Here is a 57,510-nt window from a genome sequence, read left to right on the forward strand (position 1 = left end):
GACCGGCTTCTTTTCGCTTCTTTCAGCACCCTTCGGCGGCCATGCGGTCAACCTCGCCGCCATCACCGCCGCCATGTGCGCCGGCGAGGATGCCCATCCCGATCCCAGGCGCCGCTACTGGGCCGCGATCATTGGCGGCGTCGGCTACATCATCTTCGGCCTGCTGGCCGGTGTCGTGACCGCCTTCGTTGCATTGGCGCCGCCCATTCTCATTCAAGCGGTGGCAGGACTGGCGCTGGTCGGCGCCTTTTCAGGTTCGGCGGTTGCTGCCTTCAAGGAGCCGGAGACGCGGGAAGCGGCGGCGATCACGTTTCTCGTCACGGCATCCGGGCTTTCCTTCGGTGGAATTTCCGGTGCATTCTGGGGTTTGCTCGGGGGAGGGCTGATGTTGGCGCTGCAGCGGGCGGTCATCGCCGTGCGAGCACGCTCGCTAAAATGACAAGTCACGGCAGAAGATTACTTGTCAGATCAAAAACCGCTGTTTATAGAAAAACCATGACCAGTTGCACCAAGACCTTTTCCGGCATGAGCGCGCAGATTTCTGCGAAGGCTTCGCCGTGCGGTGCACTCTCGCTTCTTAGCCTCGACCTTACACGCGGTTGCCGGGTCCAGTGAGGAGCGCCCGGCGGCCGAAAGCCCGCTGGTGCCAATGCTCCTCATCTCGAAATCTCATTTCATTCTGGATTTAGGCCCGACAACGGGTGAAGCATCCGCCAGCGGCTTTTCAAGCGCCTGGATGCTCAAGGAGCAAGACGATGGACGCGAAGACAAACAGCATTTCCAAGGGCATGCCGGAAGCAGGCGTGAAATATCGCCCTTATCCTGTCATCAACATTCCCGACCGCACATGGCCCGGCAAGACCATCGACAAGGCCCCGATCTGGTGTTCGGTGGACTTGCGTGACGGCAATCAGTCGCTGGTCAATCCGATGGGTCATGATCGCAAGGCGCGCATGTTCAAGCTGCTGTTGGACATGGGTTTCAAGGAAATCGAAATCGGTTTTCCATCCGCCTCGCAGACGGATTTCGACTTTGCCCGCTGGTGCGTGGAAGAGGGAAATGTGCCGGATGACGTATCGCTGCAGGTGCTGGTGCAGTGCCGCCCGGAACTGATCACCCGCACCTTCGAGGCGCTGGAAGGTGCCAAGAACCCCATCATCCATTTCTACAACTCCACCAGCGAATTGCAGCGCCGCGTGGTCTTCGGCAAGGACGTCCACGGCATCAAGCAGATTGCCGTCGATGCGGCGAAGATGATCACCGACATGGCGGCAAAGGCTGGCGGCGGTTATCGCTTCGAATATTCGCCGGAAAGCTTTACCGGCACGGAGCTGGAAGTGGCACTGGACATCTGCAACGCCGTCATCGATGTGGTGAAGCCGACCGCCGACAACAAGCTGATCCTCAATCTGCCATCCACTGTCGAAATGGCGACGCCGAACATCTATGCCGACCAGATCGAATGGATGTGCCGCAATATCGACAACCGCGAAAATGTCATCATCTCGCTGCATCCGCACAATGACCGCGGCACGGGCATTGCCGCCACCGAACTCGGCCTGATGGCGGGCGCCGACCGCGTTGAAGGCACGCTGTTTGGCAATGGCGAGCGTACCGGCAATGTGGACGTGGTGACGCTGGCACTGAACATGTATACTCAGGGCGTGGACCCGGAACTGGATTGCACCGATATCGAGCGCATCAAGGCCGTCTACGAATATTCCAACGAAATGACGATCCCCGAGCGTCACCCTTATGTCGGCGAACTGGTCTACACCGCCTTTTCCGGCTCGCATCAGGACGCGATCAACAAGGGCATGAAGGCGATCAAGGTCGCCAATCACCCCGTCTGGGAAGTGCCCTATCTGCCGATCGATCCGAAGGATGTCGGCCGATCCTACGAGGCGATCATCCGCATCAACTCGCAGTCCGGCAAGGGTGGCATCGCCTATATCCTGCAGGAGGATTACGGCCTGAACCTGCCGCGCAATCTGCAAGTGGAGTTTCGCGAGGACATTCAGAGAATCACCGACGAGGAGGGCGTGGAACTGCCCGCCAAGCGCATTTATGAGCGCTTCATGGAGCGCTACGTGACGCAGTCCAATGCGCGTCTGAAATTCGTTGATCACCACACCTATCCGGCCGGCGACTTCAAGGGCGTGCGCGTCGTTGCTGCCGAGATCATGGACAAGGGCGAAGTGAAGCGGATCGAGGGCAAAGGAACAGGTCCGATCGACGGCTTCATCAATGCGCTGTCGACCTATCTCGGCATCGATCTGTCGGTGAACGACTATTCCGAACACTCGCTGCAGCACGGCTCCAACGCGTCGGCCATCGCCTATGTCGAGATGGAGCACCCGGGCGGCAAGCTCTTTGGTGCGGGTATCAACACCAACATCGTTGCGGCTTCGCTGGAAGCGATCGTTTCTGCGGCCAACCGCGTGCTGGAAGAGCGGGCGAAGTAAGTGGCGCGTATCTGGTCAGCCCGAGTTTCGGGCTGACGTCCTCTTCGTTGCGCAGACGCGCAACGGCTGGATCCCTGTGACAAGCACAGGGATGAAGGGAGAGTGAGGAGCCCTTCGAAAGATCATAAGCCGTGCAGGTAGTGAGAAATATCCTGCCAATCGGGGTTCTCCGCCTCTATGAGGTTCAACTTCCATTGGCGAGGCCATTTCTTGATCGTCTTTTCACGCGTAATTGCCGTCGTCAGCAGATCGTACTCTTCAAACCAGACCAGGGTTTTGACATTGTACCTGGATGTGAAACCCGGCGTTAGCTCGTTTTGATGTTCAAACAGCCTGTTGGGCAAGTCCTTCGTCACACCGGTGTAAAGCGTACCGTTCCGCTTAGAGGCAAGGATGTAGACATAACCCTTCATGGTCTCATCGTGCCTAGAGAAAGATGACGATGCAAGATGCTCACGTCTGGGCGCACTTAGCCCAAGGCGCGGAAGTCTTTGATTGGCAGGACGGTTTCAATGACCTCCCTCATCCCTGTGCTCGTCACAGGGATCCAGCGTGATCAAGTCTTTGATCACTCAAGACTCTTCCTCCAACCAGACCGATCTACTCCTCCGGCGCCTGTTCCACCGGGTTGCTGAACCCAAGCGGGCGGCCGTTGTGGTAGAAGACGCGGATGTCTTCGAGTTCTATGCCGGTTGCCTTCTCGTTGAGGCTGAAGCGTTCGCAGGTCACCTCCCATGTGCCAGGGCCGCCCGAAATGTTGAAGAGATTGTAGCCGGCGCGGGGTTTTTCACCGCCCGGTCCCTGGCTTGCGGAAGCAATGCCGACGACAGGGATGTGGTCCTGGCCACGATGGGTGCTGAGCCAGTAGACGGTGTTGAGGTGGGTGTGGCCGTGGAGCACGAGTTCGGCGCCGCCGGTGCCGAGTGCTGCAGCGAAGCGGCGGATGCCGATCATGCGCTTGTGGGTGGCGGCAGCGCCGCGCACGGGTGGGTGGTGGATCATCACCACGCGGAACAGGCCTTGCTCTCCGGCCTTTTTTAGCAGATCCGCGGTCGCACGCGCCTGGCGGCGGCCGAAATATCCCGTGGCTGAGAAGGGTGGGGTGGCGATCGAGGTGGAGCAGCCGATCAGTGCGACTGGGCCACGCACGCGCATATAGGGAAAGATCTTGCGGTCTTCATTCCAGTCTTGCGCATCGCCATCGCCTCGAACGTAAGGATACCAGGCCGCCATCGCCTTGTCGTGTGCGCCAGGCACATAGGCGTCGTGGTTGCCGGGCACGACGGACACCTTCAGCGGGTCGCCCACCTCCTCCAGCCAGTCGGCGGCGGCACGGATTTCGATGCCGGTTGCCAGATTGACGAGGTCGCCGGTGATCGCAATGTGATCGGGCGCCTTGGTTTCCATATCGTCCACCAAGCGCTCCAGCGTGTCGGTGAAAAGATGCTTGCGGCGGTTGAGCCGCCAGTTCACAAAGCCGGTGATGCGCTTGGACGCCAATTCGCGAAAGGTAAGCTTGGGCAATGGGCCGAGGTGAACGTCGGAAATATGGGCGAGCTTGAACATGGGGTCAGACATATCGTATCCGTGTTGAGGCGTCCAATGCGAAGCCTCGGCATTTCAAGGGGATAAGTGCTTCAATCGGGCAGAAACCCATCAGGTGACGGAGAGTTGAACGTTGGTTGAGAACCGCAAGCTCGGTGAAGGGTTCCGGCAACTCTTTCGGAATATTGCCAAAAGGATTGTTCACCGGTTCTTTTTCCTGCGGCGCGGCATGACGCTTGGGGTGCGGGCGGCGTGTTTCGATGATGAGGGTCGCATCTTTCTCGTGCGCCACACCTATGTCTCTGGCTGGCATATGCCGGGCGGCGGCGTTGAGCGCGGTGAAACGGGCCTGCAGGCGCTGCACAAGGAAATCCGCGAAGAGGGCAATCTTGTCGCGACGTCTGTGCCCCAACTCGTCCACGTCTAATTCAACAACCGCACGAGCGATCGCGACCATGTGCTGTTCTATCGCCTCAGCGTTAGACAGACCGCGGTGAAGGTGCCGGATCGCGAGATTGCCGAGAGCGGGTTTTTCCCGCTCGATGCTCTGCCCGATGGGACGACACCAGCGACGCGGCGTCGTCTCGCGGACCTCACGGGTGACGTTTTGCCGGACGATTACTGGTAGCCTCCCGCCAGGCGAGCGCGATCATGGGCTTTTTCGAGCTCCAATTCCGGTCCAACCGGGACGATGCCCGTCGGGTTGATCGTCTTGTGGCTGCGGTAATAATGCTCCTTGATGTGGCGCATATCGACCGTCTCCGGCACGCCGGGCGTCTGGAAGAGATCGCGCAGATAGCCGGTGAGATTCGGGTAGTCGTGAATGCGGCGGATGTTGCATTTGAAGTGGCCGACATAGACCGGATCGAAACGCACGAGCGTGGTGAACAGCCGCCAGTCGGCCTCCGTCTGCTCAGCCCCTAGAAGAAAGCGCTGGTTTGAGAGGCGTTCTTCAAGGATGTTGAGTGTTTCGAAGACCTTGATGGCACTTTCCTGATAGGCGTCCTGCGTGGTGGCAAAGCCCGCCTTGTAGACGCCGTTGTTGACGGTGTCGTAGATCAGGTCGTTGAGCTGGTCGATTTCACTGCGCCTTTGTTCCGGATAGAAATCGAGCTCAGATCCGGTCAACGCATCGAAGGCGCTATTGAACATGCGGATGATCTCCGCCGACTCATTGGAGACGATGGTGTTCTGCTGCTTGTCCCAAAGAACGGGCACGGTGACGCGGCCGGAATAGTGCGGATCGGCCTTGGTGTAGACCTGCCAGAGAAACGACGAACCGAAGAGATGATCCTCCGTCGCGCCCGGCGTGCGCTCCTCCTGAGGCTTGAACTCCCAGCCGTTTTCCAGCATCAGCGGATCGACGACGGAAACCGAGATATAGTCGTCGAGCTTCTTCAGCTTGCGGAAGATGAGGGTGCGATGCGCCCAGGGACAAGCGAGCGAGACGTAGAGGTGATAGCGATCCTTCTCCGCCTTGAAGCCGCCCTTGCCGGAGGGGCCGGGCTCGCCATCGGCGGTGATCCAGTTGCGGAACTGCGAAGCGCTGCGCTTAAAATGGCCCTTGGTTTCCTTGGTGTCGTACCACACATCCTGCCAAACGCCCTCGACCAGCCTGCCCATCTGCATTCTCCCTTTGTTTCTTCTCTCACCCTAAGGCGCGCAGCGGTTAAAGCGAACCCTCGCATCGATGAACAATGCGTTCTCCCTTCGTGAATGCAACCGCAGGGCCATTTGTTCTGGACCGTCTCATAATTTCCTGATATCTGCGATTTTCATAATCTTGAGGAAATTCTCCCCTATGACCGAACCACGGACGCTCCGACGACGCTGACGCTCTTCTTGCCCTGTCAGGCAATGTCAGGCGCACCGTCACATATCGTCATGTCCGTATTCAACGTTCCGGTCTTTCCATGTCCAAGCACGAACTGGTCTACCTCACCGAGGACGCGTCTCACGACGCCGTTATCGAACTCATCAATGCTGAAGCTTTCGGCCCAGGCCGGCACACACGCGCTGCCGCGCGTATCCGCGAGCAGGGGCCTCATGACCGCTCGCTCTCCTTTATCTGCGCCGATGATGGCGAGACCATCGCTTCGGTGCGGATGACGCCGGTTCGCGCAGGTGAGGTGAAGGGCCATATGCTTGGGCCGCTGGCGGTTCGGCCCTCGCACAAGAACAGGGGCATCGGGCGTGAACTGGTGCGCATTGCGATTGCAGCTGCCAAGCGCAAGGGCTCCGAGGCGGTAATCCTGATCGGCGATCCACCCTATTACATGCCGCTCGGCTTCGAGAAGGTCGCCTATGGTGCGCTCGATTTTCCAGGACCTGTCGACATGAACCGGGTGCTCGTCGTGCCCCTGGCGGACGATGTTCATGCTCGACTGAAAGGCACGATTGGCTGGCGGAATGACGACGCCAAAGCGGTAGGTGCGCAGGACGAGGTTGCGTTTAATCTGCCTCTTCGTGCCATGGGTTGACTCAACCGCAGCTATAACGCCTTGACAGTCTCTACCAGCGGACCGTAGCACTTTGCTCCAGGGTTACGACTTTGGTCGCAAGGGGGCGATGATGACGTCAATTACGATGAACGATGCGCTGGATCGCGCAGGAGCCGGTGCCTATCAGCGCCGGTTGATGGGTATCTTCGGGCTGGTCTGGGCGGCGGATGCCATGCAGGTGCTGGCGGTGGGCTTCACCGCCGCCTCGATTGCTGCGACGTTCGGGCTTACCGTGCCGCAGGCACTGCAGACGGGGACCGCATTCTTCCTCGGCATGCTGCTCGGCGCCATCGGCTTTGGGCGCTTGGCGGATCGTTACGGTCGCCGTCGGGTCTTGATCGTCACCGTGGCCTGCGATGCCGTCTTCGGCATTCTCTCTATATTTGCACCGGATTTCACCATTCTTCTGGTTCTGCGCTTCCTCACGGGTGCAGCAGTCGGCGGTACGCTGCCGGTGGATTATGCGATGATGGCGGAATTTCTGCCGGCAAAAAACCGCGGCCGCTGGCTCGTTCTTTTGGAAGGCTTCTGGGCCGTCGGAACGCTCGTGGTGGCAATTGCCGCATGGATTGCGAGCCTTTACCAGCTCCAGGATGCGTGGCGCTACATCTTTGCCGTCACCGCGTTCCCTGCGCTGATCGGCATCGGCCTGCGTTTCCTCGTGCCGGAATCGCCGCTCTATCTGTTGAAGAGCGGTCGTTCTGAAGAAGCGAAAGTCGTGGTCAATGCCATGCTGAAGACCAATGGTCGCGCGCAACTGGATGCAGGCACAGGCATCGCCCAGTCCAAGGCTGTGAAGGGGCAGGGCCTGTTTTCGCCGGCTCTTCGTCAGCGCAGCATCATGATCCTTGCCATCTGGTTCCTGGTCTCGGTCTCCTATTACGGCGTCTTCACCTGGATGCCCGCCCGACTTGCGGGTGAAGGCTTCGGCTTCGTCCGCGGCTATGGCTTCCTGGTCCTCGTTGCGCTCGCCCAGATCCCCGGCTATGCGCTTGCCGCCTACGGCGTGGAAAAATGGGGCCGCAAGCCAACGCTGATCGGCTTCTGCCTGCTTTCCGCGCTCGGCTGCCTGCTCTTCACACTCGCGACGACCAGTACGATCATCGCCGCGTCTCTGCTCCTGATGAGCTTTGCGCTGCTCGGCACATGGGGTGCGCTCTATGCCTATACGCCGGAGCTCTACCCGACGGAATCACGCGCCACGGGCATGGGGGCAGCCGGAGCCATGGCCCGCCTCGGCGGGTTACTGGCACCCTCGGTGCTTGGCTACGCCGTCGCTCAAGGGTTTGGGTTTGCAGTTGGCATATTCGCAGGTCTTCTGGTGCTGGCGGCAATCGCTGCAACGATGATCAATGCCGAGACGCGGCAGGTCAGCCTGTCTTAAAACTCGCGAGCCTATCATCCAGCCTGAGTGGGTATGCCCGCTCAGGCGTCAGACCAGCAATTTCTTCAAGTACGTCATGGCGTAATTCGGGCCGAACTCTGCAATCTGGCCGAAGATCTCGTAGCCGCATCTCTGGTAGAGCGTCAGCGCGTCAGCACTCATCGTGTCAATATAGGCGCCGGTGCAGCCGCGTTCGCGGGCTTCGTCTTCTGCCATTTGAAGAAGCTTCGGGCCAAGTCCTTGTCCGCGCAGGTCCTCGGGAATGAAGAGAAGGGCGGTGTAAAGCCAGCCGCGGGCGGTGTGGCCGGAGAGGCCACCGATCACTTTGCCGTCTTCGTCTTTCAGCGCGATGACCAGTTCTTTCCAATCGGCAGGGCCGAAGCGATGGAGATTGTAGTCTTTCAGGCCAGCGAGAATGGCGGCCGTGGCGCTCTCATCCGCGCCATCGCTGAGTTCGATCTCGTAGTGCATCCTATCTGCCTTCGCGCCACCACAGAGCAGAGAAGGCCAGCAGCAGGGCGGCGAGGCCGGCGAAGCCTGCAAAGAGTGGCAGGGTGTTGACGCCCTTCAGCACGGTCTCATCCGTCATCCGGATCAGCATGCGGTCATTGTCCGCAACGCGGACCTCGCCGCGCACAGGGAGAATATCCGGCAGGACCACACGATTGGCATCGTCTACCACGCGATGGACGCTGCCTCTTGTCGTATCGGCCAGAGGCTTCAGCGTATCCGTAGTGGAGATCATCGCCTTGAATTCCGGGGCATCGACCGCGCCGACATGAACCAGCGTGGTGAAGTCACCATTGGAGACTTCGTAGAGACCCGTCTCGTTCATGCGGCGCTCGATCTTGTAGAGACCGGAGTCCGTTTGGGTGAAGTTCATCGTTTCGGTCTTGCCGGATGGGAATTTGACCGTGGCGTCGCCCGGATTGTCGCCGATGGTCTGGCGGGTGATCTCGAGCATGCGGCCATTGGCGCGCGCCGTTAGGGCCTCTTCCTCAAGTTCCGGCTCCTTCATCAGCCAGTGGGCGATGCGGCGATAGAGCGCCACATGCGGACCACCGCCTTCAAAGCCACGCGCCCAGAGCCAGCCCTGATCCGAAAGCAGCATGGCAACGCGACCTTCGCCCTGGCGGTTCAGCACCAGAAGAGGGTCCTGGCCGGCGCCGAGCATGACTGTCTGGCCCTGGGGTTGTTCCACGCCGACAGTGCGGAACCATCGACCCCAATGGGGTGGCTCGTCGCCAGAGCCTTCCAGACCGCGTGTGACCGGGTGCTTCTTTCCGGCTTCGGAAAGGCGGGGGAAGAATGCGCCCTGATTGACCTGGCCGGTCGGCTGGGCGGGCAGCACCGATTCAAGCGGCGTCATCGCAATCGAATCCTGGCCCGCATGTTCGGGGCCTGCGGCAATAAGGAGCGCGCCGCCCTTCTCCACATATTGGGCGATGTAATCATAATAGAGGATCGGCAGTACGCCACGATGCTGGTAGCGGTCGAAGATGATGAGATCAAAATCGTTGATCTTTTCGACGAAGAGTTCACGCGTCGGGAAAGCGATCAGCGACAGTTCGTTGATCGGCGTTCCATCCTGCTTTTCCGGCGGGCGCAGAATGGTGAAGTGAACGAGGTCGACCGAGGTGTCCGACTTCAACAGATTGCGCCAGGCACGCTCACCGGCATGCGGCTCCCCGGAGACGAGCAGCACACGCAGATTCTGGCGAATGCCCTCGATGACATGGACGGCGCGGTTGTTGGCGGTGGTGACTTCGCCCGGCAGCTCAGCGACGGAGAATTCCATCACGTTGTTGCCGCCGCGCGGAACCTTGAAGGTGAAGGGAATGGGGCGTCCCGGCACGGCTTGCAGATTGCCGATTTCCTGGCCGTTCATCTTGATGGTGACATTCGCCGTGCCGCTTTGCGTGCGACCCTCGTCGAAGACGCGCAATGTGAGTTGCTGCTCTTCATTGACGATGCCGAAGCGGGGAGCGCGAACGACCTCGATGCGGCGATCGAATTCGTCGGCGCGGCCGGTGATCAGGCCATGGATCGGCGCCTTGAAGCCAAGCGTCTGTTCGACATCCGGCGTAGCGTTGGGGATGTCGTGGATCTGACCGTCGCTGAGGAAGATCGCGCCACCGACGCGCGAGGGCGAGACATCCGAGACGGAGGCCGAGAGCGCCGAGAAAAGGTTCGTGGCGGGCGAGTCGCTGTTCTCATCGTTGCGAACTTCGACGATGCGCGGCTCGATGCGGGGGAAGCGGGCAAGACGCTCCCGAAGGTTTGCCAGCGCCTGATCGGTCTGCGCGGTGCGCTGCTGCACGTCCTGGCTCTGCGACCGGTCGACGATCACCGGCACGATGGTGGAGAGCGGCTCGCGCTCCTCATTGGTCAGCAGCGGATTGGCGATGGCGAGTAGAAGGGCTGCAAGCGCAAGTCCGCGCAGCCATGCGCCGCGCACGCCACGCAGCAGACCGGCGACAGCCAGAACGAGAGAGGCTGCGGCCAGAATGGCGATGACGGTCCAGGGGAGGAAGGGGGCGAATGAGAGCGTCATGCGTTACTGCCCCAGTCTCTGGAGAATATCGGGCACATGCACCTGATCGGCCTTATAGTTTCCGGTCAGCATATACATCATGATGTTGACGCCGGCGCGATAGGCATATTCGCGCTGCATCTCGTCTGGCGGCACGGTTGGCAGAACCGGCGCGCCATTGTCATCCACCGCCCAGGCACCGGCAAAGTCGTTGCCGGTAATGATGATCGGCGAAACGCCATCGCCCGAAGACGAAATGCCGGAGGTGGTTTTGGCCGCATCCTGGCGCGACTCGACCCAAAGCGGGCTGCCGGTGTAGCGGCCCGGGAAATTCTTCAGCAGATAGAAGGAGCGTGTAACGACATGGTCCTGCGGCACGGGTTCCAGCGGCGGAATATCGACATTGGCGAGGATTTCCTGAAGCCGCTGGCCGTTGGCGCTGGTGCCGCTGTTCAAAGACGAAAACTGGTCGCGCGTATCGAAGAGCACGGTGCCACCGGCGCGCATATAGGCATCGATGCGGGAAATGGCCGCCGTTGATGGCATGGGTGCTGTGGCGGAAATCGGCCAGTAGATGATCGGATAAAAAGAGAGCTCGTCCTTGGAGATATCGAGCCCGACCGGCGCACCCGGTTCCAGCGTCGTGCGCCAGGTCATGAACTCGGTCAGCCCCTGCAATCCCTGTTGGGAAACCCGATCGACATCATCCTCGCCCGTCTTCACATAGGCAAGATGGGTGGTGTCGAGACGGTTGAGGATTTCTTCGTCACCCGGCTTGGCGTCATTGGCATGGACCGGATTTGGCGTCAGCAGGGCGAAGGCACCGAGTGATGCAATGAGGATTGCGGCCGCAGATGAGCGCGCGCGCGGCATCCTGGAAAATGCGCCATTCATGAAGAGGATGATCAGGCTATCGGCAAAGAGCATGAGAAGAGCCGCGATGAAGAGAGCAGGGCGCAGCGACGTCGCCGCTTCGCCGACGAGACCTTCGGTGGCGACGGGCGTGCCGGCAAGTGACGTGTCGATCGAGCGAAGCGTCGCTCCAGGTGGCAGCAGGTTCAAGGCAACGAAGCCGGTTTCCGTGCCGTAGAGGCCGGGCGGATTGTCGAAACTTGCGCGCGGCGCTTGACCGGGGCGCGCTTCCAGCGGCCGGGCGGCGCCAATATCGGGCGAGAGCGAGCCTGTCGCGGTCAACACGCGATAGGGCGGCAAGGCTGCGGCCGGCGCATTTGCAGACGCGGAAGAGCCGCCGACCTGCGACTGCTGAACAATCCGGCGCAGCATCTCGACGAAGTGGCCGGAGATGGGCAGGTCCGACCAGCTTGCTTCGGCACTGACATGGAAGAGCACAATGCGACCGGCATCGACCGTGCGCGTGGTCACCAGCGGCGTGCCATCGGCAAGGCTTGCCCAGGTGCGCTCGGCAAGATCGGGCGTCGGTTCGGCGAGAACCTGGCGCTTGATGTGAACGCCTTCGGCGCGCGGCATGCCGGCAAAGGGACCAAAATTGGGGAAGTCCGCCAGCGGCTGCGGCTCGGCCCAGGACAAAGCGCCGCCGAGAGCGCGTTCGCCTTGGCGCAAGGTCACCGGCACCAGCGGATCTTCTGCCGGTGCGGCGGCAAGACGTGGACCGGCAAAGCGGATCAGCGTACCGCCACGCGAAAGCCAGCGTTCGAGCGGCGCATAGGTTTCCTGCGGCAAGCGGCCGATATCGGCCATGACGATGACGGAAGGGTTGGTCTGCAACAGTTCGGGAATGGCGACGGCCAGATCGGGCTGCTGCTGTGGCACCAGATCCACATAGGGCTGGAGGGCGCGGCTGATGTAGTACAGCGGCTGGAGCAGTGGCTGGAAATCATTGCCGGTCTCACCGGCAAGAAGCGCTACGCGACGGCGGCGGAAGCCGTCATCCAGAAGATGGACCGCACCAGCGGTGGACAGCCGGTCGATAGAGAGACGGGCGAAATCATTGCGCAGCTCGAATGGCGCATTGATCTTCGCGGTGGTTTCAGCGGCACCGGGCGCAAAGCTTGCGCCGTCGCTGGCGAGAATACGCCCCTGGGAGTCCTGCGCGTTGATCGTGTAGTTGGCCGCCCCACTGGTGCTAAGGCGAGAGAGGGACACCGTCATGGTGTCGGCACCGTTCTCCGCGCCGGTAATCGCGGCAACCTGCTGACCGTCGCCTTCGATCACACGGAACTCGGAGGCCTGCAGGCTGGCAAGGCTGCTCAGTGCCGCGCGGTCTTCCGGCGTTGCGACGCCATCGGTGATATAGGCAAGCGTACCGGGCGCGGTGCCGTTCATCGCCTCGATGACGGACTCGGCAGCGCGAACACGGTCCGGCACTAGCGGTTGTGGCTTGGCGGCGGCGAGCTTTTCCAGTGCGGCTGCCGTCGTGCCAGACTCGGCGTCATGTTCGCGGTCCGCGGTGAAGGTGAGAGCCACGGGGCGCTCGGCGCGCTCCGCATCGCCGATCAAGGCCTCTGCGGTTCTGACGCGGCGCTCCCAATCCGGGGCGGCAGCCCAGCTATTGTCGACGATCAGCACCAGCGGGCCGCTTCCCGCCAGCGTGTTGTTGCGCGGATTGATGACCGGATCGGCAAGCGCAAAGATGACGGCTGCGGCCAGCAGCATGCGCAACAGTGTCAGCCACCATGGGCTTTTCGATGGTGTTTCCTCGCGCTTCAGAACCGTTGCGAGAATGCGCAGCGGCGGAAAGACTTCCGCCTTCGGGCGCGGTGGCGTGAGGCGCAGCAACCACCAGATGGCGGGCAAAGCGAGCAGGCCGAAAAGAATATAGGGGCTGGTGAAGACGAAGGGGAGCGCGCTCATGGGCGGTCTCCGTTTCGCCCGCCAGCCGGTGAGCCGGAGAGATACATGTGCATGGCGACCAGCGCTTCGGACGCCAGATGGTCGGTGCGGTGGAAGATAAAATTCCAGCCAAGCCGGCGCAGCGACGAGGAAAGCGCCTCACGACGGGCGAAATAGGCGCGGGTATAGTCCTCGCGGATCGTTTCCGCCCGGCCGGACGTCAGCTTCTCGCCCGTTTCGGGATCGGAAAATTCCGTGCGCCCGCTATAGGGGAAGACCTCTTCCGCCGGATCGGCAATCTCCACCACGTGACCGCCAAGACCACGGCGTGCCAGCGGTGAGAGCCGCTCCATGATCGTGGTCGCATCATCGAGAAAATCGCCGATCAGCACGATGTCGCTGGCGCCACGGATCATGCTGGTATCGGGAAGGCCGGTGGTGGCGGGTGCGTGCATGATGGCATTGGCCAGCCGTTCTGCCGCGTTGCGGGCGGAGACCGGTTCCATGATGCCGGGGCAGCCGATGCGCTCACCGGAACGGGCGAGGATCTCCGCCAGTGCCAGCAGCAGGACAAGCGCGCGGCTTTCCTTGGAGACGGTGCCCAGCGTCGATTTATACATCATGGAGGGCGACAGATCCGCCCAGAGCCAGATCGTGTGAGCGGCTTCCCATTCGCGATCGCGCACATAGGTATGATCGTCGCGGGCGGAACGCCGCCAATCGATGCGCGACAGGCTTTCACCATCGGCATAGGGGCGGAACTGCCAGAAGTTTTCGCCGATGCCGCGCTTGCGGCGGCCGTGCCAGCCGGCGGTCACGGTGTTGGCGATGCGCCGGGCTTCGACCATGCAATCCGGCACCAGAGCGGCGCGTTGGCGCGCACGGGCCAGCACGTCGCTGCCCGATGTCTGCTCTACGATCTGGCCGATGGATGCCACATGCGCTCCTGTCTGTTTTTAAAGTCCGTCGTCTTCTTCGGTGACGGCTTAGTTCTTGGCGTGCTCTACGAGGCCGGCAATCACGTCACGTACCGACATTCCCTCGGCGCGTGCGGCAAAGGTCAGGGCCATGCGGTGTTCCAGTACGGGTTCTGCCAGCGCATAGATATCGTCGAGCGAGGGCGCCAAACGGCCTTCGTAGAGCGCGCGGGCGCGGGCCGTCAGCATCAGGGATTGTCCGGCACGCGGGCCTGGACCCCATGCGACGTTCTTGTCGGTCAGCTTGTTGCCCTGGCCTGGGCGGGCAGAGCGGACGAGCGAGAGGATCGCATCCACCACCTTGTCGCTCACAGGCATCTGGCGGATCAGGGTCTGGATTTCGATCAGCCGCTCGGACTCGATCATGCGGCGTGCTTCGGCCGATGCCGTTCCGGTGGTGTCGAGAAGGATCTGGCGTTCGGCGGCAAGTTCCGGATAATCGACATCCACCTGCAGCAGGAAGCGGTCGAGCTGCGCTTCGGGAAGCGGATAGGTGCCTTCCTGTTCCAAGGGGTTCTGGGTTGCGAGCACATGGAAGGGCTTGGGCAGATCGTAACGCTGGCCGGCCACCGTGATGTGATACTCCTGCATGGACTGCAGCAGCGCCGATTGGGTGCGCGGGCTGGCACGGTTGATCTCGTCGGCCATCAGCAACTGGCCGAAGATCGGTCCCTTGATGAAGCGGAAGGAGCGACGGCCGCTCTCATCCTGATCCATGACTTCGGAGCCGAGAATATCGGAGGGCATCAGGTCGGGGGTGAACTGAATGCGGTTAGCATCAAGCCCCAGCACCGTGCCGAGCGTGGTGACGAGCTTGGTCTTTGCCAGACCCGGCACGCCGACGAGCAGCGCGTGGCCGCCGGAGAGAATGGCGAGAAGCGTGTTCTGCACCACTTTTTCCTGACCGAAAATGACCTTGGAAACTTCGCCGCGAATGGCGGCAATATCGGCCAGCGCCTTTTCCGCAGCGGCGACGATCGCCTTTTCGTCGAGGGTTTCGGTGGTGTTCATAACGCCCATATGGCTCTCCTCAAAACCCCGCCGCAGCGGTTCCTAGAATCGATTCTTTGTTGCCGTTTGTCTCTTCGGGATAACCGGTTTCCACTTATCCCTGACAAACTCTGACGTTCAACCTTCCTATTGGAATACAGGAGGGATTTGGCGCTGCCTATAGCTTATTGCCACGCAAACCGCTGACAAGCATCCTTTAAGTGACTATCTCGTTACCCATGTTCCTTTATTGCATAATTGGCAAAGCAGGGCTCGAATATGGCAGATGACAGGATTAATGCGGCAACGGATGCGGCAGGGCTTGCGGCATTGATTTCGCGTGCCAGCGAGCAGATGGGCGATAAGCCCCGGGGACCGGCCCCCGTGGAGAAATGGAACCCGCCTTTCTGTGGTGATCTCGACATGGAAATCCGCGCCGATGGGACATGGTTCTATATGGGGACGCCGATCGGCAGAGCCCCGCTTGTGCGTTTGTTTTCAACGGTTTTGCGCAAGGATGAGGATGGCAAGACATACCTCGTCACGCCGGTGGAAAAGGTCGGCATCCGGGTCGTCGATGCGCCTTTCATCGCCGTCGAAATGAGTGTCAGCGAGAGAGACGGCGCCCCGCTTTTGACCTTCCGAACAAATGTTGGTGATGTGGTCGAAGCAGGGCTTGAGCATCCCCTTCGTTTCACCACGGGCGGCGAGAACAATGAGCTGAAGCCCTATATCCTCGTGCGTGGGCGGCTGGAGGCTTTGGTGTCTCGGGCGGTGATGTATGATCTGGTGGAGCTCGGGGAGGCGATCGATATCGACGGTCGAGCCATGTTCTCCGTCCGCTCCGGCGGAGAGGTGTTTCCGATCATGCCTGCGGATGAGCTGGAAGCGCTTGCCCGATGAGAGCTGAGCTGATGGCATTTTCCGCTGCCGACTTCCGGCGGCGGGTTCTGGAGGATGGTGAGGGTGTTGCCGAGCGGGAGGATCGCGACGCGCGGGATATCGGCGATCATATTCTCAATCCGAGTGTGCGACTTTCCGGCGAGGGTATTCGGCTGAAGGACGCGGCGGTGCTGGTTCCGGTCATCGATGACGGCGACGAGGCGCGGGTGATCTTCACCCAGCGGACCAAGACGTTGCGCAATCATTCCGGCCAGATCTCCTTTCCCGGTGGCGGGATCGATGCGCAGGATCGATCGCCGGAAGAGGCGGCACTGCGCGAGACGGAAGAAGAGATCGGTATGTCGCGCCGTTTCATCGAGACGGTCGGGCGCATGCCTGATTATATTTCCGGCACGGGGTTTCGCATCAAGCCGGTTCTGGCTGTGGTCAGGCCTGGATTTACACTGACGCCGAACCCGGCGGAGGTGGATGAGGTGTTCGAGGTACCATTGTCCTTTCTGATGAACCCTGCCAACCACAGCCGTGGCAGCCGGATGTTTCAGGGGAGAGAGCGGTTTTTCTACGAAATGCCCTATGGCGAGCGCTACATTTGGGGCATTACGGCGGGCATCGTGCGCAGCATTTACGAGAGGTTCTATTCATGAGCGGCATTGCCGGGCAGAGCTGGTTTTCCAAACCCGGCCTTCAGCGGATTTTTTCGCTTCTGAACGCCGATGGCGGCGAGGCGCGCGTGGTGGGTGGGGCTGTGCGCAACGCGCTGATGGGACTGCCGGTCGGCGATATCGACATGGCGACGACGCTGCCGCCGCAGGACGTGGTGGAACGGGCGAAAGAGGCCGGTATCAAGGCGGTGCCGACGGGTATCGACCATGGCACGGTGACGCTGGTCGTTGATGGCGAGGGTTATGAGGTAACGACGCTTCGTCGCGATGTGACCACCGACGGACGCCACGCGGAAGTGGCTTTCGGCACCGACTGGAAAGAAGACGCCGAACGCCGCGACCTGACCATCAATGCGCTTTATGCCGATGCCTCCGGCGAGGTCATCGACCTGATCGGTGGACTTGCCGATATCGAAACCAAGACCGTTCGCTTCATCGGCGATGCGGCAACACGAATTGCCGAAGATCATCTGCGCATCCTGCGCTTCTTCCGCTTCTTTGCCTATTATGGTTCTGGTCGCCCTGATGCGGATGGCCTGCGGGCGAGCGCGCGCGCCAAGGACAAGCTTTCGACGCTGTCGGCCGAACGGGTCTGGAGCGAAATGAAGAAGCTGCTTGGCGCCGACGACCCATCGAGGGCACTGCTCTGGATGCGGCAAGCCGGCGTTTTGGCGCAAATCCTCCCCGAGACGGAGAAGTGGGGCATCGACTCGATCCACGGTCTGGTCGCAACCGAGCAGGCGCTGGGCTGGAAGCCCGACCCGATGCTACGGCTTGCCTCCATCATTCCGCCCGATGCAGAGCGGGTCGCGGCTCTTTCCAGCCGGTTGCGTATGTCCAAGAACGAGGCGGCGCGTCTCGATCAATGGGCGAAAGCCCCGGCAATCGATCCGTCTCTCGCCGAGACTGCACTCGATCGTCTCCTTTATCGACAAGGCGTCGAAGGCGTGAAGACGCGGCTGAAGCTGGCTCTTTCCTCTGCAAGAGCGGACATGTCTGCGGGGGAGACCGCGATGCAGAAGATTGCCAAGCTCTCCGCCTTGCTTGCGCGTGCCGAGAAGTTCAACAAGCCTTCTTTCCCAATCAGCGGTGCGGATGTGTTGGCAGCCGGTCTTCCTGCTGGCCCTCAGGTTGGCGAGGTTCTCTCCGAACTTGAAGCGGCGTGGGTGGATGGCAACTTCGCAGCTGACCGTGAGACGTTGCTTGCACGCCTGGCGACGAAACTGCAGTAGCGCTCATAATGTATCCCACCCCGGACAACGTCCGGGGTGATACGTAATCGGGCGCGTCGAAGCTCAGGCTTCGACCTGATTTTCATCGCGAATACGGGCCTTGATGTTTTCGACCATGTTTTCGCGGATGATGGTTTCGCCATGGGCCTGGCGCATGTGCTCGACGCTGCGGCGTATGACCTCGGCGTCTTCATCGGCGCGGGTGTGCCACTCACAACCGGGCACCAATGTTCCACATTCGAAAAGTCTCATAACAGCCTCCCTATATGGATTGTCGGCCAGGGTCACTGTTGCACCCGGCCTGAGGTTCAAACGGTCGCGACAGGGTTATGTTCCTGGCGTTGTCGGCTAAGGCGCCGTGCGTTCGATTGATCCTATGCTTTATCGGCTCAAGCGATTTGTCGTTCAGAGATCGCTAACGTCTCCTCGATGGGACGAGGTTTTCCAAGGAGGTAGCCTTGACCGATATCGCATCCGAGGTCTTGAAGCCGCCGGAGCTGTGATGCGTCCTCGATGCCCTCTGCGGTGATTTTGACCCCGAGCCCGATCCCAAGCGCAATGATTGCCCGGACGACCTTTTCCTGCCGGTCGCTTTCCTCGAATGTTGCTACAAACTTTCTGTCGATCTTGATTTTATTGAACTGATAGTTTGATAGCTGCGAAAGACTGGAATAGCCGGTCCCAAAGTCATCCAGAGCGATTTTGATGCCGGATTTGACGAGACCGTCAAGGACCTCGCGCGCCGTTTCGGCGTCGTTGATGAGAGCACTCTCTGTGACCTCAAGTTCCAGGCGATGCACGGGTAGACCGACCTCGCCAAGCACCTTGAGGAGACGCAGTCCAAGCAGCCTGTCGCTGAGCTGGACCGGAGAGATATTGAAGGACAGAACGGTGTGAGGAGCCCACGATAAGGCATCCTGGCAGGCAATGCGGAATAACTGGTCGGTCAGTTCGACAATCAGTCCAGCGTTTTCAGCCAAAGGAATGAATTCGCAGGGAGGAACGAATTTGCCAGGCTCTCTTTCCCAACGGGCAAGTGCCTCGTAGCCGACAATTTCCTGTGTCTTGAGGTCAACGAGCGGCTGATAGTACGGGCGGATTTTTCCCAGTTTCATGGCAAGCTTCAGGTCCGCTTCCATCTGGATTTTCTTGATCAACTCTTCCTGCATTTCCGGCACGAATGCCTTGACGATGTTGCGGCCGATTTTCTTGGCCGCATACATTGCGCAATCGGAGTACTGTATGGCTTCTGCGGGGAAGGCGCTGTCTTCCGGGATACGAGCAAATCCAATGCTCGCACCAATCTCAACAGTCGCGCCATTGATGGCTATGGGTTTACTGATCGCAACAACCATGCGTTTTCCCAGGGCAGAGAGGTCCTGATTGCCCTTTCTCTCGACCACCACCACAAATTCATCGCCACCCAGCCGATAGACATTGTCTTCCGGGAACATCGAACAGAGCCGTTTTGCCACGACCTTCAGCACCTGGTCTCCATGCTCGTGGCCAAGAAGATCATTCACCTTCTTGAACCCGTCCAGGTCGAGACTGAAGATCGCACTTCGCTGCGTTTGAGAGAGGGTTAGAAGCTTTAAGAGGGCGACCTCCAGCAACCTCCTGTTCGGCAACTCCGTCAGCGGATCATGGCAGGCAATCCAGTCGACATGTTTCTCAGCCGTTACGCGCAGTTGGATTTCTCGGTGCATGTCCTTGATGCGAAGCACCGAGTAAATCAGGCCAAGCCCGCCGGCGGTGGTCAACGCGGTGAATATCTCATCGAGATTGTAGGTCTCTTGAGAGACGAACAGGGCGTCGATGGCTTCGTGGCCGTCGAAGAAGAAGGCGGCGCCATAGATGAGCGCAAATGCGAGGAGCCAGACAATCGCCTCCCATTTGGCGCGGTTTGGATGCATGGACGGCATGACGTTTCTGCCTCGCGCTGAGAAATGGCATCATGCCGATCGTATGGGAATGCATCCTCCCAACGTTTATGTATATTGCCGAATATGCGTTGCGGACGTGTTAAGGCATTCTGCCTCGGCACGTGCGGTAACGCGTCATGCTGCCAGCGCATCACTTGATGCAAACATGGCCTGGAGATCGAGAAAACAGATCATGCCCGATACGTGGGTGATGATGCCTGCGCACCAGGATCTATCGAAGGAACTGGCAACGGACGGTGTCGGCTGCAATTGATCGGAGGTGACAGACAGCATGTCGGTCACCTGATCCACCACCAATCCCAAAGGCGTGCCGCTCACCTCCACCACGACGATGGCGCTCCTCTCCGTGGTCTCGCCTGACCGCATTCCGAGTTTGCGCGACAGATCGATCGTGGGAATGACCATCCCACGCAGATTGATGATCCCAAGAAGCTCTGGCGAGGCATGCGGTAGCGGGGTCGAGGCGGCCCATCCACGAATCTCGCGAACAGAGGTCGTTTCGATGCAGAAGGTCTGCTCCCCAAGCTGGAAGGCGATGATATCGAGTGTCGTCAGACCGTTCATGTTTTGCCTAAGGTTGGACATCAGAACTCCTCCCAACTTTCAGTCTTGATCGCGGCATTGCCTTGGAAAGCATTTGATATCTTTGCCACCATCTGCCGGGGCTGGGACGCCACGGGACGCGATGCGCCTGATACAGGCACTGGCATCGAACGGCGCGCGGGTGCGTTTGAGCCGATCTTGAACTGAGACAACAGCTGGAAGAGCGCTTCTGCCTCTTTTGCAAGGCTGTGGGCCGCAGCTGAAGTTTCTTCGACCATGGCAGCATTTTGCTGCGTACCCTGATCAATCGTGTTGACGGCGGTGTTGATTTCTTTCAGCCCTGTCGCCTGTTCCCTTGAGGCCTCGACAATAGCGACAACATTCGCATCGACGTGGACGACCTGCCCGACGATCTCCTCCAAGACCTTTCCTGTCTCGCCAACAAGAGCCACGCCGCTCTTGACGTGTCCATTCGAGGCGCTGATCAAACCTTTGATTTCCTTCGCGGCCTTCGCCGAGCGCTGCGCAAGTTCACGAACTTCCTGCGCGACGACGGCAAAACCCTTGCCTGCGTCTCCCGCGCGTGCCGCTTCAACGCCGGCATTCAATGCCAGAAGGTTGGTTTGAAAGGCAATTTCATCGATGACGCCAATAATATTGGCAATTTCGGACGCAGAGGATTCGATCTTGCCCATTGCATCGACGGCCTGGCGAACCACAAGACCGGAGCGCTCGGCATTGTCCTTCGTCTTGCGGACAAGCTGCCCTGCTTCCTGCGCGCGCTGGCTGGAATCCGAACCAGTCGTCGTTATTTCCTCAAGAGCCGCCGCCGTTTCTTCGACGGACGCGGCCTGCTGTTCCGTCCGGCGGGACAAATCGTCAGAGGCAGATCGGATTTCCTGGGATGCGGCCGCTATGGCGCTGGCGTTCTCCGACACCGCTTCCATTGCTGAGCAGAGTTTTGACGCCGCAATGTTGAAATCCATACGGAGTTTCTCAAGCGCCGGCAGGAAGGGTGTTGAAAGCTGCTGTGTCAGATCGCCTTCCGCAACGCTCTGTAGCGCCGCCGCAAGCAAGTCCACGTTGTCTACGCGAGTTGTCACGTCTGTCGCAAACTTGACAACCTTGAAGACGTTCCCATTCATGTCGAAGATCGGATTATAGGACGCTTGGATGTGCACCTTTCTGCCACCCTTGCCGATGCGCAGAAACTCGTCTGCGACAAATTCTCCTGCCGATAAGCGCGCCCAGAAATTCTGGTAGTCGTTGCTGCCGACATAGGCCTTGTCGCAGAACATGGAGTGGTGTTTGCCCTTAATCTCGGCCAGCTGATAGCCGAGGACCGTCAGGAAGTTCTGGTTGGCTGTCAGAATTTCGCCTGTCGGTGTAAACTCGATCACGGCCTGCGAGCGGGAGAGAGCATCGAGCTTGCCTGCATCCTCGGCAGACTTCAATTTCTGCTCGGTGATGTCGGTTGCGAATTTGACCACCTTGTAGAATTTGCCGCCGCGCGACACCGGATTGTAGGATGCCTCGATCCAGACTTCTTTTCCGCCTTTGGCGATCCGTTTGTATTGGCGGCGATCGAACCTGCCAGCGGCGAGTTCGCTCCAGAATTGCCTGTAATCTGCGCTGGCGGCTTCAGCCGGATCGACGAAGATGCGGTGGTGTTGGCCAACGATTTCGCTCAGCTCATAGCCGAGCGCTTTGCAAAAATTCTCATTCGCCGTCAGGATTTTGCCGGTCATATCGAATTCGATAATCGCTTGCGATTTACTCATTGCAGCCAAAACGGCTTTGGCGTCGTTCGAGAAACTCAAAGACATCATTCTCAAGACACTCCCTATCTGCCGGAGGATGGGGTGCCTGATCCCTATCGATCTCGGTCATTTTGGCCACGGCTGTTAAACGCAATACAGGCAGGGCGACCAATTGTTTGAGAGCTACTTTCGTCCTGTCGCCCCCAGTTTTAGGGGTCAATTGTTGCCAAAGGCTTAATGCCAATATCCGCAATTGAGCTTTTGCTCATAAATTATGCGGTTTGCCCAATAAGTGGCTCATAGAGCGCCGTGTGGCGTATTGGATGCGCAAAGAAACTCTATCTTCTTTGATCTACGCATGGTGATTTCCGAAAGTCGATTCCAGTTTTCGAGCCGCTGCTGTCGTTTGACGCAGGGACATAAAATAGGCGGCGCAGAATTGGGGGGGGGCGAAAAGGCCGTCCGATCAAGCCGGAACTGGAGTCAGGGCGAGCGAGCCTGAAAGTTCGCGACCGGCCTTAATGGATCAGACCGCGGCGGATGGCTTCGGCAATTGCGTGAACACGATTGTCTGCGCCAAGCTTGCGAATAGCCGTCTTGATATAGCTGTTCACCGTATCGGGCGTATAGCCGCTCGATTTCGCGATATCATCCGTCGTCTTGCCAAGGCTGGCATATCGTAGACAGACGATTTCGCCCTCGCTCAGTTTCAGAGTCTGAGCCGAGAACTTTTCCATGATCGGACGCGTGATCACACGATGCGTGACTTCCGCCTGCTCCTTGAGGAAGCTGATTTCATCCTGATCGAACGGCGTCGCTCTCGAGAAGGTTATTGCGCCGAAGACAACGTCGCCACGCCTTATCGGAAACAACGTCCGGTTCAGAACGCCGAAGGTGCGTGCAAGATAGATCAGCCGCTGCGGTGGAGCTGCCTGCTCGTAAACCTTCTCGTCGATGATGACATCTGTTGCCGTTACGGAGGCTTGAACGAATGGGTCGGCTTTCAGAAGATCGTCGCCGTAATAGGCATCAAGAAACGCCGGCGGCACGTCCGTGTCGATCGAGAACCCGCTACCGAAGCGATATCCGTCCAAATCGAGTCCCGCTACAGCAAAGAAGTCAAACGGCACGGCCTTGCGCAGCCTCTCCATGAAAGGATGTTGTGCCACATGACGCCGGGTCGGCACCGACCTCAGATCAACGGCCTCGTTTAACAACTCCTGCGGGGCAAGCGCGCGTGAATATGGCAAATCGCAACTCCTAGAAACAGAAATCCAGTTTCTGGGGTGCGGATGTTAATTTTCTATGAAATTTTAAGCTGAAACTATGAGGGGTGTTATCCTGACGCGCCGCACCTGCGAGCGAGGCGCGCCAGAAATATCGGTCATCTTCAACCCTGCTCGGGCAAAGCCCAGCAAGCAAAGACTAAGGACGTTGCAACGGCAGGGCCGGTCTTCTCATTCACCTTGTCGTCATTGGCGGCGTTTTCATTGGCCAGCTTGCGCTTCACCTGCTCGACATAGAACGACAGCGGCAGTTCGCGATCTCCCGTCTCGCGCATTTCCGTGGCCAGCCGGTCGATCAGTTCTGATGTGGGGATGATGCGCGGCTGTTTGCCGTCAACCGTAGAAATGGGCATGCTGTTCGAAGTAATCATGACGATAGCTCCTCCAGTCCATCTAGCACTCAAAGACTATCACCGCCCGATTTTTGCGATAGGGTCAATTTTTCAAAAAACCGCCACTTCACGCGAAGGACGATCAAAATTTTCGTGATTGCTTGATTTTTTTTAAGGCCAGCGCACGACAGGCGGGAGGGACGACAGGATCGACTCCACATTGCCCCCGGTCTTCAGGCCGAAAATTGTGCCGCGATCGTGGAGAAGATTGAATTCCACGTAGCGACCACGGCGAATCAGCTGTTCGTCACGGTCTTCTTCGGTCCATGGCTGATTGAAATTGCCGCGTACGATCTTGGGGTAGGCGAGGTTGAAGGCGCGCCCGACATCCTGCACGAAGGCGAAATTGGCGTTCCAGCCGCCCTTGTCTTCATCCGGATGCAACCAGTCGAAGAAGATGCCGCCGATGCCGCGCGGCTCGTTGCGATGCTTGAGGAAGAAATATTCGTCGCACCATTGCTTGTAGCGCGGATAGTCGGCGACCGCGTGTCGGTTGCAGGTGATCTCGAAGACGCGGTGAAAGAGCTGCGTATCTTGATCATCCTGGGTGCGGCGACGGTTGAGGACCGGCGTCAGATCGGCGCCGCCACCGAACCAGTGGCTGGTCGTCACCACCATGCGTGTGTTCATGTGCACGGCTGGCACATTGGGATTGACCGGATGGGCGATCAGCGAAATGCCGGACGCCCAGAAGCTTGGGTCCTCGTCGGCACCCGGCATCTGCTTGCGGAATTCCTCCGAGAACTCGCCATGAACGGTAGAGGTGTGGACGCCGACTTTCTCGAACACCCGGCCTTCCATCATCGACATGATGCCGCCGCCGCCTTGGCCTTCATCGCGCAGCCATTTCTTTTGAACGAAGCGTCCCTGCGGCTGATCTGAGAGCGGACCCTGAAGCTCATCCTCGATGGTCTCGAAAGAGGCAACGATCGTGTCTCGCAGGCTCTCGAACCAGGCTTTGGCGATCGCCTTCTTGTCCTCGATGTCGTCCGGCAGGCCCTTTGGCAAAACGGGGCGTTCCATATCCGGTCTCCTTCATGCGATTCGATTTTGTTCTGACGATTTAGAGCATTTCCATCAGAAGTGTGTAGCGGTTTTGCGCAGGGAAATGACGTCCCAACAAAAGGTGATCGCCATGGGTTGCGGATGCGATTTCGACTCGCCAAGCGGGCAGTCGCGCACTATCTTTTGAGCATCAGAGGTATTGGCATGACGAAATTTACCGGACCGCCACCGCTTGAAGGCTTGAAACGCAGGATCGCCGCGCACCGCCGCGACCGCGATGGCGGCGTGCCCAAAAATCAGAAAAGCGGCATGTTCGTGCGCCAGACTTTTTGCATGACGCGGGCCGAAGCCCGCGCCAAGGCGAAAGAATGGTTCGAGGAATATCCAAAGGCCGCTTACTGGACGGAAGTGGAAAGCTGGCGGCAGCTGGAAGGCGATCAGATTGAGTTCACCATGCGGCGTTTGCCGTCTGCCGATTGAGGGGCGGGCGCTGTTTTGCCGGGACTGTCCACACTCAGTGCCGTCATCCTCGGGCTTGACCCGAGGATCCACACCCTCATGAGATCGTTGGATAAAGATGGATCCTCGGGTCAAGCCTGAGGATGACGGCGATGGGTGGCGCGGATGGCAGAGCCCCCAAGAACCTCGCTGCTAAGCTCTCACGCCCGCGTCTCGGCGGTGCGAAGGCGGCTCTCGCCCAGAATGCCGCTTTCATCCAGAATGGGATGCGCGACCGAGACGATATGGGCGTTGATGCGTTTCAGGTCTCGTAGCATGTCGAGATGCAGCGAGCTGGTCTGCAGGCTTTCCATCAAGCCGTCGCGCAGACGTTCCAGATGACGGCCTGAGGAGCGCTTTTCGAGGCGGCGGATATCGATCTTGATTTCCATCAGTCGCCGGGCAAGCGACAGGTCGCCGGTCACGAAGATACTTTGGGCGGCGCGCAGGTTCTCGATGGTCATGTCGAAGAGCGTCTTCAATTCGTCATAGCCTTCATCGGAGAACTTGAAGCCGTTCAGGATCTTCTTGCGGATCTGCTCGCACAGACCTTTCTCGATGATGTCGCCCATATGTTCGAGATTGATGGCGTAGTCGATGACCGTGATCGAACGGCGGGCATCATTTTCGTCCAGTCCCTTGCGGCCAAGCTGCGAGAGGTAGATCTTCACCTCCTGCTGTAGCTGGTCCACCTTCTTTTCCAGCATTGCGATTTCGGCAAGCGGTGCCAGATCGTTGTGCTTGAAGGCGTTTTCGGCGCGGATCAGCATGCGCTCGATCGTATCGCCGATGACCAGAACTTCACGCGTGGCATTGGCCAAAGCGACGACCGGCGTGTCGAGCGCGTCCTTATCGAGAAAGCGCGGGCCATCATCGCTCTGCACGTCGCTCGGTACGACCTTTGCCATCAGATCGGATACGAAGCCTGAGAGCGGCCATGCAACGATTGTCAGCAGAATGTTGAAGATCAGATGCGCATCCACCGGCAGCATGCTTTCCGATAGCGGCAGTTGTTGCAGCGCCATCGCGCCATAGGAGGCAAGCGGCATGGCGATGGCGCAGCCGATGGCACGGATAACGAGATTGCCGAGCGTGATGCGCCGCGCGGCGGCAGGGCCGCTCATCGTGGCAATGACCGGCGGGATCGCGCCGCCGAGATTGGCGCCGAGAACAAGAACGATGATGAGCCCCGTGGACAGAATGCCGGCCGAAGCCAGCGACAGGATCAGCACGACCATCGCAAGGCTGGAAGAGGAGAAGAAGGCCATGGCTGCCGACAGAAGCAGCGCAACCGGCCAGGCGTCGTCCAGAAGTCCAATGAAGGCGCCGAGTGCGGGTGATGCGCGCATCGGCTCGGTGGCATTGCTCAGAAGATGCAGCGAGAGCAGCATCAGCCCGACACCGACCAGAGCCGTGCCGCCGCCCTGGCGGGCACTGGAGTTGCCCTTGCGCAGCACGATGCCTGACAGAATGAGGAGAGGCGACAGCCATGCCACACCGGTTGCGAAAATCCAGGCGGTGACGGCGGTGCCGACATTGGCACCGAGAAGAACGATCTGCGCCATGCGCGGGCGGATCAGATCACGCTCGGCGAAGGAGGCGACGGTGAGTGCGGTCGCGGTAGAACTCTGGAGCGCGATGGTTGCGAAGAAGCCGGAGACGAAGGAGCGAGGCCCGTTGCGGGTGCTGGTGGCAAGGATGGTTCTAAGCTTTAGCCCGAATGCACGCGTGACGCCATCCTTGACCTGCGTCAGACCGAACAGCAGCAGCGCGACCGCTCCGAGCAAATTGACGATAACGATGGTGGATTCCATGAGCGGCCACTCCTTTCCGTCTATTCGGTCATGATCGAAGAATAGCCTTGCGCGAGGTCTTCGTCGCCAAGCATGTGCGGCGAGCAGGAAGAAATCGAGCGGGAAATCTTTCGTTGGCTAACCAACATAGGGACGAAAAGTTCAGTGGTACAGAGGTTTCTGAAACAATCTTTTCAGAATTTCCAGAAATTTATGGCCAAAATGTTTGACGAAGAACTTCGCCGGTGATCATTGCCGCCGACATGGCGACGTTGATCGAACGCTGGCCTTCGACCATCGGGATCAGAACCCGCTCATCCGCCTTGTCATGCACGTGGCCTGGCACCCCGGCGCTCTCCCGACCAAAGAGCAGGATATCGTCCGGTCGGTACTCCACCTTCGTATAGGGCAGGGCAGCCTTTGTGGACGCCAGGACCAGGCGCCGTCCGGTTGTGGCCCGCCATTCCTCGAACCGCTCCCAGTTGACATGGCGAACGAGTGCGGCTGAAGCGATGTAATCCATGCCCGCGCGCTTCAGGTTGCGGTCGGAGATATCGAAGCCTGCGGGCTCGATGATGTCGACGCCGGCGCCAAGACAGGCCGCAAGCCGCAGGATCGTGCCGGTATTGCCTGGAATATCCGGCTGATAAAGGGCGATCCTGATGTTGGACATGATGGCCTTCCTGTTTTTGACGAGGTCGAGCCGGTTAGCATGGAGGGCTCTTGATGACCAGTCGCAGCGCCACCTTGATGTCACTGAAACGCCACAACCTGGCGATTGCGCGACACAATCTTGGATGTGCAGCCGTTTACATCTGGTCAATGATTATATTTTGAGCTACAAGGCCTCATCTTCAACACCAGCCATAGGAGGTTCAGATGGATCAGCACAATCGATATCGCCTCCCGGCCTTTGTAGTGCCGTTTCAGGCCTAGGTGTGTCTTTGCGGGTCTCCCGCATTTTTCCGATTTAAAATTTCGTCATGTGGCTGTTACGGCCGCGTTCCATGTGTTTTCCCGTTCTGGCGGTGGCGCTTCATGTCCATTGCGCATGTTCTTTCGGGGTATTCTATTCGGAGCTTAGCCTCATGTTTGGCTGGTTTGAAAAACGACTCGATCCATTTCCTTCGTCCACGCCGTCGACACCGCCGAAGACGCTGATTGCCTTCATGTGGCACTACGTGAAGCCGGCATGGCCATGGCTTCTTCTGCTTGGCCTGATGTCCATGGGCATCGCGATTGCCGAAGCCATGCTCTACAAGTTCCTTGGAAGCATCGTCGATTGGCTCTCCACCGCCAACCGCGAGACCTTCTTTGCGGATGAGGGCTGGCATCTTGTCGGCATGGGTGCGCTCGTTCTGATCGGCTTGCCATTGATGGGCTCGATCCACACCATGACCATGCACCAGACGCTGGCCGGCAATTTCGGCATGATCGCGCGCTGGCGGATGCACCGGTACCTGCTGCGCCACTCCATGACCTTCTTCGCCAACGAGTTCGCGGGGCGCGTATCGACAAAGGTCATGCAGACGGCGCTCGCCATCCGCGAAGTGGCGTTGAAGATCATCGACGTTTTCGTCTACGCGATCAGCTTCGTCATTTCGATGCTGTTCATGGTGGCGGCCGCCGACTGGCGCCTGGTCATTCCCTTGCTCGCATGGCTCGGCATCTATCTGTGTATCCTGACCTATTTCGTGCCAAAGCTTGGCCGGTTGGCGCAGGAACAGGCGGATGCGCGTTCGATGATGACGGGCCGTATCGTGGATAGCTACACGAACATCTCCACCATCAAGCTGTTCTCGCATGCGGGGCGCGAGGAGGTTTATGCGCGTGAGGGCATGGACGTGTTCCTTGGAACCGTTCACCGCCAGATGCGCAAGATTTCCGGCTTCAACATGCTGATCGACATCAACAATGCGATCGTCATGTTCTCGACGGCGAGCCTTGGTCTTTATTTCTGGATGCAGGGCTCGGTGACCGCCGGTTCGGTCGCCATTGCCATCAGCCTTGCCATGCGCGTCAACGGCATGTCGCAGTGGATCATGTGGGAAGTGACCGCGCTTTTTGAAAACATCGGCACCGTTTATGACGGCATGTCGATGATGACCAAGCCGCACGATATCGTCGATGCCGCAAACGCACCAAGCTTAAGCGCACACAAGGGCGCAATCCTGTTCGACGACATTCGTTTCCACTACGGAAAGTCCAAGGGTGTCATCGATGGGCTGACGCTGGACATCAAGGCGGGTGAAAAGGTCGGTCTCGTCGGGCGCTCCGGTGCCGGCAAGACGACGCTGATGAATCTTCTGTTGCGCTTCTACGATCTGGAAGGCGGCAGGATCACCATTGACGGGCAGGACATCTCGCAGGTGTCGCAGGACAGTCTTCGCAGCCTGATCGGCGTGGTGACGCAGGATACCTCGCTTCTGCATCGGTCCATTCGCGACAACATCGCCTATGGTCATCCGGGCGCAAGCGACGAGGAGATCATCGCTGCGGCCAAACGTGCCAATGCCTGGGACTTCATCGAAACGCTGGTGGACATGCATGGCCGCCACGCGCTCGATGCGCAGGTTGGCGAGCGCGGCGTCAAGCTTTCCGGTGGTCAGCGTCAGCGTATCGCGATTGCGCGTGTGTTCCTGAAGAATGCGCCGATCCTCATTCTCGACGAGGCGACGTCTGCGCTGGACTCGGAAGTCGAGCAGGCCATCCAGGAAAACCTGTTTGCGCTGATGGAAGGCAAGACGGTGATTGCGATCGCGCATCGGCTTTCGACACTGACCGAGATGGATCGATTGATCATTCTCGACAAGGGCAAGATCGTGGAGGCCGGAACGCATTCCGAACTGGTGGCCCATGGCGGCATCTATGCCGATCTGTGGCAGCGCCAGTCCGGTGGCTTCATCGCGGACGAGGAACCCGAGATGAAAGAGGCGGGCGAATAGAACGCCTCGACATCTCATGCTTCTATAATAAGTAGTACTAAGTATATGGCTCGCATTCGATGAAGTGCGAGCCATTTTTTTGTAAAAAGTTCCCCAATTTTGATATTTGTCAATAACTTATTTTTTAACAATCTTCTTTATTGTTGTGAAACTATCCTTTGCGGGAGCTATGTGGTCTAACATCGGGGGGTGTCGTGCGTTTCTTCAACATGAAAATTAAGGTACTTTTGCCTGTCTTGTTCTCTGTGTTGATTGGTTTGGGTGCAATACAGGGGGCGCTGGCGATCTATTCCATGCGTGTGATGGAGGCGGAGGGCTCGGGACTTGCGAACCGCATGCAGCGCACTCTTCTCATCAGCGATATGGACCGCAGTTTTGGCGACGTTCGTCGCCAATATGCCCTTCTTCTCGGTGCGAGGACGCCCGAAGAGGTCCAAAAGGCGTCGGCATCTATCCAGGCTGCAATCGCAACACGGCAGAAGGCATTCGATGCCTATGGCTCTACGGTGGTCGTTCCGGAAATGAAGCGCATCTTCGGGGAGCTTTCGAAGGCTGTCGGAGATTACGAAGTTGCGGGCGGTGAACTTGTCAATCTTCTCGCCACTTCCAAAGTGGATGAGGCGGTCGCACTGCGCGCAGACAGAATGAACCCTGCTGCGGATGCATCTACCAAGAGCATCGACGCTTTGATTGCCGCCAACAAGGTGCTGGCGAGACAATCGTACCAAACACTGGAAGACACGTCCGATATGGCGATGAAAACGACGATAGCCGCGGTCGCAGCGGTGGTCATTATCGCCACCTGCGCGGGGTTCCTGTCATTGTTCCGTATTGCCCGGCCAATCACCGACATAACGAATGCGATGAAGGCGCTTGCCGCTGGCGATACGGCCCGTGAAGTACCGCATGGTTCGCGCGCGGACGAGATCGGCGATATGTCGACTGCCGTTTCGGTGTTCCGCACCAACGCGCTGGAGCGCGAGCGGCTTGAAAAGGAAGCCGATGCCAATCGCCACCTGAGCGAGCAAGAACGTCGAGCCCGGGAGGAACAGAAGGCGCAGGAAGCCGCTGCCGTAAAGTTTGCGGTTGACGGCCTGGCCGACGGACTGACGCATCTTTCCAATGGCGACATGACATTCCGACTTGAGACACCATTCGTCGGCCAATTGGACGGCGTTCGCGTCAACTTTAATCAGTCCGTCGAGAAATTACAGGCAGCGCTCCGCTCCGTCGGTGAAAATGCCCGGATGATCGATGCAGGTGCCAAGGAGATCCGCTCGGCCACGGACGATTTCGCAAGACGAACCGAACAGCAGGCGGCGTCGGTCGAGGAAACCGCCGCAGCGCTGGAACAGGTGACGACTGCGGTGAAGGACTCGAGCATCAAGGCGAGCGAGGCTGGCGAACTGGTTGCCAAAACCCGTGCCGGCGCCGAGCGCTCGGGTCAAATCGTACGCAAGGCCGTCAACGCCATGACGGAAATTCAAAATTCGTCGAACGAGATCAGCAATATTATCGGCGTGATCGATGATATCGCCTTCCAGACCAATCTTCTGGCCCTGAACGCCGGTGTGGAAGCTGCACGGGCGGGTGAGGCCGGCAAGGGCTTTGCCGTTGTCGCGCAGGAGGTTCGTGAGCTTGCCCAACGCTCCGCGAGCGCTGCCAAGGAAATCAAGACGCTGATCACCAAATCCGGTGTGCAGGTGCGCGACGGTGTGGATCTGGTGGGCGAAACCGGCCAGGCGCTCGAGGCCATCGTTGCCGAAGTACAGGAGATCAACCGAAACGTGGCGGCGGTCGTCGGATCAGCTAAAGAACAGTCTACCGGCCTTTCCGAAATCAACTCTGCCGTCAACCAGATGGATCAGGGTACGCAGCAAAATGCCTCGATGGTTGAGCAATCGAGCGCCGCGTCTTACGGTCTTGCATCGCAGGCTGCGTCGCTCATGGAGCTTCTGTCACAGTTCAAGCTCGACGATGGATCGGCAACGCGCATCGTAGCGCAGCCCGCGCAGGCGCCTCGTCAACCGGGCCAGCCTTCTCCAGCACGAGCGCTCGGCCAGCGGCTTGCCTCGGCCTTTTCAGGCAGGAGTTCGGCAGCAGCAGCGGCTGCGCCAGACAACTGGACGGAGTTTTGACCTGAGCGCTACCTCGCACGGGCAGCACATCGTAAAGCTCCGTGTCATTGCGAAATCGATTTCGATCTGTCGCACCGATGTCTTGGGCGGGAACATCTCCCGCCCTTTTTCATTGAAGCGCCGTATGTCCCGCATCGCGCTTCTCATGTAGACGTGTTCCGAGATGATGTGGCCCGCATTACCAAAATACAATCGACGCTGTTCTTTGCTCCTCTCAAGAATCCGCCTATACAATCAATATGATCATAACGCGTGTTTTCCACCATTTCGAAAACTGGATCGAGCCCTTCGCCCGCAAGGACGATCTGAGGCCGCCGGAAAGCGCATTCGCTTTCATCTGGTTCTATCTCCGTCAGGCCAAGGCGCCGTTCTTTGCCATGCTGGTGCTTGGCGGTTTGACGGCTGCGATCGAAGCGGCGCTCTTCTGGTTCGTCGGGCGGCTCGTTGATATTCTCTCGACCGTCAAGCCGGGCGATGGCTGGTCTGGCCTGCTGGCGAGCCACGGCTATGAACTGATCGGAATGCTGTTCCTGATCGCTGTGGTGCGCTTCGTCGTCACCATGCTGACGGCGCTCGTTGATCAGCAGATCATCACGCCGGGTTTCTACAATCTCGTGCGCTGGCAGTCCTATATGCATGTCGCGCGGCAATCGCTGAGCTTCTTCCAGAACGATTTCTCCGGTCGTATCGTCACCAAGGTCTGGTCGGGCGGGCAGGCGGCGGGCGACCTCGTCACCTCGCTGATGGAAAGCGTCTGGTTTGTCGGCATCTATTCGGTATCGATGCTCTTCCTGATCGGCGGGCTGGACTGGCGGCTTGGACTGGTTGTGGTGCTTTGGGTCGGCATCTTCTCCATGCTGGCGCGCTATTTCGTGCCGCGCATTCGCTTCCATTCTCGCGAAACTGCGGAAGCCGCCTCTATGCTGAACGGGCGCATGGTGGATGCCTATAGCAACATCCAGACACTGCGTCTCTTTGGCCGCGCTGATGCCAATGACCGCTATATGCGCCAAGGCTTCGATACCTTCCAGCGCACCACCATGACCTTTACCCGCTTCATCACGGGGGTCCGGGCGTCCATGGCGCTGCTATCGGGCATCATGATCACGTCGATGGCCGCCCTTTGCATCGATCTCTGGCTATCCGGCAAGATCAGCTCCGGTGCTGTGGCCTTCACACTTGCCTTGGTGCTGCGGCTCAACTTCCTGCTTGGGCGGCTGATGACGCAGTTCAACGGCATCATGCGCAATTTCGGCACGGTGCAGAACGCCGCCGAACTGATCTCGCAGCCAATCGGCCTTGTCGATGCGGCGGATGCAAAGCCGCTCGAGGTGACGACGCCGAGCGTCCAGTTCGATGATGTCAGCTTCCACTATGGACGCGGCAAGGGTGTCATCGATCATCTCAACCTCACCATCGCGCCCGGCGAAAAGGTCGGCATCGTGGGGCGCTCGGGCGCCGGCAAGTCGACGCTCGTCAATTTGCTTTTGCGCTTCTATGACGTGGAGCAGGGGCGCATCCTGATCGATGGGCAGGATATTGCGCATGTGACACAGGAGACGTTGCGCGCCCATATCGGCATGGTCACGCAGGATACCTCGCTTCTGCACCGTTCCATTCGCGACAACATCATGTTCGGCCGCACGGACGCGACCGAGGAGGAGTTGCTGGAAGCCGCACGTCGGGCGCAGGCCGACGATTTCATTGCGCGGCTTGAAGACCAGCGGGGCCGCAAGGGCTTCGATGCCCATGTGGGCGAACGAGGCGTCAAGCTTTCCGGTGGTCAGCGTCAGCGCATCGCGATTGCGCGTGTGATGCTGAAAGACGCGCCGATCCTCATTCTGGACGAGGCAACGTCTGCGCTCGACTCCGAAGTGGAAGCGGCGATCCAGAGCAACCTCGACGCGTTGATGAAGGGCAAGACGGTACTGGCGATCGCGCATCGTCTGTCAACGATCGCCGCGCTTGACAGGCTGGTGGTGATGGATGCCGGGCGGATCGTCGAACAGGGTACCCATAGCGAACTGGTAGCGAGCGGCGGGCTTTACGCGGACCTCTGGGCGCGTCAGTCCGGTGGGTTTCTGGATGCTGAAGGAGAATAAGATCTTGAGCCCAGTCCCGGGCATCCGAGACGCGTCGGTTAGATGCGGCTCCGCTGCGTCATGACTTCCATTCTCATTTCAAGCTTTGCCACTATCGTATGAGCAAAAAAAGGGCGGTCGCTCGCAGAGCCCGCCCTGCTGCTCTGTTTTGCAGATATTAGAATTCTTCCCACTCTTTTGCTGCCGCATTGGACGCTGTGGCTCTGCCGCCGCCAAAGGCACTGGCGAGACGGTTGCCGAGTGCGCGGGCAGCGGAGGCGATGGGGCGATGTTCCGTTGCTGAGGCGGCGACCGGACGTGCTGCCTCGGAAACCTGAGTGTTCCCGATCCGAAACTGCGATATCAGCCGGGTCAGCTCATCTGCCTCGCTTGCGAGCGAGTGGCTCGCGGCGGTCTGTTCTTCCACCATTGCAGCATTCTTCTGCGTTGCCTGATCGATGTTATTGACCGCTTCGCTGACTTCTTTCAGGGCCGTCGACTGTTCGCGTGACGACAAGACGATCGCTGTGACGTTCCGGTCGATTTCCTGAACCTGGTTGATGATCTGAAGCAGGGAATTGCCGGTCTCACCAACAAGTTCCACGCCCAATGTCACCTGGGTTCCTGATTTGGTAATCAGCGCCTTGATCTCTTTGGCGGCATTGGCAGAGCGCTGCGCCAGTTCGCGCACTTCCTGGGCAACGACGGCAAAGCCCTTGCCTGCTTCGCCAGCACGTGCGGCTTCCACACCTGCGTTCAACGCAAGAAGGTTCGTCTGGAAGGCGATTTCATCGATGACGCCGATGATGTTGGAAATTTCTCTAGATGAGGCCTCGATGCCGGACATCGCGTCCACGGCACGCTGGACAACTGCTCCCGACTTCTCCGCACCGAGCCTTGTCTGCTCGACAAGCACGCCTGCGTCTTCGGCGCGTTTGGTGGCATCACGCAGTGTCGTGGAAATTTCCTCGAAGGCTGCCGCAGTTTCCTCGACAGATGCCGCCTGCTGTTCCGTACGTTTGGCCAGATCGTCGGAGGCCGATCGAATTTCCGACGAACCGGCGCGGATCGCATTGGCGTTATCGCCAACCGAGCGCAGGGCGGCCTGGAGTTTCATCACTGCAGCGTTGAAATCATGGCGTAGTTGATCGAGGGAGCCTGCGAAGGCGGTATCGATCCTGTGGGTCATGTCACCTTCTGCGAGCTTGTTCAGGCCTTCGGCCAGCGCTTCGACGGCGGCACGCGTCTGACGCTCGCGCTCGGCAGCTTCTTCGGCGCGCTCGCGACGTTCTGCTTCGCTTATTGCGCGGTCACGTTCGGCCTCGGCCTCCAGGCGGGTCTTGGCGAGGGTCGCATCGCGCAGCACAGCCAGCGAACGGGCCATCTCGCCGATTTCATCCTTGTGAACTGATTGCGAGAGATCGACATCCGTTTTGCCGCGAGCGATTTCGCTGGTGGCTACGATAACTTTGTCCAGACGTTTGCGCATGCGCGTTGCCAGCAACCAGCCTACGACTACCATTAGCCCAGCGGCAGTCGCGATGATGATAATGGAAGTTATAGCAAGCGATGTGACCTCGGCGAAGACGACAGCTTTCGGAACGCTGACGACGGTAAACCATGTGGCGCCTTCAGCAAGTGGAACCGGGACCGCGACCGAGAGATAGGGCGTACCATCCTTGTCGGCGATCTCCAGCGGCTCTTCCGGATTGGCGATCAAAGCCTGCCAAGCCTGTGCATCCAGACCGGAATCCCTAAGCGCCTTGCCCAGCGTAGCCTTGTCTGGATGGCTGACTATATTGCCCTTCTGGCTCAGCAGTGCGACATAACCCGCTCCCAACGGCTTCAACTTAGCCATCTCGCTGGCCAGAGCGTCGAGCGCGCTATCGACGCCAACGACGCCAGCAAACTTGCCGTCAATCATCACCGGCGTCATGAAGGAGGTCATGTTGACCACCTTGTCACCGACCTTGTAGTCGTAGGGTTCGGTGAGCATGTCCTTGCCGTTCGACTTCGGCACCAGATAGTAGTCGCCATCGCCGGGCTTTTCGTAGTCGACCAGCGGCATGAGCGTGACCTTACCATCGACGCGCGCGACATAAGGAATGAAGCGACCCGTCGCGTCGTGACCCGGCTTGTTTACGTAATCTGCGTCCTTGCCGTCGAAGGCGTTGGGCTCCCAACCCGTGCTGAGGCCGAATGCAGTATTGTCCGAAAGAAGACGTTCCATGAATGCCGTCATGCCATCGCGGTTCGGCGTGCCGGTCCGCTTCATTGCGTAAAGCGATGACCGCATGTTCCAGGCGAGCGTCTTGATGCTGGCAAAATGGGTCTGCACTTTTTCGGCGCTGGAATGGGCATTGGCAACCATTTCCGAAACCGAACGCTCCTCGACCGTGCGATACGACATCCAAAGCAGAATGCTTGCCGTTGCTACGGTGGTTGCAACCCCGGTGGCGACAATAGCAAACATATTTCGGGCAATTGCAGTTTTTGGAACCAGCACAGAACTCTCCCAGGATGGGTAAACAATTTCTACATTCGTCTAAGCTGACCACATAGGCGCGAGACGATATTACGGAGTATTTATTACTTATAATTTTTAAAAAAATAATTAATTGTATTGCGTATTGTTAAACGCAGGGTCGCCGTGCTTTGTTTTAGTGGGGCGAGATGAGGAATTCACTTTCCTTGTTTGGGACGAAAAGTAAGACGGACGTTGCCTGGATTTGTGCCGTTTTTTTAACGATCAGGCGGGGCAGCAAAAGTCAGCTGTGCCGATTCCCGAATAAGTAAATTCCGGGAAATACTTAGATTCCCTTAGATATAATTTGAATGTCGATGATTTTCGAATAGAGCGAGGTGTCAGTCGCTGTCGACTGTCTTGGCAGCAATCATGAAGTCGGCAATCAGCCCGTAATGGTTCGAGCCGAAATTGTCTGGCAGACGCTTGACGCTCATCAGCGTCGCTGGCTTGCGAGCGAAGATATGATCGATGGCGATGCCGAAGCGTCCGGCGCGGATCGGCCATGTTGCCGGTTCCCACGGCGCTTTCTCGAGGCGCGTTTGCGCCATGAACTCCCTCATATCGGGGACGATGCTGGCGGAGTTGAAATCACCACCGAGAATGAGTGGTCCCTCTATCTTGCCCAGTATGTCTGAAAGCTTGCTCAGTTCTTCGCCATGATATTTGTCGAAGTACGGTTTTGTCAGATGAACCTGCGCAAGCGTCAGCGTTACGCCCTCAAGGTCGATATGGGCAAGGCCTGCCCGTTCCTGGCTGACGTAGCTGAGGCTGCCGGTCTTGCCATCGATGAGCGGTCTTTTCGACAGCATCAGAAGATCGCAGTCGCTGACAGCGATGCCGCAACCCAAACGATAGGGATAGATCTGGGAAAGCCGGGGGAGGACGCTTCGCAGGGCCGCTGCTTCCATGACGTAGACCACGTCCGCCTGCGAGGCGACGATGGCATCGGCAATTGATTCGGCGCTTCTGCGGTTTTCTCTCAGCACATTGAAGGACAACAGCCGGAACGGCTTGGCCGATGACGAATGAATCCCGTCTGTGGAGAAATCCTGTTGCATGATGACGCCATGCGCAGTGAGAACCAGCGACCAGGCCAGAAGGGCGACAAACAGCCGCGAGCGCAATGCCCAAAGGCAGATTGCCGAGGCAAACGACGCCAGAAGCGCTATATGAAGCTGGAAGCTGGTGACGAAAGCGAGCAGCCAGAAATCATAGATATATCTGAAGCTTATGGAAAAAAGCGCCGCAATGATCGCAGTCGAGGCGATGCAGGTGAGCCGTGCTTTCACGCGTAAATTCCCGTCTCTTCGCTCTCCCGCATGTCGATTAGCATGGGCCACTCAAACACACAATGTTGCAGGATCGACAGTCGGCTGACAAAAACCGACGAAAAAGATGCGGCTCAAGGCGAAATTACGGCAGCTTTGTGTGCTTTCCTCTTGCCAAGGTCGGGCATATTTTGCGATCACACATATAAGCGCGATTTTATCTTCGCGCATGCATGACCAAGACGCTGGGGATGGAGTTTGTCTTGGATCAAATCGGAGCGGGAGGACTCATGCGATTTTCAACGAAATTAGCGCAGAGGATGGTGTAGCGGTGAGCGAGCACGTAAATGACCATGACGCGTCGGGTGAGCCCACCCGTCGCGATTTTCTTTACCTTGTGACGGGTATGGCCGGTGCCGTTGGCGCCGCCGCCGTTGCATGGCCTTTCATCGACCAGATGCGTCCCGATGCATCCACGCTCGCACTCGCTTCCATCGAAGTTAATGTTGCCAGCGTCGAGCCTGGCATGTCGCTGACGGTGAAGTGGCGCGGCAAGCCGATCTTCATCCGCAATCGCACCGAGAAGGAAATTCAGGAAGCCAATGCCGTTCAACTGGCTCAGCTGAAGGATCCGGTTGCCCGCAACGCCAACCTTGCGCCCGATGCACAGGCCACCGACATCGACCGCTCGGCCGGTCAGGGCAAGGAAAACTGGATCGTCATGATCGGCTCCTGTACCCACCTCGGCTGCGTTCCGCTTGGTCAGGCGGGCGATTTCGGCGGATGGTTCTGTCCCTGCCATGGCTCGCACTACGATACGGCGGGCCGCATTCGCAAAGGTCCGGCGCCGGAAAACCTGCATATTCCGACCTTCGCATTCACATCCGATACCGTGATCAGAATCGGATAAGGGGACAGATGAAATGAGTGGTCATTCCAGTTACCAGCCATCGACCGGTATCGAGAGATGGGTCGATTCCCGCCTTCCGCTGCCGCGTATGATCTATGACAGCTTCGTGGCCTATCCGGTTCCGCGCAATCTGAACTACGCATACACCTTCGGTGCCATGCTCGCCGTCATGCTGATCGTGCAGATCCTGACGGGCGTGGTGCTTGCCATGCATTATGCTGCTGATACGACGGTCGCCTTCACCTCCGTCGAGAAGATCATGCGCGACGTGAACCATGGCTGGCTGTTGCGCTACATGCACGCCAATGGCGCGTCCTTCTTCTTCATCGCGGTCTATCTGCATATTGCCCGCGGCCTCTATTACGGTTCCTACAAGGCGCCGCGTGAAATCCTCTGGATCCTCGGCTGCGTCATCTTCCTTCTGATGATGGCAACCGGCTTCATGGGTTACGTTCTGCCTTGGGGCCAGATGTCCTTCTGGGGTGCGACCGTTATCACCGGCTTCTTTACCGCCTTCCCGCTGGTGGGTGAGTGGATCCAGCAATTCCTGCTCGGTGGCTTCGCTGTCGATCAGCCGACGCTGAACCGCTTCTTCGCGCTGCACTACCTGCTGCCCTTCATGATTGCCGGCGTCGTCATCCTGCATATCTGGGCGCTGCACGTGACCGGCCAGACAAACCCCACGGGCGTCGAGGTCAAGAGCAAGACGGACACGGTTCCCTTCACGCCCTATGCGACGCTGAAGGATGCGCTTGGCGTGTCGATTTTCCTGATCGCCTACGCCTGGTTCGTCTTCTACATGCCGAACTTCCTCGGCCACCCCGACAACTACATCATGGCGGACGCGCTGAAGACGCCGGCCCACATCGTGCCGGAATGGTACTTCCTTCCCTTCTACGCCATGCTGCGCGCCATCACCTTCAATGTCGGCCCGATCGATTCCAAGCTCGGTGGCGTTCTGGTGATGTTCGGTGCGATTGTCGTGCTGTTCTTCCTGCCATGGCTCGATACGTCCAAGGTTCGCTCTGCGGTCTATCGCCCTTGGTACAAGCTGTTCTTCTGGATCTTCGTCGCCAACGCCATCATGCTCGGCTGGCTTGGCTCGCGTCCCGCGGAAGGCCTCTATGTGACGATGTCGCAGTTGGGTACGCTCTACTACTTCGGCTTCTTCCTCCTCATCATGCCTCTTCTCGGCCTGTTCGAGACGCCAAGGCGAATCCCGAATTCGATCACCGAGGCGGTTCTCGAAAAGAACGCCAAGGCGACCACAGACGCGCCTGCCGGCGTGAAGATCTGAGTGCGGGAGAGAATGATGACAATGAAGAAGCTTGTAACGGGCATCGCGCTCATGGCCGCTCTCGGCGGGTTTACCGCCGCCATGGCAGCAGAAGAAGGCCATGACGATCTCGCGTCGAAGGCGACCCATGCGATTGCAGGCGGGCACTTCCCCATCCTGAAGCCGCATGAGGAGACGTGGTCCTTTGCCGGTCCCTTCGGCAAATATGACAAGGGTCAGTTGCAGCGCGGCCTGAAGATCTACAAGGAAGTCTGTTCCGCCTGCCACTCCATGAGCCTGGTTTCCTTCCGTACGCTTGAGGGCCTCGGCTACTCGGAAGATCAGGTCAAGGCTTTCGCTGCGGAATATGAAGTGCAGGACGGTCCGAATGCCGACGGTGAAATGTTCACCCGCAAGGCCGTACCATCCGATCACTTCCCGTCGCCATATCCGAACAAGGAAGCGGCTGCTGCCTCCAATGGCGGCGCTGCCCCTCCGGACATGTCGCTGCTCGCCAAGGCACGCGGTGTTGAACGCGGTTTCCCGCAGTTCATCGTCGACATGATTCCGATCGTTGGCGGTTATCAGGAAGGTGGCCCGGATTACATCCACGCGCTGCTGACGGGATATCAGGAGCCGCCAGCCGGCATCAAGAACCCGGATGGTACGGACTACAAGGTTCCGGAAGGCACGCACTTCAATCCGTATTTCGCAAGCGCTACATCGTTGAAAATGGCTCCGCCCATCAGCAACGATCAGGTGACTTACGATGATGGTACGCCGCAGACGCTGGAGCAATATTCCAGAGACATATCGGCCTTCCTGATGTGGGCTGCCGAGCCCCATCTGGAACAGCGTAAGCGCACGGGTTTCATGGTGATGATATTCCTGTTCATCTTCACGGTGCTGATCTACCTCACGAAGAAGTCGGTTTATTCGCGAAAAGAGCACTGATAGCTTTCGCATGAACTGCGTAAGAGCCCCGCGGTCACCCGCGGGGCTTTTTTGTGACCTGTGGGAGCGCTCGATGACGAAAATCCGAACCGGAGGCTGTCTGTGTGGCTCGATCCGCTTTGAAGCCAGGGCCGTGCCGCGCAATGCTCACACATGCTCCTGTGGAATCTGCCAGCGGCACTCCGGTGCGACCAGCCTCACCTGGGTGGAGTTCAACGCGGACGATGTTCTCTGGACCGGGCCCGGCGGTGCGCCATCGACCTATCGTTCCTCCGATTATTCGAGCCGTGCCTTCTGCGCCGCTTGCGGCAGCACGCTTGGCGCAATCGACGATGACCCGGTCGTTGCGCTTGTCTGGGCAAGTTTTGACGATCGTGACGATGAGGCGTTACGGCCTCACGCCCATTCCTTCGAAGATGTCTGCCCGGTATGGGCCAAAATGCCGAGCATGACGACCGGCGAATAAGGGCCGTGCCTTTTTCGTTGGTTCGCCGACATCAACTTGATAAGGTGCGGCAACTTTACAATCTGCCACATCAACTGGACATATCATGACCGCTATTGCCTCGGAACTTGCTGCCGCCATTCGCTCGATCAACGACTATCCGAAGCCCGGCATCATCTTTCGCGACATCACCACGCTTCTCGGCAATCCGCGTGCCTTCCGCCGCGCCGTGGATGAACTCGTCAATCCCTATGCGGGCACCAAGGTCGACAAGATCGCCGGCATCGAAGCGCGTGGCTTCATCCTGGGCGGCGCCATGGCGCACCAGCTTTCCACCGGCTTCGTGCCGATCCGCAAGAAGGGCAAACTGCCGCACACGACGGTGCGTGTTGCCTATAGCCTCGAATATGGCGTCGACGAGATGGAGATGCATGTGGATGCGGTCCAGCCGGGCGAGAAAGTCATTCTGGTCGACGACCTGATTGCAACCGGCGGAACGGCCGAGGGTGCCGTGAAGCTATTGCGGCAGATGGGCGCCGAGATCGTCTCAGCCTGCTTCGTCATCGACCTTCCCGATCTTGGCGGTCGCAAGAAGCTGGAAGACCTTGGCGTCGAGGTGCGGACGCTCGTGGAGTTCTCCGGGCACTGATCCTGGAAGTGGCGACTGCTTAGGTTTTGGTATGGATTTTTTTCAAAACGATCCAAGTCCAAGTAACCCCTGAAGCTCGATTGCCTGCTTGAATCGAATCGGTTTCCAAGGCACTGATTAGGCCGAGCCCTGCCTTCTCCGCCTGGGCGATGGCTTCGTCAGGACGGATTGGGTAGGATGGGCGTCCTGCCGGCGACGGGCCATGCCGTAGAGACATGATCAGCAGCCCGCCTTCTTCCATCATGCGCGTCAGGACTTCCAAGGCGCGCTGGCGTTGTTCGATTTCGATATGGTGCCATACTCCGCACAGCGTGATGAGATTGAAGGGCGCGTAGGGGAGGGTTTTATTGAGAGCTGGCAAGGTGTCATCAAGCCATCTGATTCTCTCGGATGGATGCAGGCGCATGCCGGGCTCGCGAAGTTCACTGACAGGCTCCACCGCCAAGACTTCGTGGCCTTGTCCCGCGAACCAAGCGGCATCGCGACCGGTTCCGGCACCGATATCAGCAATGCGGACAGGACGGATGGGCAGCAAATCCAAAACGGGCGCGTAGACCTCGCGGCAGTCCAAATTATCGAAGCGAGATATGAGTTCAGGGGTCGCTGCCTCTGCGTAGCCTTTCAGAACATCTGTCATCCGCCGGTGATCCTGCCTTCTGCGTTACCTTCACTCGAACTCCAGCACCTTGCTTTCAAACGTGACCACGAGCTCGCCATGCTGGTTGACGCCTTCGTTTAGCGTCGTGTTCAGCAGCAGGCCGGGCCGCGAGGCGAGGGGGCGGGCAGCGAGAAGGGTGGCGAAATAGGTGACGTCGTCGCCGGCATAGACCGGGTGCAGCCATTTGAGGTTGGCGATGCCCGGGGAGGGACCGAGCTTTGGTGGTTCAATGCCTTCGCTCGTCAGCCGCTTCACTTCATTCGTCCAGTAATTCAGGAAGCACTTCATCCAAGATGCGCTTGTCTGCCAGCCGGATGCACAGAGACCGTCGAAGACGGAGTTCTTTGCCCCTTCTTCACTCAGGTGGAATGGCTGCGGATCGAATTTTTCGGCATAGCGGATGATCGACTCGGCCGAGAAGTGGACCGTGCCGAGTTCGAGTTTGTGGCCCATGGGGTAAAGTTCGGTGAACTTCATGGCGTCGCCTCCGCCGATGTTGCCAACATAGCATTCAGTTCGACAATGCAGACCGTGTCGCCGTGTTGATTTTGCAGTTCGTGACGGAGCCTGACGACGCCCCGGTCTGGCCGGGATTTCGACACGCGGCGTTCGACAACCGTCGAGGATCCTGTCAACGTGTCGCCCGCCAGAACCGGCTTCTTCCATTCGACAAAATCGACGCCAAGTCCGGCATGGGCGCTCGATTGACCGATATAGCTGTCTACCGTCATGCGCATCAGCATGCCGCATGTGTGCCAGCCGGAGGCGGCGAGGCCGCCCAGAATGCTGGCCTTGCCGGCTTCTTCTGAAAGATGCATGGGTTGCGGATCGAATTCCATTGCAAATTCAATGATCTCTTCCGCCGTCACCGTCTTTGGTCCAAGCGGAAAGCTGCGCCCCGGCGCAAAATCGTCGAAACTGTATTTCACGAGCTTACTCCTCCGTCCCGTGATGCTCAGAGCCGGTCTGGACGCTCCGACAGGTCGATTTCGCGATGCATGTCGCGCACCTCTGCGTCAGGCTTCCAAACACGTTCCGAATGCAGGCTAACGCAAATATTCCCTTTACGTAAAGGTCAGATCGGTCGCGGGTTGATGAAAATCGATGATGGGTGAGAGGCGCTGAGGCGCCCCGCATGAGAAGCTGTGAATGATGCTTCCTCTCACGGGCAAGTGCCTTTGTGTCGAGCGCTACCCACACAAGCCTCGATTAAAGCGCGGGTGACGCAGAGGACGGCAGGAACTTTTACGGCCGTCCGAGCGCCGCAGGTGTTTCGCCACCTGCGGCGAGACTCGATCAGGTGTTGAAGCGGAAGTGGATGACGTCGCCGTCCTGAACGACATATTCCTTGCCTTCATCGCGGCCCTTGCCAGCTTCCTTGGCGCCGACTTCGCCCTTGTAGGCGACGTAGTCGTCATAGCCGATGGTGAAGGCGCGGATGAAGCCGCGCTCGAAATCGGTGTGGATGACGCCTGCGGCCTGCGGGGCCTTGGTGCCGCGAACGATGGTCCAGGCGCGGCATTCCTTTGGGCCTACGGTGAAGTAGGTGATGAGATCGAGGAGGTGGTAACCGGCGCGGATCAGCCGGTCGAGGCCAGCCTCTTCGAGGCCGAGGGCCGACAGGAATTCCTTGGATTCGTCTTCCGGCAGCTGTGCGACTTCGGATTCGATTGCCGCGGAAATGATGACGCACTCGGCCCCTTGCGCCTTTGCCATTTCGGCAACGGCCTTGGTGTGTTCGTTGCCATCGACGGCGTCGGCTTCCGCCACGTTGCAGACGTAGAGGACTGGATGCGAGGTCAGAAGGTTCAGTCCCTTGAGGACTTCGATCTCATCGGTGGCAAGCGTCTTCAGCAGAAGGCGGGCGGGCTTGCCTTCGTTGAGAAGCTTGATGACCGCTTCCATGACCGGCAACTGCGCGAGCGATTCCTTGTCCTTGGAGGTGGCGCGTTTGCGGGTCTGTTCGACGCGGCGCTCCAGACTTTCCAGATCGGCGAGCATCAGCTCGGTTTCGATCGTGTCGGCATCGCCGACCGGGTTGATACGGCCTTCGACATGGGTAATGTCGTCATCTTCAAAGCAGCGCAGCACGTGAACGACGGCGTCCACTTCGCGGATGTTGGCCAGGAACTTGTTGCCGAGGCCTTCGCCCTTCGATGCGCCGCGCACGAGACCGGCGATATCGACGAATGAGATGCGGGTCGGGATGATTTCCTTCGAGCCGGCAATATCGGCCAGAACGTGCATGCGGGCATCCGGCACGGCGACTTCACCGGTGTTCGGCTCGATGGTGCAGAAGGGATAATTTGCCGCCTGTGCTGCTGCCGTTTTCGTCAGCGCGTTGAAGAGGGTGGACTTGCCGACATTCGGCAGGCCGACGATACCGCATTTGAAGCCCATGGCTTAAACCTGTCTTTGACTTTTGAATTTCCGATTGCGAGCCTTTTGCGGAAACGCCGGAGCAAGGTCAAGTCTTGTTGCAGCAAAGGGCGAGAAATCCGCCCTTTTGCGACTAGGCTTAAGGCTGTCCGAAGCCGAACCAGGCGGATATCAGCGCCCAGCCACCATAGACGATGCCGATGGAGAAGAGCACCGAGACGATGGCCAGAACCAGTCCGCCGAGAAGCGCAAGGTCATCGCGTTGCGCCAGCGCCAGGGCGATGATCAGCACCGTGATGCCGGGGAGCGTGTTGCCGAACGGGATCGGGAGCGCAATGATCACGGCCATCAGGAAGATGACGATGCCGATGAAAGCCGGTCCGGCAAAGCGGGCCAGCATGTGGCCGCGTGGTTTCAAGAGCGCTTCCAGCTTCTCCAGCCGCGGTGCTGCCTTGTCTGCCGTGAGCTCGATGATCGAGCGCGAAACGGAGAGACGTCCCAGGACACCAGGCAGAACAAGCCTGCGTGCTCGAAACATCATCTGCAGCGACAGGATCGCCAGCGCCGTGCCGAAGATCATGCCAGCAGGAATGCCCGGCGTTGGAATGATCGCTGGAATGGCAAAGACCAGCAACACGAAGGCGGTAGCCTTGTCGCCCAGCCGGTCCAACAGACAGTCGAGCGTTACGCGTTCAGGGAGGTCATGCGGCAGGCGCTTCAGCGCTGCCGCCATGCTTTGATGCGGCGCTTCCTTATCCATGGAGCGCCCAATTCGGGAAGATCACAATCAAATGGCCGATATTGGTCATGCGCAAAGAGATGGGGAGGTCGCGCTGTGTTTCAAGGCGCCATAACCCCAATCCTGCCTGGCCTGCCATCTGATCAGGCTAAAGCCGGTGAGAACTTTTGTAATCAGTCCTTCTTGCCGAACATCCTCTTCAGCATCTCGGCCATGGGGCCGGTCTCCGGCAGCTTTTTCGGCTGAGCGTGATTTCGCGCCTGATGGATGTGCGACTGTGCTGCCGGTTTTGCCGCTTTCGCGGGCTTTTCGACTTCGGCCTTCGCGCCGGTCGCAAGGGCCAACTTATTCATGAGCTGGGAGTCTTCACCCTTCACCAGCATGGCGGCGTTGTCGGCGATGGCGTCGAGCAGCGGGTCGAGCCATGCCTTATCGGCCTTGGCGAAATCGCCGAGCACATGACCGTGCACGCGGTCCTTATCTCCCGGGTGGCCGATGCCGAGGCGCAGGCGGCGATACTCCTTGCCGCAATGGGCGTCGAGGGATTTCAGGCCGTTATGGCCACCATGTCCGCCACCGGTCTTGATGCGCGCGCGGCCGGCGGGCAGGTCCAACTCATCGTGAATGGCGATGATGTCGCCAGGGGCCAGCTTGTAGAAGCGCATGGCTTCGCCGACGGATTCACCCGACAGGTTCATGAAGGTCAGCGGTTTCATCAGCAGGATCTTCTCGCCGGCGATCTCACCTTCGGAAATTTCCGCCTTGAACTTTCTCGACCACGGCGTGAAGGAGGGCAGGCGTTGCAGGGCATCGACAGCCATGAAGCCGATGTTGTGACGGTTGCCCGCATATTGATTGCCGGGGTTGCCGAGGCCTGCAATGATGATCATGGACGAAATTCCGCTTCACTCAAAATCGATACACTTCACCAACGCGAAACGCGGCGGGTGTCAACTTTTTTGTGAGGGCGCTAGCTGTTAGTCGCTGATGATCAGACCGTATTTTTCGTAAATGCGTCTCTGGGTACCGTCGGCAATCAGATCGTCCAGCACCTTCTGCATCTTCTCGATCAGACTGTCCGGCACACTTTTGTTGCAGGCCATACCAAGCCTCTGCCGGCTGAAGGTGATGACCTCCTCAAAGTCTTTCTGGGGAAGATTCTTTAGCGCGCTCTCCGACATGGGCATTAGGTCGATGCGGCCCGCGGCGAGCTTTGAGAGCGTGTTGTTGAAATCGGCACTGATGTCGATCCGTGGAAAATTCATCGAGCGGAGCAGGCCTTCGGTGTAGTCGTTGCGCTGTGTTCCGACGGTGTATTCCTTGGCATCCTCCAGCGTCTTGATGTTCATGACGTGGCCCTGACGTGCAACCAGAACATTGCGATCCGTGTGGATGGGGGAAACCCATTTGAAGCGGGGCTCGCGCTCGGCAGTGCGGGCCGCGGCAAAGACGCAGTGCATGGGTGCGGTCTCAGCCAGCTTGATGGCGCGCGCCCAAGGCATCACCGTTGCCTCGTACTGCGTGTCCGTGCGCTCCAGAATGATCTTCAACTGATCCCAGTAGACGCCGCTTGGCTGTCCATCGGCGTCGCGAAGATTGTAGGGCGGATAATATTCCGTCGATAGAAACAGTTTTTCGGCACTGGCCGATGTCGCGGCCAGCATGCAGGTCGACAGACCAATCGATAAGAGAATTGCTCGTAACACTGCTACCCCTCCCACAGCGTTTATTGCGCGGCTTTCAGCCTTTTTCCATCCTCCAGCGGAACCTGATAGGTTTCGATCAGAGACTGTATCGCGCGCGGCCGGGAAAACAAATAGCCCTGACCGCAATCCACGCCGATCTCTTGCAGCATCGTCTTTTGCTCTTCCGTCTCGATCCCTTCGGCAATAACGAGGCAGTTCATCTTGTGGGAGATCGCGCTGATGCCCTCCACCAGCATCCGGCTTTTCTTGCTGATGTCGGGCGCATCCTTGCTGATGGAGCGCGTAAAGGACTGGTCGATCTTGACGATATCCACGGGGAAGCGGTTGAGGTAGCTCAGCGATGAATAGCCCGTGCCGAAGTCGTCGAGCGCGATGCGGCATCCAAGCAGGCTGATGGCATTCAAGACGGCGCGCACCTGCGGGTCGTCATGCATCATCACGGCTTCGGTGATCTCCACCACAAGGCGCTGCGGAACGATGCCGTGGTGGTGCAGCAGGCCAGCGATGCGCGTCGGTAGACCGGCCTCAAACTGCTGGGCGGAGAAGTTGACGGCGACATAGGCCTTTTCGAGACCGGGAACGGCCGAGATTTCCGCGAGGTTTCGGATGGAATGCTCAAGAACGCGGTTACCGAGGCGCTTGATGCTGCCATTTTCTTCCGCCACGCCGATGATTGGGCCGGGCGGCAGAATGCCCTTGCGCGGATGGTTCAAGCGCATCAGGGCTTCGAAGCCGCAGGTCACGCCGGTCTGCAAGTTGAGAATGGGCTGGAAGTGTGCCTCAAGCCAGTCTTCCTCGATGGCCTGCTCGATTTCCTGCTCGATCTCTGCCCGCTGGCGCGCTTCGTTCATGATCGTGGCGTCGAAGATCTGGGCGCCATTCTTTCCGGCCCGCTTCTTGGTATACATGGCAAGATCGGAGTGTTGCAGCAGTTCCGAGGCGCTGCGGGCATGTTCCGGATAGATGGCAAGACCGATGCTGGCGCTGAGACGAATGCTTTGACCATGGAAAATGAAGGGGTCGTTGAACATCGCGCCGATCTTCTCGCAGATTTTCAGCGATCGCTCTTCCGCGTCCGACCCCGCAAGCAATAGGGCAAACTCATCGCCACCAAGCCGCGACGCGGAGTCGAGCGGATTGAGAACGCCTTTCAGGCGACCAACGAATTGTTTCAGAACCGCATCGCCTGCGGCATGGCCGAAATTGTCGTTGATGCCCTTGAAGCGATCGAGATCGATGAATAGGCAGGCAAGCTTCGTCTGAGCCGCATCGGCATGCAGTATCTTCTGGTCCAGCATGGCTTCGAAACCCTGGCGGTTCAAAAGCCCGGTCAGGTGGTCGGAAATGGCCTGGAGGCCGTTGCGCTGTTCCGACTGACGAAGCTCGGTGACGTCCGTCATCACGCTCAGTACATCTGCGCTGGTCTCCTCGATGCCGGTTTGCAGCGTCTTCTCGGCAATCAGCACATCCATCGAACGCCCATCGGCGCAGATGAAGCGGACGGTGAGCTCAGCCGCGTAGGATTCATCGGTATGGTCGGATGGGCGGTTTTGATGGCGCTGGCGGAAACTTTCGCGATCGTCCGGATGGAGGAAGGCTTCAAAGGCGCAGCCAAGGGAATCCTCGCGACTATAGCCGGTTGCCTTCACCCAATAATCGCTCACCGCTGCGACGCGATTTTCGGGATCGAGTGAAAACAGCATGGCCGGGGTGCGGTTGTAGATTTCCGTCGTGCGCCGATGGGCACGCTTGAGCTCGTGCTCTTCCCGTTCGAGCTGCGTCTGCATTTCGTTGAAGCTGAGAGCCAGCCGTCCCATTTCGTCGCGCGAGCGCCAGTCGACATGGTGGCGCGAGCCCAGCCTGCGAGTTGCCTCGATGGCGGCCGTCAGCCGCAGAAGCGGGCGCATGATCATCATCCGGTTGCCGACGATGGCGGCGCCAAACACCGTCAAGATCGCCAGAATGAAGATCGACAGGAAGGAAAGCTCGATGCCGTTCAGCGATGAGAAGACGCCGACATCACGGAAGATGATCTTGATCGTCCCGACCTTGGTTTCGCCGTCGAGGTTCTTGTAGTAGATGTCACGGCTAAGCGACGACATGTCGTCGCTTCTGGGGGCGCTTGATGTCTGAGTGACGTCGAGCTGGCCGAAACTGTCCTTGACCCGGACCATGTAGATCGCAGGATCGTTAATGAGCGTGCCGGTAATCTGGTTGATGCTTTCGTCATCCAGATCCCAAAGGGGGCGGCCGAGAGCCTGCGCGTTGGCGACGATGAGAATTTCGAGCCGGTCGGCCTGGCTGGAGATCGCGGCATTGTAGGACAGGCTGAGCAAAATCGTAAAAAGCGGCGCGACGATAGCCAGCAACGCGCCGGATATGATCACCAGAAATCGCCTTTCTACCGAATGGGTCATCTGCCCTCTCTTGATCCTCAAAAACTCCCGTCCATGCGGTAAAGGCCCAAGCGCCGTGAGGGCGTTTTCGATTGCTCGAGAGCCTTTTCCAGCTGCGGTTGTAGAACCAAAGCTTTGAGGTATCGTTTCGCAGAATGCTTAATCATTCTTGAATTGAGTGATGGCATTCGAAGCGCGTCAGATGGCGCGGGCAGCGTCGTCGTGCGGATGAACCAACATGCAAAAAGGCCCCGCATCTTTCGATACGGGGCCTCTTCAAGAAAAACCAAACAGGTCTTATTCGGACTTGTCTTCGCCTTCTGCTTCTTCAGCAGCAGGTGCTTCGTCTTCAACAACGTCGACAACCGGCGGAACGATCGTTGCAACGGTGAAGTCGCGATCGGTGATCGTCGGAACCACGCTCTTCGGCAGCTTGATCTGCGAGATGTGAACGCTGTCGCCGACCTTCAGACCTTCGAGGTCGACGGTGATGGCGTCAGGGATCTGGTCCGCAGGAACGTTGGCTTCGATGGTGTGGCGAACGATGTTCAGAACGCCGCCGGTCTTGATCTCGGACTTCTCTTCATTGATGAAGTGAACCGGGATTTCGACGGTTACGTTCGAGTTGGCCGAAACGCGCAGGAAGTCCACGTGCATCGTGAAGTCACGAACCGGGTCAAGCTGGTAGTCCTTCGGCAGAACCTTGTACTTCTGGCCGTTGACGTCGATCGTTGCGATCGTCGTCATGAAGCCGCCGCCGTGGATGCGCTTGGTGATTTCGTTGGTCGAAATCGCGATAGAAATCGGGGCCTGCTTGTCACCATAGATGACAGCGGGAATCAAACCGTTGCGGCGAAGTTCACGAGAGGACCCCTTACCAACTCGTTCGCGCGCCTCGGCCTTGAGCTCATAAGTTTCTTTGCTCATGGCATTTCCTTTTCGAGGTTATATGGAGAGTTCAAACCGGCTTGGCCGGACGAGAACTGGGGCGGCGCTTGCGCCAACCCGACCGCGTTGCCTCCAAGGGTGTCTACACGGATGCGCGCGCTATAGTATAAAGCGGCCTTGAACGCAAGACCGCGGGGGTTTTACGATGGGATCACACCTGGTCCACGCATCGCGACCTCATGTGGGGTCGCATGCGACTATTTTACCGTTGAAAGATCGCCACAACCGGCGCACGATAACAGAAGCTTTGGGAGGAGCCTATGTCGAACGATGCCGCACATGCCAATCATGTCTATGAGAGCGCCAACCGTTCATCGGCTGCCGCAAGTTCTCCGATCGTCGCATCCTGGCGACGCTGCATGACGATGCATCATCTGGCGCCGGAGGAAAATCGCAAGCCGATCTTCCTGTCCGAGGCGGAATTTCGCAGGGCGCGCGACGAGGCATCTGCTCTTCTGGCCGAAAGCACCGATGAAATCGACCGCATCTTTTCCACTGTTGGCAGGGCAGGGTGTTGCCTGCTGCTGACCGATGCCAAGGGCGTTGCCCTGGAACGACGCGGTGCTGCGGGCGACGATGACGATTTCCGAAAGGCGGGGCTCTGGTCCGGCGCGCTCTGGAGCGAGGCAAGCGTTGGCACAAATGGTATTGGCACCGCACTTGCCGATGAGCGGCCGGCGGTGGTCTATCGCGACCAGCATTTCTTCAGCTCCAACATCAATCTCTCCTGCACCACAGCGCCGATCCGCGACCACCGGGGGCAGGTGACGGGCGCGCTCGACATTTCCACCTGCCGGGACGACATCAACGAACTGACCTTTTCCATGGTGACGCAGACCGTGCGCGATGCCGCGCAGCGCATCGAGGGCAATCTGTTCCGCCGCGCGTTCCCGGGCGCCCGCATTCTGATTGTGCCGCCTGGCCAATCGACGATGCTGTCGCTGCTGGCCGTCGATCAGGACGATATCATTCTGGGGGCGACCCGCGCTGCACGGCTGGCGCTGCGGCTCGATGACGCGCGGATAGCGCAAGGAATCCCCGCATCGGATGCACTCAAAGAAGAGCGGCACGACAAAGGCAGCGACCTGATGGAAGCCGAGCGCGCAGCTCTGCGACGGGTCCTGGCGCGTACCAATGGCAACGTGACGCAGGCGTCCGAATTGCTGGGGATCAGCCGCGCGACGCTTCACCGCAAGATGAAGAAGCTCTCCGTGCATTGAAAGGGAGGTACTGGCCTTGATTGGTCTGGCCGTTGTCGCAGATGTGAAACACTGTGCACTGCGGAACGGCCTGCCGCCCCTTTGATTTGCCCGATTGTAGGCACAACCTCTCTCCACGCGATCAACCAATGATCGTTGTTCATCAGGGAGGATGAAAACATGAACATCCAGGTTCAGCACAAAGCGGGAGAAACCCCGTTCAAACTGAAATACGGCAACTATGTCGGCGGCCAATGGGTGGAGCCGAAGTCCGGCCGCTACATGGACAATATCTCCCCCGTTACCGGGCAGAAGATCTGCGAAGTGCCGCGATCCGATGCCAGCGATATCGAAGCAGCCCTCGATGCCGCGCATAAGGCGCGCGCAGCCTGGGGCCGTACCAGCGTCACCGAACGCTCCAATATTCTTCTCAAAATCGCTCAGCGAATCGAGGACAATCTCGATCTGATCGCCCGGGCCGAAACCTGGGATAACGGCAAGCCGCTTCGTGAAACCACCAATGCCGATATTCCGCTGACCATCGATCACTTCCGCTATTTTGCAGGCTGCATTCGCGCGCAGGAAGGGTCGATCGGCCAGATCGACAATGACACCGTCGCCTATCATTTCCATGAGCCGCTCGGTGTCGTCGGCCAGATCATTCCCTGGAATTTCCCGATCCTTATGGCTGCGTGGAAGCTTGCGCCGGCACTTGCCGCCGGCAACTGCGTGGTGCTGAAGCCGGCCGAGCAGACGCCCGCTTCCATCCTGCTCGTCATGGAATTGATCGAGGATCTTCTGCCGCCGGGCGTGCTCAACATCGTCAACGGGCTTGGCATGGAAGCCGGCAAGCCGCTGGCGCAGAGCAACCGCATCGCCAAGATCGCCTTTACCGGTTCGACCTCGGTCGGCAAGGAAATCATGCGCTATGCGGCGGATAACGTCACCAACATCACGCTGGAGCTCGGCGGCAAGTCGCCGAACGTCTTCTTTGCCGATGTGATGAACGAGGATGATGCCTTCCTCGACAAGGCGCTAGAAGGCTTTGCCATGTTTGCGCTGAACCAGGGCGAAGTCTGCACATGCCCATCCCGCGCACTGGTGCATGAATCGATCTATGACCGCTTCATGGAAAAAGCCCTGAAGCGGGTGCAGGCGATCAGCCAGGACGATCCGCTGAATGCCTCCACCATGATCGGCGCGCAGGCATCTCAGGAACAGTTCGACAAGATCATGAGCTATCTCGAGATCGGCAAGAAGGAAGGCGCCAAGGTGCTGACGGGCGGCGACAAGAAGTCGCTCTCCGGCAATCTCAAGGACGGCTTCTACATCCAGCCGACGGTGTTTGAAGGCAACAACAAGATGCGGGTCTTCCAGGAGGAAATCTTCGGCCCCGTCGTTTCCGTCACCACCTTCAAGACGGTGGAAGAGGCGATCGAAATCGCCAATGACACGGTCTATGGCCTTGGTGCAGGCGTCTGGAGCCGCGATACCAATCTGGCCTATCGCGCCGGTCGCGGCATCGAAGCCGGTCGCGTATGGACCAACTGCTACCATGCCTATCCGGCAGGTGCTGCTTTCGGTGGCTACAAGCAGTCGGGTATCGGTCGCGAGACCCACAAGATGATGCTCGATCATTACCAGCAGACCAAGAACCTGCTGGTCTCCTACAGCCCGAACAAGCTCGGCTTTTTCTGATACCGCGTGAACCCGGCGCCGGCGGTATTTCCGCCGGTGCCGACCCCGGCCATGGCCGGCATAAGGTCTTTCAAAAGCGTCGATGCTATTTGTAAAGGCGATCCGAGTTGACGTAATAGTGTCATTAATCGGGCGCATATCCTCCTCGATATTGTTGCGTGGATCGATATGCGCCCTTTCTTTTTTGACTTTTTTCATTCCGCTCGCGCCGCCTGTTGGTGCCAATCATGAGCGGTGTTGCCGGACAATTTCACGGCACGGAACGCATCGGCGGGCTGGAAACGGAGCGTTCGCGCTGGGTTGCCATTGCCGTCTTCTCGGTCCTTGGCGTAACCCTGTTTCGCATCATCTGTCTTGCCTTCGACAGGACAGACCTCTTCGTCGATGAAGCGCAATACTGGCTGTGGGGCCGGGAGATGGCCTTCGGGGCCTATTCCAAGCCGCCGCTGATTGGCTGGGTCATTCGCTTGACCACGTGGATTATGGGCGGCGAGGGGACTTTCGACGTCCGTCTGGCGGCGCCCATCCTGCATGCCATGACCGCAGGTGCAATGTTTTATCTGGGGCGGATGATCTACGATGCGCGAATAGGCGCGCTGGCGGCAATCATCTACATCACGCTGCCGGGTGTCTCGCTTTCCAGCCTGTTGATTTCCACCGATACGCCGATGCTGCTTTTCATCGTCGTCTCGCTGATCCTGTGGCGTAAACTCTCTGCCATAAGGACTGAAGGCGGGCCGCTGGCCTTGATGCTGGCGATCGGGCTTGGCTTTGCTGTCGGACTTGGGTTTCTGTCGAAATACGCCATGGCCTTTCTGTTTCCCTTCGTGCCGCTGGCGGCCTATCTGGACAGGGATTGGCGGGTTCGGTGGTCGCATGCTCTGCTCGCGGGAACGGTCGCTATGGTCGTCGTCGCGCCCAATCTTTGGTGGAACTATGCGCATGACTTTGCCACTGCCCGTCACACGGTTTCGATTGCCCACTGGAATGCTGCCGGCCTGAACTTCGGCTCGGCGCTGGGTTTCTTTGGCGCGCAAGCCGGTGTCGTCGGCCCCTTCGTTTTCATCGCCATGCTGATGGCCCTGCGGGACATGAGAACGCCGACAGTGCGGTCTCTCTGCGCACTCAGCATTCCACTTCTCCTGTTGATGACAGCGCAGGCTCTGATCTCACGCGCTTTCGCCAACTGGGCCGTAGGCGCCTATGCAGCAGGTCTCCTGCTTGCAACGCCGTGGCTTGCGGCACGGCCGCGTTGGCTGCGGGCGTCGCTCATTCTCAACACTGTCGTCGCCATCATCCTGCCGCTGCTGACCATCTTCGGTACGGAGTTACGTCTTCCCAATGGTGATCTGGCGTTGAAGCGCTATCTCGGGCGGTCTGCTCTGGTATCGACAGCGATTGCAGATGCGAGAAGGCTTGACGCTCAGGTCCTCGTTGCGTCCGACCGGTCCTTCCTGGCGGAAATGTTTTATCAGTTGAGAGACGACCACCACATTGTGCCACGGGCGTGGAACGAGGGTGCTGAGCCTCCCTCCAGTCATTATGCGCTGCTCTATCCGCTGCAGCCGGGCGAGACGGCGAACGCGCTTCTCCTATCGCGTGCCGACTCGCTTCCCGCTTGCATGAAAGATGAGCCGCCGCAGGCCGAGTGGGCGGCAACCGCCGGCTTCATGGAACGCGCCGCGGTGGGGCTTTGGAAGATTCCAGCCTCCTGCCTCGAGGGGGCGAATTATGGACCATGACATCCTCCATATGCGGCTCACCATCTGGCTGACGATCGCAACGCTTTGCGCCGTCATCGTCTTTGCGGCTTTCCCCTTCCTGGACCTCAGAATTTCCTCCCTGTTCTTCAACGGGCAAGCTGGTGACTGGGTGGGCCGCAGCGCGGACTTCATATTCTGGAGAGATGTGCTACGTCACGGCGGGGAGGTGTTCGCTGTCGTCACATTCCTCATTTTCCTCGGCAACATTCTGATCGGCCGCACGCAACACACCGGCTGGCGCGTCTGGGCGTTCATCTGGGGCAACACGCTCCTCTGCGCCGGGCTGCTGGTCAATGGTATCCTGAAGACGTGGCTTGGCCGCGCCAGGCCTGACGGCGTGATCGAATTCGGCGGGGTCCAGACATTTACGCCGGCGTTTCAGCTGAGCAATCAGTGCTTCAAGAACTGTTCCTTTTCATCCGGCGAGGCGGCGTTGATTGCAAGCGTCGTCCTGCCGGTTTGCGTCTTGCTCTGGCCGCAGCTGTCACGCAGCGGCAAGGTCTTCTGCACGGTGATCGCTGCTGTCCTGATCATCGCAACGGCCGCGATGCGCATGGCTGCGGGACGCCATTTCCTCAGCGACACAACGATGTCGATCCTTTTTGCCGCGCTGACGTCCCTTATCCTCTATCGTGTTCTCGCGATTGGGCAGCATCGGCAAGTCTTCACAGTCCGCCCGGTGGTGACGGACGTGCGCGCCATTCTGAACTACTCCCGAATCTACGCGAGACGGTGGCTGGTTATGCTGGTCAGGAAAGGTGTGAAGACGGTGATCGATCTGCGGGCATGGGCGGCGAAGGCAAAGATGTGGCCCTCGCATCGACATTCAAACGTGGCAGTCGACTAACGCTGCTTCAATCTTTGTTGGCTTGGCGAAATTCTTGTTCTTTGCCAAGAATCCGAAGGACGATGACACTCTCGTCTTCGACGATGAACGCGACGCTGGCGTTTCGCTCAAAGCCGATAATCCGCAGTCCGTCACGAACGTCATCTCTAAGTGTGCCGCGTTCGGGAAACACGGACAGACCACTCAAGAATTTACCGATGCGGTCAAGATATCTGTCAGCAACGCGGGATGAGCCTGACACGTCAACGATATAGTCGTAGATGCTGACAAGATCGTTTTGCGCCTCGGGAGTGAGACGCACCGTATAACGTTTCGCTCAACCGCGACCTTCGCGCTTCGCGATGCGGAATCGGACGTTTGCTAAGCCTTCCTCGAGTGTAACCGTGCGTGTCGGATCTGATTTGTGAGCATCGTATGCCTCCACGACTTCATCCCGAAGCCAACGGTCCACTGCCGCGTCTCGCGCGGCGAGCGTTCTCAAGCCATCGCGGATCACTTCGCTTTCGCTCGCATACTCACCAGACGCTACCTTGGCTTTGACCATTTCCGCCATGTCCAATGGTAGGGTAATGCTGAGGGACTGTGTTGTGCGCATGGTCATCACCTTCATATCGCCATCGGAGAATACACCAAGATAGGATTGAGTCCTACTCGTTTCCAACGGCGGATGTAGAAGGCGAAGGAGCAGCTAGATCAATCGAAGAGACCCGAAACCGACTGTTCCATCGCCGTGCGGTTGATCGCTTCGCCCAGCAGAGTGG

General features: G+C 58.8%; 51 protein-coding genes and 1 pseudogene (2 of these 52 running past the window's edge). 21 read left to right on the forward strand and 31 right to left on the reverse strand.

All coding sequences use genetic code 11. The features are described from left to right. Together ACTJK5_RS02455 and leuA are read left to right on the forward strand one after the other, a co-directional pair. A protein-coding gene (locus tag ACTJK5_RS02455) for a benzoate/H(+) symporter BenE family transporter (RefSeq protein ID WP_335322234.1) crosses the window boundary here: on the forward strand, positions 1-439 show its final stretch. It extends 758 nt beyond the left edge of the window; 439 of the gene's 1,197 nt are visible here — the last part of the coding sequence; its start codon lies beyond the left edge, outside the window; the stop codon is at positions 437-439. Positions 440-755: 316 nt separating this feature from the next. Continuing rightward, the gene (leuA, locus tag ACTJK5_RS02460) at positions 756-2,465 is read left to right on the forward strand and encodes a 2-isopropylmalate synthase (RefSeq protein ID WP_111846805.1); all 1,710 of its coding nucleotides are present in this window, start codon (positions 756-758) and stop codon (positions 2,463-2,465) included. 122 nt (positions 2,466-2,587) lie between these two features. Here leuA and ACTJK5_RS02465 read toward each other — a convergent pair whose 3' ends face one another. Both ACTJK5_RS02465 and ACTJK5_RS02470 read right to left on the reverse strand, forming a co-directional pair. Then, positions 2,588-2,878, reverse strand: coding sequence for a GIY-YIG nuclease family protein (locus ACTJK5_RS02465; protein ID WP_111846806.1), 291 nt, complete (start codon positions 2,876-2,878; stop codon positions 2,588-2,590). A 187-nt stretch (positions 2,879-3,065) separates the two neighbouring features. After that, a complete protein-coding gene (locus tag ACTJK5_RS02470; RefSeq protein ID WP_062440214.1) occupies positions 3,066-4,031 on the reverse strand; it encodes a metallophosphoesterase family protein in 966 nt (321 codons plus the stop codon). A 208-nt stretch (positions 4,032-4,239) separates the two neighbouring features. On the opposite strand from ACTJK5_RS02470, the pseudogene ACTJK5_RS02475 reads away from it, so the two are divergent. After that, positions 4,240-4,638 (forward strand): annotated as a pseudogene (locus ACTJK5_RS02475) (NUDIX domain-containing protein). Here ACTJK5_RS02475 and ACTJK5_RS02480 read toward each other — a convergent pair. Then, entirely contained in the window at positions 4,629-5,633 is a 1,005-nt protein-coding gene (locus ACTJK5_RS02480; RefSeq protein WP_111846807.1) for a glutathione S-transferase family protein, read from the reverse strand. The pseudogene ACTJK5_RS02475 and the gene ACTJK5_RS02480 sit on opposite strands and share 10 nt — an antisense overlap. Positions 5,634-5,923: 290 nt before the next feature. On the opposite strand from ACTJK5_RS02480, the gene ACTJK5_RS02485 reads away from it, so the two are divergent. After that, positions 5,924-6,490, forward strand: a complete 567-nt coding sequence (locus ACTJK5_RS02485; protein ID WP_440611760.1) for a GNAT family N-acetyltransferase — start codon at positions 5,924-5,926, stop codon at positions 6,488-6,490. Between the two features lie 91 nt (positions 6,491-6,581). Further along, positions 6,582-7,895 (forward strand): MFS transporter, encoded by a 1,314-nt coding sequence (locus ACTJK5_RS02490; RefSeq protein ID WP_376782002.1) that lies wholly within the window; start codon positions 6,582-6,584, stop codon positions 7,893-7,895. A gap of 48 nt (positions 7,896-7,943) precedes the next feature. Here ACTJK5_RS02490 and ACTJK5_RS02495 read toward each other — a convergent pair whose 3' ends face one another. From ACTJK5_RS02495 to ACTJK5_RS02515, 5 genes are read right to left on the reverse strand one after another with little or no spacing between them, the layout of a single operon-like run. Then, positions 7,944-8,366: a GNAT family N-acetyltransferase gene (locus tag ACTJK5_RS02495; protein WP_440611761.1), complete on the reverse strand. Its 423-nt coding sequence runs from the start codon at positions 8,364-8,366 to the stop codon at positions 7,944-7,946. A gap of 1 nt (position 8,367) precedes the next feature. Then, positions 8,368-10,449 carry a hypothetical protein gene (locus ACTJK5_RS02500; protein ID WP_440611762.1) on the reverse strand — a complete coding sequence of 694 codons (2,082 nt, stop codon included), beginning with the start codon at positions 10,447-10,449 and terminating at the stop codon, positions 8,368-8,370. 3 nt (positions 10,450-10,452) lie between these two features. Beyond that, a complete protein-coding gene (locus tag ACTJK5_RS02505) occupies positions 10,453-13,260 on the reverse strand; it encodes a DUF4159 domain-containing protein (protein WP_440611763.1) in 2,808 nt (935 codons plus the stop codon). Next, complete coding sequence (locus ACTJK5_RS02510) at positions 13,257-14,177, reverse strand: DUF58 domain-containing protein (RefSeq protein ID WP_062440233.1); 921 nt, start codon at positions 14,175-14,177, stop codon at positions 13,257-13,259. Before ACTJK5_RS02510 ends, ACTJK5_RS02505 begins: the two co-directional genes overlap by 4 nt. Before the next feature lie 48 nt (positions 14,178-14,225). Next, entirely contained in the window at positions 14,226-15,236 is a 1,011-nt protein-coding gene (locus ACTJK5_RS02515; protein WP_062426366.1) for an AAA family ATPase, read from the reverse strand. Positions 15,237-15,485: 249 nt separating this feature from the next. Between ACTJK5_RS02515 and ACTJK5_RS02520 the strand changes: the two genes are divergently transcribed. The 3 genes from ACTJK5_RS02520 to ACTJK5_RS02530 are packed head-to-tail and all read left to right on the forward strand — an operon-like array spanning position 15,486 to position 18,003. Further along, positions 15,486-16,109 (forward strand): DUF1285 domain-containing protein, encoded by a 624-nt coding sequence (locus ACTJK5_RS02520; protein ID WP_440611764.1) that lies wholly within the window; start codon positions 15,486-15,488, stop codon positions 16,107-16,109. After that, positions 16,106-16,753 carry an NUDIX hydrolase gene (locus ACTJK5_RS02525; RefSeq protein WP_440611765.1) on the forward strand — a complete coding sequence of 216 codons (648 nt, stop codon included), beginning with the start codon at positions 16,106-16,108 and terminating at the stop codon, positions 16,751-16,753. Before ACTJK5_RS02520 ends, ACTJK5_RS02525 begins: the two co-directional genes overlap by 4 nt. Next, on the forward strand, positions 16,750-18,003 hold the full coding sequence (locus ACTJK5_RS02530; protein ID WP_440611766.1) for a CCA tRNA nucleotidyltransferase: 1,254 nt from the start codon (positions 16,750-16,752) through the stop codon (positions 18,001-18,003). The genes ACTJK5_RS02525 and ACTJK5_RS02530 overlap by 4 nt, the downstream gene beginning before the upstream one ends. A gap of 63 nt (positions 18,004-18,066) precedes the next feature. On the opposite strand, the gene ACTJK5_RS02535 is transcribed toward ACTJK5_RS02530, so the two are convergent. From ACTJK5_RS02535 to hemF, 7 genes are all read right to left on the reverse strand, one after another. Continuing rightward, positions 18,067-18,255, reverse strand: coding sequence for a DUF1059 domain-containing protein (locus ACTJK5_RS02535; protein WP_312807878.1), 189 nt, complete (start codon positions 18,253-18,255; stop codon positions 18,067-18,069). A 137-nt stretch (positions 18,256-18,392) separates the two neighbouring features. After that, positions 18,393-19,925 (reverse strand): putative bifunctional diguanylate cyclase/phosphodiesterase, encoded by a 1,533-nt coding sequence (locus tag ACTJK5_RS02540; protein ID WP_440611767.1) that lies wholly within the window; start codon positions 19,923-19,925, stop codon positions 18,393-18,395. A 135-nt stretch (positions 19,926-20,060) separates the two neighbouring features. Then, positions 20,061-20,531 carry a chemotaxis protein CheW gene (locus ACTJK5_RS02545; protein ID WP_440611768.1) on the reverse strand — a complete coding sequence of 157 codons (471 nt, stop codon included), beginning with the start codon at positions 20,529-20,531 and terminating at the stop codon, positions 20,061-20,063. Then, positions 20,531-22,318, reverse strand: coding sequence for a methyl-accepting chemotaxis protein (locus tag ACTJK5_RS02550; protein ID WP_440611769.1), 1,788 nt, complete (start codon positions 22,316-22,318; stop codon positions 20,531-20,533). Before ACTJK5_RS02550 ends, ACTJK5_RS02545 begins: the two co-directional genes overlap by 1 nt. 449 nt (positions 22,319-22,767) lie before the next feature. Beyond that, positions 22,768-23,499, reverse strand: a complete 732-nt coding sequence (locus ACTJK5_RS02555) for a helix-turn-helix transcriptional regulator (RefSeq protein WP_062598695.1) — start codon at positions 23,497-23,499, stop codon at positions 22,768-22,770. A gap of 140 nt (positions 23,500-23,639) precedes the next feature. Further along, positions 23,640-23,906, reverse strand: a complete 267-nt coding sequence (locus ACTJK5_RS02560) for a hypothetical protein (protein WP_440611770.1) — start codon at positions 23,904-23,906, stop codon at positions 23,640-23,642. 132 nt (positions 23,907-24,038) lie between these two features. Further along, positions 24,039-24,950 carry an oxygen-dependent coproporphyrinogen oxidase gene (hemF, locus tag ACTJK5_RS02565; protein ID WP_440611771.1) on the reverse strand — a complete coding sequence of 304 codons (912 nt, stop codon included), beginning with the start codon at positions 24,948-24,950 and terminating at the stop codon, positions 24,039-24,041. Between the two features lie 186 nt (positions 24,951-25,136). On the opposite strand from hemF, the gene ACTJK5_RS02570 reads away from it, so the two are divergent. Continuing rightward, the gene (locus ACTJK5_RS02570) at positions 25,137-25,412 is read left to right on the forward strand and encodes a hypothetical protein (RefSeq protein ID WP_062440259.1); all 276 of its coding nucleotides are present in this window, start codon (positions 25,137-25,139) and stop codon (positions 25,410-25,412) included. A 179-nt stretch (positions 25,413-25,591) separates the two neighbouring features. Here ACTJK5_RS02570 and ACTJK5_RS02575 read toward each other — a convergent pair whose 3' ends face one another. Both ACTJK5_RS02575 and ACTJK5_RS02580 read right to left on the reverse strand, forming a co-directional pair. Beyond that, the gene (locus ACTJK5_RS02575; RefSeq protein WP_440611772.1) at positions 25,592-27,244 is read right to left on the reverse strand and encodes a Na/Pi cotransporter family protein; all 1,653 of its coding nucleotides are present in this window, start codon (positions 27,242-27,244) and stop codon (positions 25,592-25,594) included. A gap of 190 nt (positions 27,245-27,434) precedes the next feature. Beyond that, positions 27,435-27,896: a tRNA (cytidine(34)-2'-O)-methyltransferase gene (locus ACTJK5_RS02580; protein WP_313555460.1), complete on the reverse strand. Its 462-nt coding sequence runs from the start codon at positions 27,894-27,896 to the stop codon at positions 27,435-27,437. Between the two features lie 415 nt (positions 27,897-28,311). On the opposite strand from ACTJK5_RS02580, the gene ACTJK5_RS02585 reads away from it, so the two are divergent. From ACTJK5_RS02585 to ACTJK5_RS02595, 3 genes are all read left to right on the forward strand, one after another. Continuing rightward, positions 28,312-30,168 carry an ABC transporter ATP-binding protein gene (locus ACTJK5_RS02585; protein WP_440611773.1) on the forward strand — a complete coding sequence of 619 codons (1,857 nt, stop codon included), beginning with the start codon at positions 28,312-28,314 and terminating at the stop codon, positions 30,166-30,168. 209 nt (positions 30,169-30,377) lie between these two features. Then, on the forward strand, positions 30,378-32,306 hold the full coding sequence (locus tag ACTJK5_RS02590; RefSeq protein ID WP_440611774.1) for a methyl-accepting chemotaxis protein: 1,929 nt from the start codon (positions 30,378-30,380) through the stop codon (positions 32,304-32,306). 239 nt (positions 32,307-32,545) lie between these two features. Continuing rightward, a complete protein-coding gene (locus ACTJK5_RS02595; protein ID WP_440611775.1) occupies positions 32,546-34,408 on the forward strand; it encodes an ABC transporter ATP-binding protein in 1,863 nt (620 codons plus the stop codon). Positions 34,409-34,565: 157 nt separating this feature from the next. Here ACTJK5_RS02595 and ACTJK5_RS02600 read toward each other — a convergent pair whose 3' ends face one another. Further along, entirely contained in the window at positions 34,566-36,890 is a 2,325-nt protein-coding gene (locus ACTJK5_RS02600) for a methyl-accepting chemotaxis protein (RefSeq protein ID WP_440612552.1), read from the reverse strand. Positions 36,891-37,252: 362 nt separating this feature from the next. Further along, the gene (locus ACTJK5_RS02605) at positions 37,253-38,203 is read right to left on the reverse strand and encodes an endonuclease/exonuclease/phosphatase family protein (RefSeq protein WP_440611776.1); all 951 of its coding nucleotides are present in this window, start codon (positions 38,201-38,203) and stop codon (positions 37,253-37,255) included. Positions 38,204-38,513: 310 nt separating this feature from the next. On the opposite strand from ACTJK5_RS02605, the gene petA reads away from it, so the two are divergent. The 5 genes from petA (at position 38,514) to ACTJK5_RS02630 (ending at position 42,416) form a co-directional block, all read left to right on the forward strand. Beyond that, positions 38,514-39,092 carry a ubiquinol-cytochrome c reductase iron-sulfur subunit gene (gene petA, locus ACTJK5_RS02610; protein WP_062426384.1) on the forward strand — a complete coding sequence of 193 codons (579 nt, stop codon included), beginning with the start codon at positions 38,514-38,516 and terminating at the stop codon, positions 39,090-39,092. A gap of 13 nt (positions 39,093-39,105) precedes the next feature. Further along, positions 39,106-40,389 carry a cytochrome b gene (locus ACTJK5_RS02615; RefSeq protein ID WP_062426385.1) on the forward strand — a complete coding sequence of 428 codons (1,284 nt, stop codon included), beginning with the start codon at positions 39,106-39,108 and terminating at the stop codon, positions 40,387-40,389. A 21-nt stretch (positions 40,390-40,410) separates the two neighbouring features. Beyond that, positions 40,411-41,322, forward strand: a complete 912-nt coding sequence (locus ACTJK5_RS02620; protein WP_440612553.1) for a cytochrome c1 — start codon at positions 40,411-40,413, stop codon at positions 41,320-41,322. Between the two features lie 73 nt (positions 41,323-41,395). Further along, complete coding sequence (locus ACTJK5_RS02625; protein WP_440611777.1) at positions 41,396-41,788, forward strand: GFA family protein; 393 nt, start codon at positions 41,396-41,398, stop codon at positions 41,786-41,788. An 85-nt stretch (positions 41,789-41,873) separates the two neighbouring features. Then, positions 41,874-42,416 (forward strand): adenine phosphoribosyltransferase, encoded by a 543-nt coding sequence (locus tag ACTJK5_RS02630; protein ID WP_062598686.1) that lies wholly within the window; start codon positions 41,874-41,876, stop codon positions 42,414-42,416. Between the two features lie 19 nt (positions 42,417-42,435). On the opposite strand, the gene ACTJK5_RS02635 is transcribed toward ACTJK5_RS02630, so the two are convergent. The 9 genes from ACTJK5_RS02635 to ACTJK5_RS02675 all read right to left on the reverse strand — a co-directional run bounded on the left by ACTJK5_RS02635 (position 42,436) and on the right by ACTJK5_RS02675 (position 51,221). Next, positions 42,436-43,053 carry a class I SAM-dependent methyltransferase gene (locus tag ACTJK5_RS02635; protein WP_440611778.1) on the reverse strand — a complete coding sequence of 206 codons (618 nt, stop codon included), beginning with the start codon at positions 43,051-43,053 and terminating at the stop codon, positions 42,436-42,438. Positions 43,054-43,083: 30 nt separating this feature from the next. Further along, positions 43,084-43,551 carry a MaoC family dehydratase gene (locus ACTJK5_RS02640; protein WP_440611779.1) on the reverse strand — a complete coding sequence of 156 codons (468 nt, stop codon included), beginning with the start codon at positions 43,549-43,551 and terminating at the stop codon, positions 43,084-43,086. Further along, positions 43,548-44,003 (reverse strand): MaoC family dehydratase, encoded by a 456-nt coding sequence (locus ACTJK5_RS02645; protein WP_440611780.1) that lies wholly within the window; start codon positions 44,001-44,003, stop codon positions 43,548-43,550. The genes ACTJK5_RS02640 and ACTJK5_RS02645 overlap by 4 nt, the downstream gene beginning before the upstream one ends. 367 nt (positions 44,004-44,370) lie before the next feature. Then, on the reverse strand, positions 44,371-45,474 hold the full coding sequence (ychF, locus tag ACTJK5_RS02650; protein WP_440611781.1) for a redox-regulated ATPase YchF: 1,104 nt from the start codon (positions 45,472-45,474) through the stop codon (positions 44,371-44,373). A 118-nt stretch (positions 45,475-45,592) separates the two neighbouring features. Further along, the gene (locus ACTJK5_RS02655; protein ID WP_440611782.1) at positions 45,593-46,213 is read right to left on the reverse strand and encodes an exopolysaccharide biosynthesis protein; all 621 of its coding nucleotides are present in this window, start codon (positions 46,211-46,213) and stop codon (positions 45,593-45,595) included. A 152-nt stretch (positions 46,214-46,365) separates the two neighbouring features. Next, complete coding sequence (gene pth / locus ACTJK5_RS02660; protein ID WP_062426392.1) at positions 46,366-47,082, reverse strand: aminoacyl-tRNA hydrolase; 717 nt, start codon at positions 47,080-47,082, stop codon at positions 46,366-46,368. 87 nt (positions 47,083-47,169) lie between these two features. After that, complete coding sequence (locus ACTJK5_RS02665) at positions 47,170-47,856, reverse strand: substrate-binding periplasmic protein (protein ID WP_111846830.1); 687 nt, start codon at positions 47,854-47,856, stop codon at positions 47,170-47,172. Between the two features lie 62 nt (positions 47,857-47,918). After that, the gene (locus tag ACTJK5_RS02670; protein WP_113271448.1) at positions 47,919-50,315 is read right to left on the reverse strand and encodes a sensor domain-containing protein; all 2,397 of its coding nucleotides are present in this window, start codon (positions 50,313-50,315) and stop codon (positions 47,919-47,921) included. A 276-nt stretch (positions 50,316-50,591) separates the two neighbouring features. Continuing rightward, positions 50,592-51,221: a 50S ribosomal protein L25/general stress protein Ctc gene (locus tag ACTJK5_RS02675; RefSeq protein WP_062426395.1), complete on the reverse strand. Its 630-nt coding sequence runs from the start codon at positions 51,219-51,221 to the stop codon at positions 50,592-50,594. A 281-nt stretch (positions 51,222-51,502) separates the two neighbouring features. Between ACTJK5_RS02675 and ACTJK5_RS02680 the strand changes: the two genes are divergently transcribed. From ACTJK5_RS02680 to ACTJK5_RS02695, 4 genes are all read left to right on the forward strand, one after another. After that, positions 51,503-52,462: a helix-turn-helix domain-containing protein gene (locus ACTJK5_RS02680; RefSeq protein ID WP_062598679.1), complete on the forward strand. Its 960-nt coding sequence runs from the start codon at positions 51,503-51,505 to the stop codon at positions 52,460-52,462. Positions 52,463-52,621: 159 nt separating this feature from the next. Further along, entirely contained in the window at positions 52,622-54,139 is a 1,518-nt protein-coding gene (gene adh / locus ACTJK5_RS02685; RefSeq protein WP_062440297.1) for an aldehyde dehydrogenase, read from the forward strand. A 227-nt stretch (positions 54,140-54,366) separates the two neighbouring features. Then, entirely contained in the window at positions 54,367-55,881 is a 1,515-nt protein-coding gene (locus ACTJK5_RS02690; protein WP_440611783.1) for an ArnT family glycosyltransferase, read from the forward strand. Next, complete coding sequence (locus tag ACTJK5_RS02695; protein ID WP_440611784.1) at positions 55,871-56,749, forward strand: phosphatase PAP2 family protein; 879 nt, start codon at positions 55,871-55,873, stop codon at positions 56,747-56,749. Before ACTJK5_RS02690 ends, ACTJK5_RS02695 begins: the two co-directional genes overlap by 11 nt. Positions 56,750-56,756: 7 nt before the next feature. Here ACTJK5_RS02695 and ACTJK5_RS02700 read toward each other — a convergent pair whose 3' ends face one another. The 3 genes from ACTJK5_RS02700 to ACTJK5_RS02710 all read right to left on the reverse strand — a co-directional run. Next, entirely contained in the window at positions 56,757-57,050 is a 294-nt protein-coding gene (locus ACTJK5_RS02700; RefSeq protein WP_440611785.1) for a type II toxin-antitoxin system RelE/ParE family toxin, read from the reverse strand. A 15-nt stretch (positions 57,051-57,065) separates the two neighbouring features. Continuing rightward, positions 57,066-57,344, reverse strand: a complete 279-nt coding sequence (locus tag ACTJK5_RS02705) for a type II toxin-antitoxin system ParD family antitoxin (protein ID WP_440611786.1) — start codon at positions 57,342-57,344, stop codon at positions 57,066-57,068. 98 nt (positions 57,345-57,442) lie between these two features. Continuing rightward, positions 57,443-57,510, reverse strand: the 3' end of a protein-coding gene (locus tag ACTJK5_RS02710) for a ribose-phosphate pyrophosphokinase (protein ID WP_062426401.1). 865 nt of this gene lie beyond the right edge of the window; 68 of the gene's 933 nt are visible here — the last part of the coding sequence; its start codon lies beyond the right edge, outside the window; its stop codon occupies positions 57,443-57,445.

The sequence above is a fragment of the Agrobacterium sp. 22094 genome, from assembly GCF_052046015.1.
Classification (GTDB): domain Bacteria; phylum Pseudomonadota; class Alphaproteobacteria; order Rhizobiales; family Rhizobiaceae; genus Agrobacterium; species Agrobacterium cavarae.

Bases quoted from the DNA above. Each gene is read 5' to 3' on its own strand.
- ACTJK5_RS02640 (WP_440611779.1), bottom strand. From the start codon at position 43,551: ATGAAGTTCACCGAACTTTACCCCATGGGCCACAAACTCGAACTCGGC.
- ACTJK5_RS02655 (WP_440611782.1), bottom strand. From the start codon at position 46,213: ATGGATAAGGAAGCGCCGCATCAAAGCATGGCGGCAGCGCTGAAGCGC.
- ACTJK5_RS02680 (WP_062598679.1), top strand. From the start codon at position 51,503: ATGTCGAACGATGCCGCACATGCCAATCATGTCTATGAGAGCGCCAAC.
- ACTJK5_RS02550 (WP_440611769.1), bottom strand. From the start codon at position 22,318: ATGATGTCTTTGAGTTTCTCGAACGACGCCAAAGCCGTTTTGGCTGCA.
- ACTJK5_RS02465 (WP_111846806.1), bottom strand. From the start codon at position 2,878: ATGAAGGGTTATGTCTACATCCTTGCCTCTAAGCGGAACGGTACGCTT.
- ACTJK5_RS02620 (WP_440612553.1), top strand. From the start codon at position 40,411: ATGAAGAAGCTTGTAACGGGCATCGCGCTCATGGCCGCTCTCGGCGGG.
- hemF (WP_440611771.1), bottom strand. From the start codon at position 24,950: ATGGAACGCCCCGTTTTGCCAAAGGGCCTGCCGGACGACATCGAGGAC.
- ACTJK5_RS02705 (WP_440611786.1), bottom strand. From the start codon at position 57,344: ATGCGCACAACACAGTCCCTCAGCATTACCCTACCATTGGACATGGCG.
- ACTJK5_RS02500 (WP_440611762.1), bottom strand. From the start codon at position 10,449: ATGACGCTCTCATTCGCCCCCTTCCTCCCCTGGACCGTCATCGCCATT.
- ACTJK5_RS02695 (WP_440611784.1), top strand. From the start codon at position 55,871: ATGGACCATGACATCCTCCATATGCGGCTCACCATCTGGCTGACGATC.
- ACTJK5_RS02490 (WP_376782002.1), top strand. From the start codon at position 6,582: ATGACGTCAATTACGATGAACGATGCGCTGGATCGCGCAGGAGCCGGT.
- ACTJK5_RS02575 (WP_440611772.1), bottom strand. From the start codon at position 27,244: ATGGAATCCACCATCGTTATCGTCAATTTGCTCGGAGCGGTCGCGCTG.
- ACTJK5_RS02670 (WP_113271448.1), bottom strand. From the start codon at position 50,315: ATGACCCATTCGGTAGAAAGGCGATTTCTGGTGATCATATCCGGCGCG.
- ACTJK5_RS02635 (WP_440611778.1), bottom strand. From the start codon at position 43,053: ATGACAGATGTTCTGAAAGGCTACGCAGAGGCAGCGACCCCTGAACTC.
- ACTJK5_RS02525 (WP_440611765.1), top strand. From the start codon at position 16,106: ATGAGAGCTGAGCTGATGGCATTTTCCGCTGCCGACTTCCGGCGGCGG.
- adh (WP_062440297.1), top strand. From the start codon at position 52,622: ATGAACATCCAGGTTCAGCACAAAGCGGGAGAAACCCCGTTCAAACTG.
- ACTJK5_RS02505 (WP_440611763.1), bottom strand. From the start codon at position 13,260: ATGAGCGCGCTCCCCTTCGTCTTCACCAGCCCCTATATTCTTTTCGGC.
- ACTJK5_RS02515 (WP_062426366.1), bottom strand. From the start codon at position 15,236: ATGGGCGTTATGAACACCACCGAAACCCTCGACGAAAAGGCGATCGTC.
- ACTJK5_RS02625 (WP_440611777.1), top strand. From the start codon at position 41,396: ATGACGAAAATCCGAACCGGAGGCTGTCTGTGTGGCTCGATCCGCTTT.
- ACTJK5_RS02590 (WP_440611774.1), top strand. From the start codon at position 30,378: ATGAAAATTAAGGTACTTTTGCCTGTCTTGTTCTCTGTGTTGATTGGT.
- ACTJK5_RS02535 (WP_312807878.1), bottom strand. From the start codon at position 18,255: ATGAGACTTTTCGAATGTGGAACATTGGTGCCCGGTTGTGAGTGGCAC.
- ACTJK5_RS02520 (WP_440611764.1), top strand. From the start codon at position 15,486: ATGGCAGATGACAGGATTAATGCGGCAACGGATGCGGCAGGGCTTGCG.
- ACTJK5_RS02495 (WP_440611761.1), bottom strand. From the start codon at position 8,366: ATGCACTACGAGATCGAACTCAGCGATGGCGCGGATGAGAGCGCCACG.
- ACTJK5_RS02595 (WP_440611775.1), top strand. From the start codon at position 32,546: ATGATCATAACGCGTGTTTTCCACCATTTCGAAAACTGGATCGAGCCC.
- leuA (WP_111846805.1), top strand. From the start codon at position 756: ATGGACGCGAAGACAAACAGCATTTCCAAGGGCATGCCGGAAGCAGGC.
- ACTJK5_RS02480 (WP_111846807.1), bottom strand. From the start codon at position 5,633: ATGGGCAGGCTGGTCGAGGGCGTTTGGCAGGATGTGTGGTACGACACC.
- ACTJK5_RS02540 (WP_440611767.1), bottom strand. From the start codon at position 19,925: ATGCCGTCCATGCATCCAAACCGCGCCAAATGGGAGGCGATTGTCTGG.
- ACTJK5_RS02485 (WP_440611760.1), top strand. From the start codon at position 5,924: ATGTCCAAGCACGAACTGGTCTACCTCACCGAGGACGCGTCTCACGAC.
- ACTJK5_RS02585 (WP_440611773.1), top strand. From the start codon at position 28,312: ATGTTTGGCTGGTTTGAAAAACGACTCGATCCATTTCCTTCGTCCACG.
- ACTJK5_RS02560 (WP_440611770.1), bottom strand. From the start codon at position 23,906: ATGATTACTTCGAACAGCATGCCCATTTCTACGGTTGACGGCAAACAG.
- ACTJK5_RS02570 (WP_062440259.1), top strand. From the start codon at position 25,137: ATGACGAAATTTACCGGACCGCCACCGCTTGAAGGCTTGAAACGCAGG.
- ACTJK5_RS02530 (WP_440611766.1), top strand. From the start codon at position 16,750: ATGAGCGGCATTGCCGGGCAGAGCTGGTTTTCCAAACCCGGCCTTCAG.
- ACTJK5_RS02615 (WP_062426385.1), top strand. From the start codon at position 39,106: ATGAGTGGTCATTCCAGTTACCAGCCATCGACCGGTATCGAGAGATGG.
- ACTJK5_RS02470 (WP_062440214.1), bottom strand. From the start codon at position 4,031: ATGTTCAAGCTCGCCCATATTTCCGACGTTCACCTCGGCCCATTGCCC.
- ACTJK5_RS02690 (WP_440611783.1), top strand. From the start codon at position 54,367: ATGAGCGGTGTTGCCGGACAATTTCACGGCACGGAACGCATCGGCGGG.
- ACTJK5_RS02545 (WP_440611768.1), bottom strand. From the start codon at position 20,531: ATGTCCAACCTTAGGCAAAACATGAACGGTCTGACGACACTCGATATC.
- ACTJK5_RS02665 (WP_111846830.1), bottom strand. From the start codon at position 47,856: ATGCTGGCCGCGACATCGGCCAGTGCCGAAAAACTGTTTCTATCGACG.
- ychF (WP_440611781.1), bottom strand. From the start codon at position 45,474: ATGGGCTTCAAATGCGGTATCGTCGGCCTGCCGAATGTCGGCAAGTCC.
- ACTJK5_RS02675 (WP_062426395.1), bottom strand. From the start codon at position 51,221: ATGAGCAAAGAAACTTATGAGCTCAAGGCCGAGGCGCGCGAACGAGTT.
- ACTJK5_RS02630 (WP_062598686.1), top strand. From the start codon at position 41,874: ATGACCGCTATTGCCTCGGAACTTGCTGCCGCCATTCGCTCGATCAAC.
- ACTJK5_RS02580 (WP_313555460.1), bottom strand. From the start codon at position 27,896: ATGTCCAACATCAGGATCGCCCTTTATCAGCCGGATATTCCAGGCAAT.
- pth (WP_062426392.1), bottom strand. From the start codon at position 47,082: ATGATCATCATTGCAGGCCTCGGCAACCCCGGCAATCAATATGCGGGC.